The organism is Paenibacillus cookii, assembly GCF_018333375.1.
Lineage (GTDB): Bacteria > Bacillota > Bacilli > Paenibacillales > Paenibacillaceae > Paenibacillus_AQ > Paenibacillus_AQ cookii.
The window spans coordinates 115,343-173,013 of record NZ_BORW01000006.1; the positions used below are offsets into that span (position 1 = coordinate 115,343).

The 57,671-nt window shown below is 54.1% G+C and carries 56 protein-coding genes (2 of these 56 running past the window's edge); 51 read left to right on the forward strand and 5 right to left on the reverse strand.

Annotated features, from left to right (window positions below; genetic code table 11):
• From KI367_RS08435 to KI367_RS08490, 11 genes are all read left to right on the forward strand, one after another.
• Positions 1-419: the final stretch of a M16 family metallopeptidase gene (locus tag KI367_RS08435; RefSeq protein ID WP_373316216.1), read on the forward strand. 811 nt of this gene lie to the left of the window's left edge; the window shows 419 of its 1,230 coding nt (coding positions 812-1,230); its start codon lies off the left edge, out of view; it ends in the stop codon at positions 417-419.
• Positions 388-840, forward strand: coding sequence for a dUTP diphosphatase (gene dut, locus KI367_RS08440; RefSeq protein ID WP_212948966.1), 453 nt, complete (start codon positions 388-390; stop codon positions 838-840). The genes KI367_RS08435 and dut overlap by 32 nt, the downstream gene beginning before the upstream one ends.
• A gap of 218 nt (positions 841-1,058) precedes the next feature.
• Positions 1,059-1,958 (forward strand): dipicolinate synthase subunit DpsA, encoded by a 900-nt coding sequence (dpsA, locus tag KI367_RS08445; protein WP_212948968.1) that lies wholly within the window; start codon positions 1,059-1,061, stop codon positions 1,956-1,958.
• Complete coding sequence (locus KI367_RS08450; protein WP_036706994.1) at positions 1,955-2,551, forward strand: dipicolinate synthase subunit B; 597 nt, start codon at positions 1,955-1,957, stop codon at positions 2,549-2,551. Before dpsA ends, KI367_RS08450 begins: the two co-directional genes overlap by 4 nt.
• A 440-nt stretch (positions 2,552-2,991) precedes the next feature.
• A complete protein-coding gene (gene dapG / locus KI367_RS08460; RefSeq protein ID WP_212948971.1) occupies positions 2,992-4,209 on the forward strand; it encodes an aspartate kinase in 1,218 nt (405 codons plus the stop codon).
• Positions 4,210-4,362: 153 nt separating this feature from the next.
• Positions 4,363-5,250: a 4-hydroxy-tetrahydrodipicolinate synthase gene (gene dapA / locus KI367_RS08465; RefSeq protein WP_212948973.1), complete on the forward strand. Its 888-nt coding sequence runs from the start codon at positions 4,363-4,365 to the stop codon at positions 5,248-5,250.
• Between the two features lie 236 nt (positions 5,251-5,486).
• Positions 5,487-7,166 (forward strand): ribonuclease J, encoded by a 1,680-nt coding sequence (locus KI367_RS08470; RefSeq protein ID WP_212948975.1) that lies wholly within the window; start codon positions 5,487-5,489, stop codon positions 7,164-7,166.
• 281 nt (positions 7,167-7,447) lie between these two features.
• Positions 7,448-7,876, forward strand: a complete 429-nt coding sequence (locus tag KI367_RS08475; protein WP_036707002.1) for a CBS domain-containing protein — start codon at positions 7,448-7,450, stop codon at positions 7,874-7,876.
• Between the two features lie 171 nt (positions 7,877-8,047).
• On the forward strand, positions 8,048-8,803 hold the full coding sequence (locus tag KI367_RS08480) for a ClpP family protease (RefSeq protein ID WP_036707004.1): 756 nt from the start codon (positions 8,048-8,050) through the stop codon (positions 8,801-8,803).
• Positions 8,800-9,018, forward strand: a complete 219-nt coding sequence (locus KI367_RS08485; protein ID WP_036707005.1) for a YlzJ-like family protein — start codon at positions 8,800-8,802, stop codon at positions 9,016-9,018. Before KI367_RS08480 ends, KI367_RS08485 begins: the two co-directional genes overlap by 4 nt.
• 77 nt (positions 9,019-9,095) lie before the next feature.
• Positions 9,096-11,750 (forward strand): FtsK/SpoIIIE family DNA translocase, encoded by a 2,655-nt coding sequence (locus KI367_RS08490; RefSeq protein ID WP_246536767.1) that lies wholly within the window; start codon positions 9,096-9,098, stop codon positions 11,748-11,750.
• Between the two features lie 109 nt (positions 11,751-11,859).
• Here the strand turns inward: KI367_RS08490 and pgoN are convergent, their stop codons facing one another.
• Together pgoN and KI367_RS08500 are read right to left on the reverse strand one after the other, a co-directional pair.
• Positions 11,860-12,702 carry a glyoxal/methylglyoxal reductase gene (pgoN, locus tag KI367_RS08495; protein ID WP_212948977.1) on the reverse strand — a complete coding sequence of 281 codons (843 nt, stop codon included), beginning with the start codon at positions 12,700-12,702 and terminating at the stop codon, positions 11,860-11,862.
• Positions 12,665-13,930, reverse strand: a complete 1,266-nt coding sequence (locus KI367_RS08500) for an MFS transporter (protein WP_212948978.1) — start codon at positions 13,928-13,930, stop codon at positions 12,665-12,667. The genes pgoN and KI367_RS08500 overlap by 38 nt, the downstream gene beginning before the upstream one ends.
• Positions 13,931-14,063: 133 nt before the next feature.
• On the opposite strand from KI367_RS08500, the gene KI367_RS08505 reads away from it, so the two are divergent.
• The 27 genes from KI367_RS08505 (at position 14,064) to KI367_RS08635 (ending at position 39,469) form a co-directional block, all read left to right on the forward strand.
• Positions 14,064-14,438, forward strand: coding sequence for a winged helix-turn-helix transcriptional regulator (locus KI367_RS08505; protein ID WP_281422498.1), 375 nt, complete (start codon positions 14,064-14,066; stop codon positions 14,436-14,438).
• 219 nt (positions 14,439-14,657) lie between these two features.
• A complete protein-coding gene (gene sleB, locus KI367_RS08510; protein WP_036707012.1) occupies positions 14,658-15,473 on the forward strand; it encodes a spore cortex-lytic enzyme in 816 nt (271 codons plus the stop codon).
• A gap of 133 nt (positions 15,474-15,606) precedes the next feature.
• Complete coding sequence (gene yfmF / locus KI367_RS08515; RefSeq protein ID WP_212948980.1) at positions 15,607-16,887, forward strand: EF-P 5-aminopentanol modification-associated protein YfmF; 1,281 nt, start codon at positions 15,607-15,609, stop codon at positions 16,885-16,887.
• Between the two features lie 3 nt (positions 16,888-16,890).
• Positions 16,891-18,171, forward strand: a complete 1,281-nt coding sequence (yfmH, locus tag KI367_RS08520; RefSeq protein ID WP_036707018.1) for an EF-P 5-aminopentanol modification-associated protein YfmH — start codon at positions 16,891-16,893, stop codon at positions 18,169-18,171.
• Entirely contained in the window at positions 18,171-18,944 is a 774-nt protein-coding gene (gene ymfI / locus KI367_RS08525; protein WP_212948982.1) for an elongation factor P 5-aminopentanone reductase, read from the forward strand. Before yfmH ends, ymfI begins: the two co-directional genes overlap by 1 nt.
• 109 nt (positions 18,945-19,053) lie before the next feature.
• The gene (locus KI367_RS08530; protein WP_036707022.1) at positions 19,054-19,305 is read left to right on the forward strand and encodes a DUF3243 domain-containing protein; all 252 of its coding nucleotides are present in this window, start codon (positions 19,054-19,056) and stop codon (positions 19,303-19,305) included.
• Between the two features lie 234 nt (positions 19,306-19,539).
• Entirely contained in the window at positions 19,540-20,328 is a 789-nt protein-coding gene (locus KI367_RS08535; RefSeq protein WP_036707025.1) for a DUF3388 domain-containing protein, read from the forward strand.
• 23 nt (positions 20,329-20,351) lie between these two features.
• Positions 20,352-21,503, forward strand: coding sequence for a RodZ domain-containing protein (locus tag KI367_RS08540; protein WP_212948984.1), 1,152 nt, complete (start codon positions 20,352-20,354; stop codon positions 21,501-21,503).
• Between the two features lie 99 nt (positions 21,504-21,602).
• A complete protein-coding gene (locus KI367_RS08545; RefSeq protein WP_197069909.1) occupies positions 21,603-21,773 on the forward strand; it encodes a hypothetical protein in 171 nt (56 codons plus the stop codon).
• Positions 21,774-21,949: 176 nt separating this feature from the next.
• On the forward strand, positions 21,950-22,441 hold the full coding sequence (locus KI367_RS08550) for a YajQ family cyclic di-GMP-binding protein (RefSeq protein WP_036707032.1): 492 nt from the start codon (positions 21,950-21,952) through the stop codon (positions 22,439-22,441).
• Positions 22,442-22,635: 194 nt separating this feature from the next.
• On the forward strand, positions 22,636-23,223 hold the full coding sequence (pgsA, locus tag KI367_RS08555) for a CDP-diacylglycerol--glycerol-3-phosphate 3-phosphatidyltransferase (RefSeq protein WP_036707035.1): 588 nt from the start codon (positions 22,636-22,638) through the stop codon (positions 23,221-23,223).
• A 173-nt stretch (positions 23,224-23,396) separates the two neighbouring features.
• A complete protein-coding gene (locus KI367_RS08560; RefSeq protein WP_212948986.1) occupies positions 23,397-24,650 on the forward strand; it encodes a competence/damage-inducible protein A in 1,254 nt (417 codons plus the stop codon).
• A 240-nt stretch (positions 24,651-24,890) separates the two neighbouring features.
• Complete coding sequence (gene recA / locus KI367_RS08565; RefSeq protein ID WP_212948988.1) at positions 24,891-25,952, forward strand: recombinase RecA; 1,062 nt, start codon at positions 24,891-24,893, stop codon at positions 25,950-25,952.
• A gap of 147 nt (positions 25,953-26,099) precedes the next feature.
• Positions 26,100-26,795 (forward strand): regulatory protein RecX, encoded by a 696-nt coding sequence (locus KI367_RS08570; protein ID WP_052146804.1) that lies wholly within the window; start codon positions 26,100-26,102, stop codon positions 26,793-26,795.
• Between the two features lie 277 nt (positions 26,796-27,072).
• Positions 27,073-28,617 carry a ribonuclease Y gene (gene rny / locus KI367_RS08575; protein ID WP_036707039.1) on the forward strand — a complete coding sequence of 515 codons (1,545 nt, stop codon included), beginning with the start codon at positions 27,073-27,075 and terminating at the stop codon, positions 28,615-28,617.
• Positions 28,618-28,703: 86 nt separating this feature from the next.
• The gene (locus tag KI367_RS08580; protein WP_212949055.1) at positions 28,704-29,498 is read left to right on the forward strand and encodes a TIGR00282 family metallophosphoesterase; all 795 of its coding nucleotides are present in this window, start codon (positions 28,704-28,706) and stop codon (positions 29,496-29,498) included.
• 157 nt (positions 29,499-29,655) lie between these two features.
• On the forward strand, positions 29,656-29,916 hold the full coding sequence (locus tag KI367_RS08585) for a stage V sporulation protein S (protein WP_006286829.1): 261 nt from the start codon (positions 29,656-29,658) through the stop codon (positions 29,914-29,916).
• Between the two features lie 149 nt (positions 29,917-30,065).
• Complete coding sequence (locus KI367_RS08590; protein WP_212948990.1) at positions 30,066-31,088, forward strand: dipeptidase; 1,023 nt, start codon at positions 30,066-30,068, stop codon at positions 31,086-31,088.
• Between the two features lie 267 nt (positions 31,089-31,355).
• Positions 31,356-31,928 carry a phosphate propanoyltransferase gene (pduL, locus tag KI367_RS08595; protein WP_212948991.1) on the forward strand — a complete coding sequence of 191 codons (573 nt, stop codon included), beginning with the start codon at positions 31,356-31,358 and terminating at the stop codon, positions 31,926-31,928.
• A 246-nt stretch (positions 31,929-32,174) separates the two neighbouring features.
• Positions 32,175-33,737: a tRNA (N6-isopentenyl adenosine(37)-C2)-methylthiotransferase MiaB gene (gene miaB, locus KI367_RS08600; protein ID WP_212948993.1), complete on the forward strand. Its 1,563-nt coding sequence runs from the start codon at positions 32,175-32,177 to the stop codon at positions 33,735-33,737.
• A gap of 65 nt (positions 33,738-33,802) precedes the next feature.
• Positions 33,803-34,216, forward strand: a complete 414-nt coding sequence (locus KI367_RS08605; protein WP_052146784.1) for a YlbF/YmcA family competence regulator — start codon at positions 33,803-33,805, stop codon at positions 34,214-34,216.
• 123 nt (positions 34,217-34,339) lie between these two features.
• A complete protein-coding gene (locus KI367_RS08610) occupies positions 34,340-34,801 on the forward strand; it encodes a GNAT family N-acetyltransferase (RefSeq protein ID WP_212948995.1) in 462 nt (153 codons plus the stop codon).
• A 39-nt stretch (positions 34,802-34,840) separates the two neighbouring features.
• Positions 34,841-35,242, forward strand: coding sequence for a PaaI family thioesterase (locus tag KI367_RS08615; RefSeq protein WP_212948997.1), 402 nt, complete (start codon positions 34,841-34,843; stop codon positions 35,240-35,242).
• 104 nt (positions 35,243-35,346) lie between these two features.
• Positions 35,347-36,141, forward strand: coding sequence for an NUDIX hydrolase (locus KI367_RS08620; RefSeq protein WP_036707046.1), 795 nt, complete (start codon positions 35,347-35,349; stop codon positions 36,139-36,141).
• 142 nt (positions 36,142-36,283) lie between these two features.
• Entirely contained in the window at positions 36,284-37,729 is a 1,446-nt protein-coding gene (locus KI367_RS08625) for a nicotinate phosphoribosyltransferase (protein ID WP_036707051.1), read from the forward strand.
• 102 nt (positions 37,730-37,831) lie between these two features.
• Positions 37,832-38,824, forward strand: a complete 993-nt coding sequence (locus KI367_RS08630; protein WP_212948999.1) for an acrylyl-CoA reductase family protein — start codon at positions 37,832-37,834, stop codon at positions 38,822-38,824.
• A 135-nt stretch (positions 38,825-38,959) separates the two neighbouring features.
• The gene (locus tag KI367_RS08635) at positions 38,960-39,469 is read left to right on the forward strand and encodes a hypothetical protein (RefSeq protein WP_036707054.1); all 510 of its coding nucleotides are present in this window, start codon (positions 38,960-38,962) and stop codon (positions 39,467-39,469) included.
• Positions 39,470-39,509: 40 nt separating this feature from the next.
• On the opposite strand, the gene KI367_RS08640 is transcribed toward KI367_RS08635, so the two are convergent.
• Entirely contained in the window at positions 39,510-40,025 is a 516-nt protein-coding gene (locus tag KI367_RS08640; RefSeq protein WP_036707057.1) for a MogA/MoaB family molybdenum cofactor biosynthesis protein, read from the reverse strand.
• 179 nt (positions 40,026-40,204) lie between these two features.
• On the opposite strand from KI367_RS08640, the gene KI367_RS08645 reads away from it, so the two are divergent.
• The 11 genes from KI367_RS08645 (at position 40,205) to KI367_RS08695 (ending at position 54,122) form a co-directional block, all read left to right on the forward strand.
• Positions 40,205-41,227 carry a CobW family GTP-binding protein gene (locus KI367_RS08645; protein WP_212949001.1) on the forward strand — a complete coding sequence of 341 codons (1,023 nt, stop codon included), beginning with the start codon at positions 40,205-40,207 and terminating at the stop codon, positions 41,225-41,227.
• A 487-nt stretch (positions 41,228-41,714) separates the two neighbouring features.
• Entirely contained in the window at positions 41,715-43,415 is a 1,701-nt protein-coding gene (gene argS, locus KI367_RS08650; RefSeq protein WP_212949057.1) for an arginine--tRNA ligase, read from the forward strand.
• Between the two features lie 38 nt (positions 43,416-43,453).
• A complete protein-coding gene (locus tag KI367_RS08655; protein WP_212949003.1) occupies positions 43,454-44,368 on the forward strand; it encodes an ATP-binding cassette domain-containing protein in 915 nt (304 codons plus the stop codon).
• 16 nt (positions 44,369-44,384) lie between these two features.
• Positions 44,385-45,095 carry an ABC transporter permease gene (locus tag KI367_RS08660; RefSeq protein WP_036707060.1) on the forward strand — a complete coding sequence of 237 codons (711 nt, stop codon included), beginning with the start codon at positions 44,385-44,387 and terminating at the stop codon, positions 45,093-45,095.
• Positions 45,096-45,199: 104 nt separating this feature from the next.
• Positions 45,200-45,679: a hypothetical protein gene (locus KI367_RS08665; protein WP_036707063.1), complete on the forward strand. Its 480-nt coding sequence runs from the start codon at positions 45,200-45,202 to the stop codon at positions 45,677-45,679.
• 90 nt (positions 45,680-45,769) lie between these two features.
• A complete protein-coding gene (locus tag KI367_RS08670; RefSeq protein ID WP_212949004.1) occupies positions 45,770-46,711 on the forward strand; it encodes an S-layer homology domain-containing protein in 942 nt (313 codons plus the stop codon).
• Between the two features lie 279 nt (positions 46,712-46,990).
• Positions 46,991-47,854: an ABC transporter permease gene (locus tag KI367_RS08675; RefSeq protein WP_373316217.1), complete on the forward strand. Its 864-nt coding sequence runs from the start codon at positions 46,991-46,993 to the stop codon at positions 47,852-47,854.
• A gap of 48 nt (positions 47,855-47,902) precedes the next feature.
• On the forward strand, positions 47,903-48,799 hold the full coding sequence (locus KI367_RS08680) for a carbohydrate ABC transporter permease (RefSeq protein WP_212949008.1): 897 nt from the start codon (positions 47,903-47,905) through the stop codon (positions 48,797-48,799).
• An 83-nt stretch (positions 48,800-48,882) separates the two neighbouring features.
• Positions 48,883-50,562: an extracellular solute-binding protein gene (locus tag KI367_RS08685; protein WP_212949010.1), complete on the forward strand. Its 1,680-nt coding sequence runs from the start codon at positions 48,883-48,885 to the stop codon at positions 50,560-50,562.
• 155 nt (positions 50,563-50,717) lie between these two features.
• Positions 50,718-52,280: a response regulator transcription factor gene (locus KI367_RS08690; protein ID WP_212949011.1), complete on the forward strand. Its 1,563-nt coding sequence runs from the start codon at positions 50,718-50,720 to the stop codon at positions 52,278-52,280.
• Positions 52,281-52,283: 3 nt separating this feature from the next.
• The gene (locus KI367_RS08695) at positions 52,284-54,122 is read left to right on the forward strand and encodes a cache domain-containing sensor histidine kinase (RefSeq protein WP_212949013.1); all 1,839 of its coding nucleotides are present in this window, start codon (positions 52,284-52,286) and stop codon (positions 54,120-54,122) included.
• A gap of 163 nt (positions 54,123-54,285) precedes the next feature.
• On the opposite strand, the gene KI367_RS08700 is transcribed toward KI367_RS08695, so the two are convergent.
• Both KI367_RS08700 and KI367_RS08705 read right to left on the reverse strand, forming a co-directional pair.
• Positions 54,286-55,227: an aldo/keto reductase gene (locus KI367_RS08700; RefSeq protein ID WP_212949015.1), complete on the reverse strand. Its 942-nt coding sequence runs from the start codon at positions 55,225-55,227 to the stop codon at positions 54,286-54,288.
• Between the two features lie 120 nt (positions 55,228-55,347).
• Positions 55,348-56,337 carry a Gfo/Idh/MocA family protein gene (locus KI367_RS08705; protein WP_036707071.1) on the reverse strand — a complete coding sequence of 330 codons (990 nt, stop codon included), beginning with the start codon at positions 56,335-56,337 and terminating at the stop codon, positions 55,348-55,350.
• A gap of 181 nt (positions 56,338-56,518) precedes the next feature.
• Here KI367_RS08705 and KI367_RS08710 point away from each other — a divergent pair, with 181 nt between their 5' ends.
• The gene (locus KI367_RS08710) at positions 56,519-57,361 is read left to right on the forward strand and encodes a helix-turn-helix transcriptional regulator (protein ID WP_212949017.1); all 843 of its coding nucleotides are present in this window, start codon (positions 56,519-56,521) and stop codon (positions 57,359-57,361) included.
• A 115-nt stretch (positions 57,362-57,476) separates the two neighbouring features.
• Positions 57,477-57,671: the start of an NAD(P)-dependent oxidoreductase gene (locus KI367_RS08715; RefSeq protein ID WP_212949019.1), read on the forward strand. 450 nt of this gene lie beyond the right edge of the window; only the first 195 of its 645 coding nucleotides appear in the window; it begins with the start codon at positions 57,477-57,479; its stop codon lies beyond the right edge, outside the window.

Consider the following 57,671-nt stretch of genomic DNA (forward strand, 5'->3'; position numbering starts at 1 on the left):
CGTACCACAGCTCCAATGAGGACAGCGGCTTGTTTACGGTATATGCGGGCACCGCGCCGAAACAGACCAAGGACGTGCTTGATCTGACCAAAGAGGTGCTTGCGGACGTTGCGCAAAACGGCATTACGGAAGACGAGCTCCGGAAAGGCAAGGAACAGCTGAAGGGCAGCCTGATTTTGAGCCTGGAGGGAACGGGCAGCCGGATGAACCGTCTCGGCAAAAACGAATTGATGCTGGGCAAGCACTATTCCCTGGACGAAATGATTGATAAAATAGAGCATGTCGGCATGAAGGATATCGACGACGTGCTGGACAGAATGTTCGGCGTGCCTTTTGCGCTGGCCATGGTCGGAGCATCGGACAAAGCTATCGCCGGATTAAGAAGGGATGATTTGGTTGCATTACGTTCAAATTCATAAGCTTCCGGGACATGACGACGTGAAACTTCCGGAAAAAATGTCCTCGGGCGCTTCAGGTTACGACCTGCATGCCGCCGTCGAGGAACCTGTCGTGCTCCATCCGGGGGAGCGCAAGCTGATTCCGACAGGATTTGCCTTAGCGATGCCGGAAGGGCTGGAAGCCCAAATCCGTCCGCGCAGCGGACTCGCCTTGAAACACGGCATCACTTGCCTCAATACGCCGGGAACGATCGACGCGGATTACCGCGGGGAAGTGAAGGTGCTGCTCATTAACTTGGGACAGGAGCCTTTTGAAATCGCCCGGAACGAACGGATTGCCCAAATGGTATTCCAGGAGGTTCCGCCGATCCGTCTCGAACAAGTGGAACGTTTGTCCGAGACCGTTCGCGGTGCCGGAGGATTCGGCCACACGGGCAAATAACCAACCAAGATCCGCCGCATGTTCGCCGAAAGCGAAGTGACGGCGGATTTTTTTGCGTTCAATCCCGTTTTAGGGTCCCTCCGAAAACCGCTGACCAAAAGGCCAAAGCACTGCAACCGCCCCGGGTTTCGGGGTTATTTCCTCCGCGTTCTCACCGAATGATAGGCTTCGGCATAAGATGTTCCATAACAGTGTTTTTTGAAAGGAGTGACATCCTTATGCTGACAGGAGTCCAAATCGTATTCCTAGGCGGGGATGCGCGGCAGATCGAGGTGATCCGCAAATGTTCGGAGATGGATGCCACCGTCAGCGTCGTCGGTTTTGACAATCTGAAGGAAAAACTCCAGGGAGTGACCAGGGATCATCTGACGGCTGAGCTGCTCGCTGCTGCGGATGTGCTGGTCCTTCCTGTCGTGGGCTGTGATGACAACGGCATCATCCATACGCAGTTCTCGAACGAGTCGCTAAAGCTGCAGGATGAGCATATGGCCGCGCTCCGCAGAGGGTGCAAAGTATACACCGGCATGGCCAAACCTTATCTGCGAAGCTTGTGCGCTCATCACGAGATCAAGTTGATCGAGCTGCTGGACCGGGATGAGGTCGCGATCAGCAATTCCATTCCGACATCCGAAGGCGCTCTGGTGATGGCTATTCAGAATACGGATTTTACGATACATGGATCGAACTGCATGGTGCTTGGACTGGGCAGGACCGGGTTTACGATGGCGAAAAGCCTGCAGGGTCTGGGAGCGAAAGTGAAAGTGGGAGTCCGCAGCGAAAAGGACGTCGCCCGGGCGGAGGTGATGGGCTGGGAGCCTTTTCTGACAAGGGATTTGGCGGATCACGTGCGCAACATCGACTTGATTTTTAATACGATTCCGACTATGATAGTCACAGCACAAATCCTGTCTAGAATGCCCCAAAGCGCCGTCATTATTGACCTTGCTTCCGCTCCCGGAGGATGCGATTTCCGGTATGCGGAGAAGCGGGGGATCAAGGCGCTGCTTGCCCCCGGGCTCCCTGGAATCGTAGCTCCCAAAACGGCTGGTTCGATTATCGCGAACACGTTGGTACAGTTGATTTCGGATGAGTTCAAGACTCGGGGGGATGGACAATGAATTGGCAGGGTAAAACGGTAGGTTATGCAGTTACGGGATCACACTGCACGCTTGAGGAAATCATGCCGCAGGTGAAGCGGTTCGTGGAAGCCGGCGCGAACGTGGTGCCGATCGCGTCGGGTTCGGTGCAGGTAACGGATACACGTTTCGGAACGGCTCAAAATTGGCTTCAGCAATTAAAAGACATTACGGGCAATGACATCATTACTACGATTGTCGAAGCGGAGCCGCTGGGGCCGTCCAAATTGCTGGATGTGCTGGTCATCGCCCCTTGCACCGGAAACACGACGAGCAAGCTGGCAAACGCGATGACGGACAGTCCGGTGCTTATGGCCGCCAAGGCCCAGATGAGGAACCAGCGACCGCTTGTGCTCGCGATTTCGACCAATGACGGGCTTGGACTGAATGCGTCCAACATCGCCAAGCTTTTAATTACGAAAAACATCTATTTTGTTCCGTTTGGCCAGGATAATCCTTTTCAAAAGCCGAATTCGCTTGTGGCCCAGATGGATTTGATTCCCGAAGCCTGCTACGCAGCGCTGGAAGGAAAACAGCTTCAGCCCATGATCCTTCAACGGGTGTTCTCGGCCTAAACGGCCGAACATCCTGTATGGCTTCACCATTTTAATTCGAAGGCTGCCGCATGGCGATCCGGGCGCTGAATCAGCAAGGCGGATCCGTCCATGCAACGGCCGCTTGTGCCCGCATTCCTGTCGTTTGCGGTCACATAAAATCTGTAATTGTCGAACTTGAGAGAGACTATGAACTTGAAGACGCGTAATTTTGGAGGAAGCGCCGGGAATTTGGCACGCGCAGCCGCCCCGCTTCCTGCCCTTATCCGCCTGCGACCCATGCCGCAGGAAGCCGGACGTTTTTGCAGGGCGTTTGCGCCGTGATCTTGTCGCGGGCAACAAAACCTCCAATCGATGCAACGATAATTCCGTGAGGGTGCGGCTCTAAACCGTGCTGTCCGAAAGACGAGATTGCTGCAGCCAAACGTTCCGCGCGTTCTTAGTCGTATGGAGGAATGGAAATGAGTATTTTAGTACAAAAATTTGGCGGTACGTCGCTGTCGACGCCGCAGGCAAGAGAGCTTGTCATTGGCCACGTCAAACGCGAGCTGAATGCTGGATACCAGCTCGTTGTCGTTGTGTCCGCAATGGGACGCCGAGGTGAGCCTTACGCTACGGACACGCTCCTTGACTGGGTTGCCCAGAATGGCGATGCGCTGCCTGCGCGCGAAAGGGATTTACTGCTGTGCTGCGGTGAAATCATCTCCGCGGCTACGCTTTGCAGCCTGTTGGAGTCCGAAGGCATTCGCGCAACCGTGCTGACGGGGGCGCAGGCCGGATTCGTCACGGACGATCAATTCGGCAATGCCCGGATCAAGGACGTGCGTCCGGACCGGGTGATTTCCGAACTGGAGACGCATCAGGTGGTTATCGTGACCGGTTTTCAGGGACAGGCGGAGTCCGGCGACTTTACGACCCTGGGGAGAGGCGGAAGCGATACTTCGGCTACGGCTCTCGGCGCTGCGCTTCATGCGGAAATCGTTGACATCTATACGGACGTCAACGGCATTTTGACTGCGGACCCGAGAATCGTCGAAGACGCCAAACCGCTGCCCGTCGTAAGCTACGCTGAAATTTGCAACATGGCGCAGTACGGCGCCAAAGTGATTCACCCCCGGGCCGTTGAAATCGCCATGCAGGCCCATATCCCCGTTCGGGTGCGGTCTACGTTTTCCGAGGATGAAGGGACGCTGGTGACCCAGCCGGAGGGCTTCAAGGACGTTCAGCTGGGCTTTATGGACCGTTACGTGACCGGGATCGCCTATGTAAGCAACGTGACGCAAATTACGGTCGATTGCGAAGGCGGAGGCCATAATCTTCAGCTTCAGGTATTTAAAGCGATGGCGGAAAATTCCATCAGCGTGGACTTTATTAATGTTACCCCAACCGGGGCGGTCTATACGGTGTTTGACTTTGATTCGGATCGGGCGTTGACGGTTCTCCGCGAGCTTGGATTCGAGCCCAAGGCGTTGTCCGGCTGTGCCAAAGTTTCGGTCATCGGCGGGGGAATCAACGGGGTTCCGGGAATCATGGCCAAAATCGTCGAATCGTTAAGCGAACAGAACATTCAAATCCTGCAATCGGCCGATTCGAACACGACCATCTGGGTGCTCGTGAAAAAAGAAGACATGGTGCAGGCATTGCGTGCTCTTCATACCAAATTCGAACTTCATAGATAACTTTTACTTAAGAAGCGGCTTAGCGGTTAAGGGAGAAACGTTTTGATCAACGGATCTTCCATACCGCAGAGCCGCCTAGCCTGCATATTCATTGGAAATCTCATAAAAAACGGCTTGCAAGAGCGCGTTCCATCGTTTGAGGAGGTTATACAAGTGGATTTCGGAAGATTGATAACGGCCATGATCACGCCGTTTGACGAGCAGGGAAACATCAACTGGTCGGAAACGTCAAACATGATTGAATATTTGATCGAAGAGCAAAAATCGGATTCCCTCGTCATCTGCGGCACGACGGGCGAGTCCCCGACGTTAAGCGATGAAGAGAAGCTGGAGCTGTTTGCTTTCGCGGTGGAGCATGCCAAAGGGCGCTGCAAAATCATCGCCGGGACGGGCAGCAACAACACGGAGCATTCCGTCCAGCTGACCCGGAAGGCCGAAAAATTGGGCGTTGACGCGGCGCTGCTGGTCGTGCCTTATTACAACAAGCCGAACCAGGAAGGGTTGTACCGCCATTTCGAGGCCATCGCTCGCGGCACGAACCTGCCGGTCATTCTTTACAATGTGCCGGGACGAACCGTAACGAGCCTTTCGGTCGAGACGACCCTCCGCCTCGCCCGGATTCCTAACGTCGTCGGCACGAAAGAATGCGCCTCTCTTGAGCAGGTGACGCTCATCGCCTCGGCCGCCCCCGAACATTTCAAGGTTTATTCGGGCGACGATTCCGTGACGCTGCCGGCCATCGCGGTTGGCGCTTACGGGATTGTGAGCGTGGCCAGCCATTTGATCGGCGCGTCCATGAAGGACATGATTCAAGCGTATTTGAACGGAGAGGCAGCCGAAGCGGCGAAGCTGCATCAGAAGTTGTTCCCTGTTTTCAAGGGGCTTTTCGAATGCCCGCATCCCGTGCCGAATCCTTCTGCATTGAAATATGCCCTGAATCTGCTCGGCCGTCCCGTTGGCGGTGTACGTTTGCCGCTCGTCGACCCCAGCGAATCCGAAGCCGCGTTTCTCCGCGATCTTGTAGCTTCTTTGCAGGCTTGATTTTTATCGACGTCAACATTACGAAAAAAACGATGACAGCGCCCGTTCGGGCGCTGTTTTTTGTAGCAAATAGAGGCTTTATTTTTGGGGAACGTTAACACTTACGTGGAGGGTGACTTGTGTTTTGCGTTTTTTATCATGTATAATGAGGTCAAGTGACTGGGTGCGGTATATTTTTGAAATTAAAATACTATAAAATGGTACGACGTCCAACACCATAGGAGGTTTAGATTCATTTGTCTAAAAAAAATAATAACGATAAATTGACGATATTTGCATTGGGCGGCGTCGGTGAAATCGGGAAAAACATGTATGTCATTCAATACGCGAATGATATCGTTGTTGTTGATGCAGGCTTGAAATTTCCCGAAGAGGACATGCTTGGCATCGATATCGTCATCCCCGATATCAGCTACTTGACGGAAAACCGCGACAAAGTGAGAGGCATTTTGCTCACTCACGGACACGAGGATCACATCGGCGGTTTGCCTTACGTCCTCAAACATTTGAATGTTCCGGTATACGGAACGAAGCTGACGCTCGGACTCGTCGAGAACAAGCTGAAGGAAGCCAATCTGCTCGGCGAAACGAAACGGATTCTGATCCATGAGGATTCGGTGGTGCAGCTCGGCTCAACGCTGAAAGCGACGTTCTTCAGAACGAACCACAGCATTCCGGATTCCGTCGGCATTTGCATCGCGACGCCGGAGGGCAATGTCGTTCATACGGGCGACTTTAAATTCGACCATACGCCGGTAAACGGCCAGTATGCCAACCTGCAGCGGATGGCTGCCATTGGCGAAGAAGGCGTTCTCGCGCTGCTGTCCGACAGCACCAATGCCGAAAAACCGGGCTTTACGCCATCGGAGAAAAACGTCGGCCTCGTGCTGGAGGACATTTTCCGGAAAGCGTCCCAACGCGTCGTGATCGCCACGTTTGCATCCAACGTTCACCGGATCCAGCAGGTCGTCAACGCCGCGGAATCGACGGGCCGCAAAATTACGGTGATCGGACGAAGCATGGTCAACGTCGTGTCGATCGCCGCCGAGCTCGGCTATCTCCACATGCCGGACGGCATGCTGATCGAACCGGAAGAAGTGAACAAGATGGCCGCCGACCGCGTCGTCGTATTGTGCACGGGCAGCCAAGGCGAACCGATGTCGGCGCTGACCCGCATGGCCCGTTCTACCCATCGCAAGGTCGATATTTTGCCGGGTGATACCGTTATCATCGCTGCAACGCCGGTTCCCGGCAACGAGAAATACGTCGGCCGGACGATCGACGAACTCTTCCGTTTAGGCGCCGAGGTCATTTACAGCGGCTCGAACTCGGGCGTTCACGTTTCCGGACACGGCAGCCAGGAAGAACTGAAGCTGATGCTGAACCTGATGAAACCGAAATTTTTCCTTCCGATCCACGGGGAGTACAGAATGCAGCGCAAGCATGCGCTCCTGGCGGAATCGGTGGGAGTCGATCCCGACAACATCTTTATCACCGATATCGGTGAAGTGGTGGAAATTCAGAACGGCATGGCGCGCAAAGCCGGTAAAGTCACGGCCGGCAACGTGCTCATCGACGGACTGGGCGTCGGCGACGTAGGCAACATCGTCCTGCGGGACCGCAAGCTGCTTTCCCAGGACGGCATTCTGGTCGTTGTGGTTACGCTCAGCAAACAGGACGGCACGATCATGTCCGGACCGGACATTATTTCCAGAGGTTTCGTGTATGTACGTGAATCCGAAGGCTTGCTTGACGAAGCGAACCGGATCGTCTCGAGCACGCTGCAGAAGCTGATGAGCGAGAATGTGAACGAGTGGGCTTCCCTCAAAACGGGAGTCAAGGATGCGCTGGGACGGTTCCTGTACGAACAGACCCGCCGCAGACCTATGATCTTGCCGATCATTATGGAAGTGTAATGTTGCAAACATGAAGTGGCAAATGCTTGATATACCAGCACTATCTTTTACCGTGTTCGTCACTTGACCCCATATTGGCCACATTCACTCATCTGTTTTCCTCATATGCAGGCTAAGTTATGGACGAGGCTTCTCCTGCATGCCATAGGAAAAACACCGATAATCAAAGCGCAGTTTTCCGATCAACCGGAAGCTGCGCTTTTTTGCTTCGTCTTTTGAATAACCGGGATTCCACATGGGGAACAATACGGGGGAATTTCCCACGAGGAGGATCAATAACAATGACTTTAGTTCGCGAATGTATGACAACGAATGTTCAAACATGCGCTCCGCATGATACGGCAACTGCCGCCGCAAAAATGATGCGCGATATCAATTGCGGATCGCTTCCCGTATGCGAAGGCAAAAAAATCGTAGGCATGATCACCGACCGCGACATCGTGCTGAAATGCGTGGCCGCAGGCAAAGATCCGGACAGCGTACACTGCCACGAGTGCATGACGAAAGACGTCGTGACCTGTTCTCCCGATACCGACGCCCATGAATGCGCACGCATGATGGCCGATCATCAAATCCGCCGCATCCCGGTCGTCGAAAACGGGGAAATCGTCGGCATTTGCGCCATCGGCGATCTGGCTACCATCAACATTCATATCAATGAAGCGGGAGAAGCGCTCAGCGAAATTTCCGAACAGCAGCAGCTTCATTAAGGTTCCAGGGAGAAAGCACCCGTTCCGGCGGGTGCTTTTTTTGACGTTTGGCGGAACGGGAGCAGGGTGCCGTTTTATTTTTCAGGGGCAAAAAGGAATAATACCCGGGTTCGGCCCGCCATACTAAACAGAATGAACGCACCTTTGACGTGAAAGGATGGGGAATAAAACATGGCGAATGAAACAGGTCATTACCGTATGGAGGAACCGGCCGCGCCGGAGCAGCAGCCGGAAAACCCAACGAAAGCAGCAATTGAGGCCGTGCAGCAGCTTGGCCAGATGAATGTGCCTACCGCAAACGAATCCAACATATTTTGCTTGACCATCATCGGTCAGATCGAGGGACATATGGTTCTTCCGCCGCAAAATAAAACGACGAAATACGAGCATATCATCCCTACGCTCGTCGCGGCCGAGCAAAACAAAAACATCGACGGGCTCCTCATTATTTTGAATACGGTCGGCGGCGACGTCGAAGCCGGGCTGGCCATCGCCGAAATGATCGCCTCGCTGACCAAACCGACGGTGACGGTCGTGGTCGGCGGAGGACACAGCATCGGCGTTCCGATCGCCGTATCGTCCACGTATTCGATCATCGCCGAAAGCGCGACGATGACGATTCACCCGATCCGCTTGAACGGACTGGTCATCGGCGTCCCGCAAACGTTCGAATACATGGAAAAAATGCAGGAGCGCGTCGTTCGGTTCGTTACGTCCCATTCGCGGATCACGGAATCGCAATTCAAGGAGCTCATGTTCCGCACCGGCGAGCTGAACCGGGACGTCGGGACGCCGGTCGGCGGGATCGATGCGGTGAAATACGGTTTGATGGACGAGGTCGGCGGCATCGGGCAAGCGATCATGAAGCTGAACCAGTTGATCGACGAACGCAAGCGGGCCGGCGAAACGGAGGGGATCACGCAATGACGCTCCATACCGTCATGCCGCTGGAAGCCGTTTGGGAAAAGCAAGGGGAAGAAACGACGACGACGGAAGTGCGGTTTAAAGGGATTTTGATGGAAGTGAAGCCCCTGGATCATAACCAGGTGCAAATCGTCCGTTTGTTGGACGGGCCGCTGGATTCCTATTTGAATCCGTCATATTCCCCCGGACAGATTATCCGTTATGTCCCGGCAACATAAAGCGAAATTTGCGAAAAACAGAACATAGGTGCCCACCGGGATTATATGGTATAATGGGGTTCCGGGGGTGACATTTCTTGGCTAAACGGAGAAAAAAGAAGAAGGCCTTGCTGACCAATGTTCTGAAATACGAAATATACGGCATCATATTGATCACCCTATCCGTCATTGCCCTGTCCGGCGAAGCGGCGGTAGGGTGGTCTTTATCTAAAATGTTCGGCCTAGTGCTTGGACGGTTTTATTTTGTCATTCCTTTAATCGGCATTTATGTGGGGCTCAGCGTCATGATTCAGCGAAAATGGCCCAACCGGTGGAGCACCCGCAAAAGCGGGATCGTTTTGCTTGTGCTGGCGTTGACGCTCATGAGCAGCGTCGCCTCGCTCGAGAAGAAGCTGTCCCATGTTCCCGGCCTGAGCGCCGGACATATCATTGCCCAAATACATAATGATTTGGACGGCTCGCTGTTGTCGTCCGCAGGCTCCAAAGAACGTTCCATGCTGAACAAGGATATTAGCGGAGGGTACGCCGGTGCGCTCCAATACGCCGTTTTGTTTTGGCTGTTCGGCAATACGGGAACGAAGCTGATGCTCATCGTCATGTTCATTATCAGCTTCATGCTGATCACGAACCTGTCGTACGTCGACCTGATGCGGATCTTGCGCAAACGAATGGTTCAAGCGGGAAGCAACGTGCAAAAACGGATAGCGGCACAAAAACCGCAAGCCGTCGCGTCTTCCGCCAAACCGTCGCGAAAACGGGGGCATGCCCCGCTGCCGGATGAGGATGAGGAGGACGATCTCGACGATTTCGTCGAGCCGAAGCCGAAGAGGTCCGCGCCGGTGTTTTTCCAGCTTTTTGGCAACAAAATCGGCAAACCTGCTGCAGAGGGGGCGGCTCCGGAACCGGACGAGGATCTGGACGGAAGCGACATATTGGAGCCTGTAGACAGGCATTCCAGCCGCGCGGCAAAGCTGATTTACGATGATGTGCCGGAGTATGGCGGAATCGATGCGGAGCCCGAACCGTGGAATCGCGGAGAAGCGGAAACGTCATCGCCCATCATCCGCGACTTCTTCGAGCAGGTGAAATCCGAAGGGAGCTTGGAGGAAGAGGATTGGGAGGAACATGAACCCGTGCCGGACGGTGGCGTACAAGCCGTTTCGGATGAAAGCGGACATGAAGGCCTGCAGCCGATCCCATCTTCCCCTGAAACGGGCGGGGAAGCCGCAGAGGAACATGGCCAAGGGCCGGCCGGTGAAGAGGCGGCAGAACCGCTTGAGACGAAACCGCCCGCCCCGCCGCCGAAGCCGTACAAGCTTCCGCCGTTCCGTTTGTTGGCCAAACCGCATAACGGCGGCAAAGCCGGGGACCAGAACGACTATATGCAAACGGCCCGCAAGCTGGAGGCGACGCTCGAGAGCTTCGGCGTTCGGGCCAAGGTGCTTGAAGTCGTGCGCGGCCCGGCGGTGACGCGTTACGAGATCCAGCCGGATATCGGCGTCAAGGTCAGCCGGATCGTCAGCCTGACCGACGATATCGCGCTGGCGCTGGCGGCGAAGGACATTCGGATGGAAGCGCCGATTCCGGGCAAATCGGCCATCGGCATCGAGGTGCCGAATAACGAGGTGTCTCTGGTTACGATGCGGGAAGTCATGGAAACGCCGGTGTTCCAGGACGCCCAGTCCAAGCTGTCCATTGCGTTCGGCAGGGACATTTCCGGGCAGACGATCGTCGGCAATCTTGCGAAAATGCCCCATTTGCTGGTCGCGGGCGCGACCGGCTCGGGGAAATCGGTCTGCATCAACGGCATTATTACGAGCATTTTGTATAAAGCCAAACCGGATGAGGTCAAATTCCTGATGGTCGATCCGAAGATGGTTGAACTGAACGTGTACAACGGCATTCCGCATTTGATGGCTCCGGTGGTGACGGATCCGAAGCGGGCTTCGCTCGCCCTGAAAAAAATCGTCGTCGAAATGGAGAAACGGTACGAGCTGTTTTCCAAATCCGGCACCCGGAACATCGAAGGTTACAACAATCTGATGAAAGACAACTTGCCGGCCGTGCTTCCTTACATCGTGGTCATCGTGGACGAGCTCGCGGACCTTATGATGGTGGCGGCGCATGACGTCGAAGAAGCGATCACAAGGCTTGCGCAAATGGCGCGCGCCGCCGGCATCCACCTGATCATCGCCACCCAGCGGCCTTCGGTGGACGTCATCACGGGGGTCATCAAGGCCAACATTCCTTCGCGGATTGCCTTCGGCGTTTCTTCCCAGGTGGATTCGCGGACGATCCTCGACATGGCCGGGGCGGAAAAGCTGCTGGGCCGGGGCGATATGCTGTTCATGCCGATGGGGTCTTCGAAACCGATTCGCGTCCAAGGCGCTTTTATGACCGACCAGGAAGTGGAAACGATCGTCAATTACGTGCGCGAGCAGGGCGAAGCCCAATATGACGAATCGATCGTCCCCGAAGTGGATGAGTCGCAGCCCGAAGCGGACGAAGAGCTGGACGAGCTGTACGATCAGGCGGTGCAAATCGTGCTCGAGGCCAAGCAGGCTTCGGTATCGCTGCTGCAGCGCAGAATGAGGGTCGGGTATACGCGTGCGGCCCGCTTGATCGATTCCATGGAAGCCCGGGGCATTATCGGCCCTTATGAAGGAAGCAAACCACGCGAGGTCCTCGTGTCGCTGGAGCAGTATCAGCAGCAAAACCGGATCAGTTCATAAAGAGCCGGCGAGTCTTCCGTAAACAAAAAAACGTGCCGCTGCGGTTTCATACCGCGGCAGCACGTTTTTTCTTTTTTATACAGTACCCGATCCATCATCCCTTTTGGGCTTAAAAATCGAAGTTGTCCGGGTCCGGGCCGACCCGGCGGTTTTGGTTCAGGGCGTCGATTTTTTCCATATCCTCAGGCGAAAGCTCAAAGTCGAAAATCGAAGCATTTTCGATGATGCGATGTTCCTTGATCGATTTCGGAATCGTTACGACGCCTTTTTGCAGATCCCAGCGCAAAATCGTTTGAGCGACGGATTTGTTATGCTTCGCGGCAATCTCTTGAAGCACAGGCTGGTTTAACAGTTCGCCCTGCATGAGCGGCGACCAGGCTTCGAGCTGAATGCCCTGCTCTTTCGTAAAGGTCAACAGCTCGTTTTGGGCCAGGTAAGGATGGAATTCCACCTGGTCGACCATCGGCTTGATTTCTGCGGTGGACAGCAGATCCTGCAGATGGTGAACATGGAAGTTGCTGACGCCGATCGCCCGGACGCGCCCGTCCTTATACAGCTTTTCCAGGGCTCTCCACGTGTCTTTATACTTGCCTGCAACCGGCCAGTGAATAAGGTACAGGTCAAGCACGTCCAGACCGAGTTTGGATAAGCTTGCGTCAAAGGCAGCCAACGTTTCGTCGTAGCCTTGGTCCTGATTCCATACCTTGGAGGTTACGAACAGTTCTTCCCTGGCGATCCCGTTTTCCGCCAACGCTTCGCGGATGGCTTGGCCGACGCCGCTTTCGTTCCCGTAAATGGCCGCCGTGTCGATGCTGCGGTATCCGTGTTTGATGGCGGCTTTTACCGCCGCGATCAGATCCGCGCCTTCCTCCACTTTAAATACGCCGAGGCCAAGCCAAGGCATGTCTACTCCGTTAGCAAGCTTTGTCGTGCTTTGCAGATGCAATGTCATGATGTGATCCTCCTCGAATTGATCTTTCATTATTGTGCGTTAAAACGCTTGTTTCTTTTCTTTGCAAAATATAACTCCATCCGGTAAGAATAACGGCGGCCGCAACCATCACGGCACCGACCCAGCCCGTATGGACAAGGCCGAGCGAATCCGTTACCCGTCCGCCCAAATAAGCGCCAAGCGCGATTCCGGCGTTAAACGCGGCGATATTGATCGCCGAGGCGACGTCCACCGCTTTCGGCACATACCGTTCGGCAAGCGTCAGCACATACGACTGCAAGCCGGGTACGTTCATGAATGCAAGCAGGCCCATCAGGAAGACGGTGATCAACGCCGCGATTTTGAACGGCGCCGTAAAGGTAAGCAGCAGCAGAACCGCAGCCTGCAGAATAAACATGACAAGCAGCGCCGACAACGGATTGCGGTTGGCCGCTTTCCCGCCGACCATGTTGCCGATGGCGATGGCGATGCCGTACACCAGCAGAATGAGCGCCGTCGTGGATTCCGCGAACCCTGTTATTTGGTGAAGCAGTGGGGATAAATAAGTGAAGACCGCAAAAGTCCCCCCGTATCCCAGGGCCGTAATCAGAAAAGCCAGCAGCAATCTTCCGTTGGCAAACAGTTTGAGCTGCTCGCGGACCGGCGTCTTGACGCCCTTCCGAAGATGCGAAGGGACCAGCACGAGGTTAGCGAGCAACGCGACCAAGCCGACCGCGGCGATGGAGATGAACGCGGCCCGCCATCCCAGCTGCTGGCCGAGAAACGTCCCGAGCGGCACGCCGGTGACGGTGGCGATGGTCAAGCCGGAAAAAAGAATGGCAATCGCGCTGGCGCGGCGATTTTCCGGAACGATGTCGGCGGCGATCGTCGTGCCGATGGACATGAACACGCCATGGGCCAGCGCGGAGATGATCCGCCCCGCCAGCAGCATGACGATTCCGTTTGCCAATGCGGCCATGCTGTTGCCCGCGATAAACACGAGCATGATACCGATCAAAAGCTTTTTGCGCGACATCTTTATGGTCATCGAAGTCAGCACCGGCGCGCCGAAGGTGACTCCGAGGGCATACAACGTTACGGTCAAACCGGTCAGCGTAAGCGAAATATGGAGATCCTCCGCAATCAAGGGCAGCAGGCCTACGCTGATGAATTCAGTCGTTCCGATGGCAAATGCGCTGATGGCTAAAGCCAGAAGCGCAAATATGCTTTTTTTGTTTTCTTGTGGCATTCTTTTCACTCCTGTTCTAGTCATCCCGGCCGGTATATGCTATTATGAATCGGCAGTGATCATTTGAACAGTACGTACTTCAAAGTGCTATAGGTACTAAAAAGTTCCCATGATGAAACGGAGGGAGGACCTTATGAAAAAATACAACATTTCCGTGGAAGCAACGCTCGAAGTCATCGGGGGGAAATGGAAATGCGTCATTTTATGCCATTTGACCCACGGCAAGAAGCGTACGAGCGATCTGCGCAGGCTCATGCCGGGCATCACCCAAAAAATGTTGACCCAACAGCTCCGGGAACTGGAGGAGGACGGGATCGTGAACCGCATCGTATATAATCAGGTCCCGCCAAAAGTCGAATACGAGCTCACCGAATACGGCTGGAGCTTGAAAAACATATTGGATTCCCTATGCTCTTGGGGGGAACAGCATATTATTCGCGAATACGGCGACAAATTTCTGGTTCTTGAGGATAACGTTTTGAACAGACCCGGGGAACCCGTCACGTAACCAAAAAAGCAAACGCGAATGGCCTTAAGAAAAACCGATTGGCGGCCGCAGTACATTCCAATGTATTGCCGGCCGCCTTTTTGCGTTGGAACGGCTTGAACGTAAATGCCCTGACGGTTTACATCCTTTCTTTTGCAATGTGCATAGTTCATGGTGGCTCTTGTCATAATAACCGTAGCCATCCTAGTCAAACTCACAAGAGAAAGGTAGAGCTGCGAAATGAAAAAAAAGAAATTGTGGATCATGTCAGGACTTCTGGTCCTTTTGTCAGCGGCGGTTATTGCCGGGGCGCAGCCTCTGATGGGGGACCGGGCCGCATCCGATAAAACGAAACCCGTTCCCGAAGAGGCGGTACCTACGTTCGGAACGACGGTGCTGAAATACGGATCCTCCGGCCAGGATATTTACGAGCTGCAGGGACGCTTGAAATTTCTCGGTTTCTATAACGGCAAAATCGACGGCCAGTTCGGCTGGGCGACGTTAAAATCCGTCAAATGGTTCCAATCCGAATTCGGCATGGAGGTCGACGGCACGGTCGGCGCCAAAACGAAGCTGAAGCTGTACAATGCGACGAAAGATTGGAGACCGTCCGAAACGGCTGCCGGTAAAAGCGAAGCGCCCGCAAACGACACCGGCGGCAACAAATCCGAACCTCTCGCTTCCGCCAACACGATGGGATTGTCCGAAAACGACCTGAAGATCATGGCCAACGCGGTGTACGGCGAATCCCGGGGCGAACCTTTCGAAGGGCAAGTGGCGGTCGCGGCGGTCATTTTGAACCGCGTGAAGTCCCCGAGCTTCCCGAATACCGTGCACGGCGTCATCTTCCAGCCCGGCGCGTTTACGGCGGTAGCCGACGGACAAATTTGGCTCACGCCGAACGAAGTGGCGCGCAAAGCTGTCCAGCAGGCCTTGAACGGATGGGATCCGACGGGAGGATGCCTGTATTATTTCAACCCGAAAACAGCGACCTCGAAGTGGATCTGGTCCCGTCCGCAGGTTAAAACCATCGGACAACATATCTTCTGCATGTAGGCCGTTTTGCCGCCCAGAAAACAGCAACCGGAGGGTTTGTCTTCGGTTGCTTCTTCACTTTGGGATGGTATAGAATGGAACATATTCATATTTGTATCGACAGACAAATTCATGGCTAAAGGAGTTTTGGACCTTGAATAAAACAGCATTCCAACATGGAAACGCAGGCAGAATGCGGATTCACGTTTTGCCGTCGAAACGCTTTAAAACGTTCGCCATCTCGCTTTACGCGGGCATCCCGCTCGCGGAGGAGACGGTAACGGGAACGGCCTTGACTCCGTTCGTGCTGAGACGGGGAACCGCTTCCTACCCGGAAACGCGGCAAATCCGCGAACAGCTGGAGCAAATGTACGGTGCCGGTTTCGGTTTTGACGTATATAAAAGAGGAAATTATCAGATCGTCCAGTTCCGCATGGACACGATCAACGATTCGTTCGTGAAAAGCCAGGAAAGCCTGCTGGAATCCTCCTTCGCTTTTCTGGGGGAAGTGGTGACGCGCCCCGTGCTGGAAGAAGGGCGTTTCCGCGGCAGCTACGTGCAGGCCGAAAAAGAAAACGTGCGCAAAAAGATGGAAGCGATCGTCAACGACAAAATCCGGTACGCGTCGGAACGCTGCATCGAAGAAATGTGCCGGAACGAGCCTTACCGTCTCCATCCGCTCGGACAACGCAAGGATTTGGAAGGCATTACGCCGCAAAGCCTTTACGATGCGTACCGCCAATGGCTGGATCACGCCAGCTTGGATCTGTACGTCGTGGGAGACACGTCGCTTGAAGAAGTCGAAAAGCTGATCGGCAAACACTTCGATTTGAGCGCTGCCGCCGAGGCGTCCTATAAACAGGAGAAGTCGGTCCGCAAAGCCGACGAAGTCCGCACGGTCGTCGAAAAAATGGAAGTCAGCCAAGGCAAACTGAACATGGGGCTCCGCACGTCCGTTACATACGCCGACGACCAATACGCCGCCGCGCTGATGTACAACGGGATTTTGGGCGGGTATCCGCACTCCAAGCTGTTTATGAACGTCCGGGAAAAAGCGAGCCTGGCGTATTATGCGTCCTCCCGTTACGACGGGCACAAAGGCATCGGAACCATCCAGTCCGGCATCGAGATTCAAAATTACGAAAAGGCGCTGGAGATCATTAAAATGCAGCTGGAAGATATGCGCGCAGGCAAAATCACCGAATTGGAAATGTCCCAAACCAAAGCGATGATCCGCAACCTTCTGCTGGAGATCGACGATTCCGCCTTCGAGATGATCGCCTACGATTTCAACCGCCAATTTTCCGGCAAGGACCGGTCGCGCGCCGAGCTGCTGCAGCAGGTGGAAGCGATCCGGATCGAAGACGTGAAGGCGGCCGCGGAAACCTTTGAGCTGGATACGATCTATTTCCTGAAGGGCCAGAAGGAGGAATAAACGGTGGAAAAACTTCAGTTCGACAACTTGCAGGAGACGCTGTACAAGGAAGTGATGGACAACGGGCTTCACGTGTACGTGCTGCCCAAACCCGGATTCCAAAAAACATACGCCACGTTTGCGACCAAATACGGCTCGGTCGACAACCATTTCCGCGTGGAAGGACAGGAAGAGGTTTCCGTGCCCGACGGCATCGCCCACTTCCTGGAGCATAAAATGTTCGAGGAGCCGGAGGGGGACATTTTTGCCACCTTCGCTTCCAACGGGGCATCCGCCAACGCGTTCACCAGCTTTGACCAGACGGTATATCTTTTTTCCGCCACCGAAAACGTCAAGGCGAATCTCGAGACGCTGATCAATTTCGTGCAGCATCCTTATTTTACGGACCAAAACGTGGAGAAGGAAAAGGGCATCATCGGCCAAGAAATCAACATGTACCTCGATAACGCGGACTGGCGCGTCTATTTCGGCCTGATCGAAGCGATGTATCAGATCCATCCGGTCCATATCGACATCGCCGGCACGGTGGAATCGATCAGCACCATTACGAAAGAAACGCTTTATACGTGCTACAATGCTTTTTACCATCCGAGCAACATGCTGCTGTTCGTCGTGGGCGGCGTCAATCCGGAGGAAGTGTTCGAGCTTGTTCGGGCCAATCAGGCGGCTAAGGATTACAAACCGCAGGGCAAAATCGAGCGCATTTTCGAGCCGGAAAACGTGGAGGTCGCGGAAAAACGCCGCGTCGCCAAACTGGCGGTATCCATGCCGAAATGCCTGTTCGGCTTCAAGGAAAAGACGGTCGGTTTTACCGGCAGCGAGCTGCTCCGCCGCGATTTGACGACAAAGCTGATGCTCGATTTGCTGTTCGGCACAAGCACGGAGCTTTATCAAAAGCTGTATGACGAGGAGCTCATTTCGGACAGCTTTTCGCATGAGTACAACAGCTCGCCTCAGTACGCGTTTTCCGCGGTCGGCGGTGACACGCCGGATCCGGACAAATTGCTGGCGAGAGTCCGCGAGGAAGTGGACAACGTGCTGAAAAACGGGTTTAAGGAATCGGATTTCGAACGGGCGCGGAAAAAGAAAATCGGCGGATATCTCCGCATGCTCAATTCGCCGGAAAACATCGCCCATGAATTTACCCGCTACCAGTTCCGCGGCAGCGATTTTTTCTCCGTCGTGCAAGTGTATGAGTCCATTACGCTGCAGGAAGTCAACGACCGCCTGAAGGAACACGTGGATTGGAATCAGATGGCGGTATCGATCGTGGTGAATCCTTAATGGAAAGTCGGGGAGAGGAGAGCTTGGCCAAAGCGCTCGGCGACACGACGGTGCTGGTCACGGGCGCAAGCCGAGGGATCGGAGCGGCCATCGCCGAACGGTTTGCGCAGGTGGGGATGAACGTCGTCATCCATTACGGCGCTTCGCATGAAGCGGCCAATGACGTTGCCCGCCGCTGCATGCAGCACGGCGCCAAAGTATTGACGGTTTCGGCGGACTTGAGGGACAAAGGCCAGATCTCGCGCATGAAGGATAAGCTGGAAAGCCACGGGCTGATGCCCGACATTTTGATCAACAACGCCGGCATTTCGCATTACGGCATGCTTGCGGACGTGACGGAGGAGCAGTGGGACGAAGTCATGGCCGTCAATTTGAAAGGATTGTTTTTGTGCACGCAGGCGTTTATGCCGCATATGGTTTCGCAGCGTTACGGGCGGATCATCAACATGTCTTCGGTATGGGGCATTTCCGGGGCCTCCTGCGAAGTGCTGTATTCCACGACCAAAGGAGGCATCAACGCGTTTACCAAGGCATTGGCCAAAGAGCTTGCGCCTTCGGGAGTGACCGTCAACGCCGTCGCGCCCGGCGCGGTGAACACGGAGATGCTGGGGCATTTGGACCCGGAAGAGAAGCGAATGCTCGAGGAGGAAATTCCGGCAGGACGACTGGCCACCCCGGATGAAATTTCGTCCCTTGTCTATTTCCTGGCGCTGCCGGAATCCGGTTATATCAACGGCCAAGTGATCAGTCCCAACGGGGGCTGGATTACCTGAAGCTGTTAACGGCCAATGGCGTCTTCCCTGCATAGGCAATGGTTCTTGAGGTTATATTACAACTGTTGATTTTAAATCTCATGCGCCATAGCTAAGGGAGGACTTATCAATGACCGTAATCAAAAATTTCGATACCTGGAAAAAGTTTCTGGGCGAACGCGTCATCCAAGCCGAAAAGATGGGAATGAGCGAAGAAACGATCGCCAACCTTGCGTATGAAATCGGTGATTTTCTGGATGCGAAAGTCGATCCCCAAAACTCTTCGAACCGCGCTCTTAAAGAGTTATGGGAAGTCGGCAACAAAGAGGAACGGCGCACGATTGCGCGCTTGATGATCAAACTGGCGAAGAAAAACGTCTGATCGGTTTGAAGGGTGCTTTGACGCAAACCATCGCTCATCTGAATCCTTGCCATCGAGAAGCCCCCGTAAGGGGGCTTTTTCTCTAATGGTTACAGTATTGAACTTGTTTTTCACAAGCATTTTATATATCATTAACGTGACCCGACATTACGGCATTGAAGCAGCATGATCGGAAGCGGCCGAGGCTTGAGTTGAATTTGTCGAAATGTGCGGGAAAAGCTCAGATGGGGTGTCATGGTGGAAGCGAATCAAACGAAACAACCGAAACAGTGGTACATGGAATACCGCATACATAAAAACCGTCCGGGCCTGCTCGGGGATATCGCGTCCCTGCTGGGCATGCTGGAGGTAAACATATTGACGATCAACGGCGTGGAGGGGAAAACCCGGGGCATGCTGCTTGAAACCGATGACGAAGAAAAGATCCGCCTCATGGGGGCGATGCTGAAAAAAGTGGACAACATTACGGTTTGCGCGCTGCGCGAGCCCAAATTGGTCGACATTCTCGCCGTCCGGCACGGACGGTACATCGACCGGGATTCCGATGACCGCAAAACGTTTCGGTTTACCCGGGACGAACTCGGATTACTCGTCGATTTTTTGGGTGAATTATTTAAAAGGAGCGGCAATCAGGTCATCGGCCTGCGGGGCATGCCGCGCGTCGGCAAAACCGAGTCGATCATCGCGGGCAGCGTATGCGCGATGAAGCGGTGGACGTTCGTATCGTCGACGCTGCTCCGGCAGACGGTCCGAAGCCAGCTTTCCGAAGACGAGATGAATCCGGCCAACGTGTTTATCATCGACGGCATCGTCAGCACGATCCGTTCGAACGAACGCCATTATAATCTGCTGCAAAACATTATGCGGATGCCAAGCACGAAAGTGATCGAGCATCCGGATGTTTTTGTGCAGGAGTCCGAATATACGTACGACGATTTCGACATTATCGTTGAATTGCGCAACAATCCGAACGAGGAAATCATATACGATACATTTACCAGTTCTTATAATGACGACATATAATTTTTGGATGAGGAGGTGATGGCATGTCCGAACTTGGACAGCAATTGAGAGAAGCCAGACTGCAAAAGGGAATGAGTCTGGACGACGTGCAGGAAATGACGAAAATTAGAAAAAGATATTTGGAGGCCATCGAAGCAGGGGATTATAAGGTGTTGCCCGGGAGCTTTTACGTGAGGGCCTTCATTAAAACATACGCGGAAACGGTCGGCTTGGATCCGGATCTGCTGCTGGAGGGACATAAGCAGGAGGCGCCGGCCGAACCCGAACCGGTCATGGAGCCGGTGATCCAGAAACGGAGCAGTACCCGTTCTTCGGAGCGCAACGTCAAATGGCTTTCCACGACGCTGATGTGGATTTTTCCGATTTTGATCATCGTCGTGATCTATTGGTACGCCAGCAGCGCAACCCAACCGAAGTCCAACGGCGTCGATCCGGCCAAGGTGACCCAAAACCAGCAGGATCCTTCGAAAAACGAGGCCGCCAATACGACCACGACGCCGCCGGCCGGTCAGGACAAAGCGGGTGAAAACAAAGATAACACCCCGCAAGGCCAAAACGAAACCGGCGGAGGAACGGCCGGAGGCAATCAGCAGACGACGCCGCCGGACAACGGGACGGGAACGACGACCGATAACGGCAATACGTCGACCGATAACGGCGGCAATACGTCGACCGATAACGGCAATGCCACGACGGACAACGGCGGCACGACGACCGACAACGGTACGGTTACCCCTCCGGGAAATCAGGCCGTCACGGTTGAAAAGGATCGGAAGAGAGGCAAGGACACCATCTTTAAAGTGGCCGCTCCTGCCGGAGCTCCGGTGACGGTCGAAATCAAAGCGTCGGGCGAAAGCTGGGTGGAGGTATACAGAGGCCAAAACATCCATGGGGAGAAGCTTTCTTTCGGCAAAACGAAAAGCGGCGAATCCATGTCGTTCACGCTTGATTCCGCAGGCCTGTACATCAAATCCGGCTATTCGCCGGCAACGACGATCACGGTGGGCGGCCAGACGGTCACCGACGGAAAATCGGTATCCCGCATACTGCTGAATCTCGTGGATTCCGGCACCGTGAATACGACGGGAGACCAGTCTTCCGGCAGCAATACCGGCAACGACAGCGGCAATGCGGCGGACGGCGGCGATTCGAATTCCGCGTCCGGCAACGATTGATCCAAGCCGCTTTTCAAAACGAATAAGCCCGTATCCTCGCGGAGACAATAGAACTATTGGCATAAAGTTCATATCTCCCATGAAAGAGGTGCAGGAACGATGGCAATCAGCTGGATCGTAACCGGTATTGGCGTTATTGTCAGCCTCCTCGGGTACTATTTGACTCCCAACGCTTGGGGGTACGGCATATTGGGTTTTGGACTGGCATGGGTCGTGCTGGGGATTCTCAACATGTTCAGACAACCGGTCCCTGACCGCGACAAGGCATAGCCGCAGGAGACATTTCTTTCGGGCGCATCCCGGAAGGAATGTCTTTTTGGCGTTTGACGGCGGGATGTTGGCGGGGTGTTATCCGCCGTCCGGCAAAGATTCGCATAAATACATTAGACTTGTCCGCAACATTTTCATATAATATGACATGAAGTTTTAAGAAAGGACGTGTAGCAATGGCTTCCGAAAATTCATTCGATATCGTTTCCAAGTTCGATCTGCAGGAAATGAACAATGCCATCAACCAGGCGGAAAGAGAAATCGAAACCCGCTTTGACTTTAAAGGCAGCAAAAGCAGCCTGAAGCTGGAAAAGGACGCGCTCGTCATCGTTTCGGACGATGAATACAAGCTCAAGTCGGTCATTGACATTTTGCAGTCGAAAATGATCAAACGGGGCCTATCCCTGAAAAACGTGGATTACGGCAAAATCGAACCGGCTTCGATGGGAACGGTCCGCCAGCGCATCGGCTTGAAACAGGGAATCGACCAGGAGAACGCCAAAAAAATCAACGTGCTCATCCGCGATTCCAAGCTGAAGGTCAAAAGCCAAATCCAAGGCGACCAAATCCGCGTGACGGGGAAAAGCAAGGACGATCTGCAGGCTGTCATGCAGCTTTTGCGCAAGGCGGACCTTCCGCTTGATTTGCAGTTCACGAACTTCAAATAACTTCCCAGGCAGGCACGCGCCGGGGATTGGTTCCCCCGAAAGGCGCTCCCCTCGGGCTTTTGACAGGGAATAAAACGTTATATTATACTTGGGGAGAAGTGCATGTGGATGTTTTTACATAGCTGTTTCCGGTACCTTGGTGCCGATCATTTGAATTCATTCATCAAGTTTGCTTGATCCGGGGAGGGTGCACATTGAATTTGCCCAACCGTATTACCATTGCAAGAATTTGTTTGATTCCGATCATGATGGTGTTTCTTTTGGTGGATTTCAGCTTCTATCCTAAACCATTGGTTTGGAATTCTTACGAGCTGCCCTTGAATCAGCTTGTCGCTGCATTCATTTTCGTTTTGGCGGCCAGCACGGACGGTATAGACGGTTATTTGGCGCGGAAGAACAACATGGTTACGAATCTGGGTAAGCTGCTTGACCCTTTGGCGGATAAGCTCCTTGTGGCGGCGGTGCTGATCTCCCTCGTCGAGATGGGGAAATGCGATTCGTGGATTGCGGTCGTCATCATCAGCCGCGAGTTCGCGGTGACCGGGCTGCGCCAGATCGCGCTTTTGGACGGATCGGTCGTAGCCGCGAGCAAATGGGGAAAAGCGAAGACGGTTGTTCAAATCGTTGCCATTATCCTGATGCTCATCAACAACTTCCCATTTGAACTGATCGGCATTCCGCTGGACACGATCGCCACTTGGGCGGCTGCGTTGATCACGATTTATTCGGGTATCGATTATTTCGTCAAAAACAAACATCTGCTTCGGCTATCCAATGCGTAAACGGCAATAGGTTCAATCCTATTGCTTTTTCTTTCATCAGACGGAAAGAACTTCCGCTGTTTCTGGTTGCCCGGAGGAGGATATATCTTTTTTATACGGCACATTCGCCGTATCGTGCCAAATTTTTTAAGCGGGGCGTCTTGGATGCGCCGATTTCTAGGAGGAGTGACAGCATGAAAGCGGAAATTATCGCGGTAGGAACTGAACTGCTGCTGGGGCAAATCTTGAACACGAACGCGCAGTACTTATCCCGGGAGCTTGCGGCCATGGGGATCGACGTTTATTTCCAAACGGTCGTCGGCGACAACATGGGGCGTCTGCAGCATGCCATCGAGCTGGCTTCGGAGCGGGCGGACATTCTGCTTCTGACCGGCGGAATCGGACCAACCCAGGATGACCTGACTAAAGATGCCCTTGCAGCCGTGCTGGGGCGCGAATTGCATATCGATGCTGCGGCGATGGAGCAGGTGGAGGAATTTTTCGTCAGCCGCGGCCGGGACATGACGGAAAACAACCGCCGCCAGGCGCTCGTCATCGAAGGGTGCACGCCGCTTCCGAACGAAACCGGTTTGGCGGTCGGAGTGGCCATCGCCCAGGACGGCAAATTTTACATCGTTCTCCCGGGTCCGCCAAAAGAAATGAAGCCGATGTTCGACCGGCAGGCGAAACCATGGCTGCAGCAGCATGCCTTGACGGATGAAATGCCGATTTATTCCAGGATGCTGAAGTTTGCCGGCATCGGCGAATCGCTGCTGGAGGATAAGCTGCTTGATCTGATCCAGGCCCAGAGCGATCCGACCATCGCCCCTTACGCCAAGGAAGGCGAGGTTTCGGTGCGGCTATCCACGAAGGCCGCAAGCGAGGCCGAGGCGGAGAAAAAGCTGGAGGCGATGGAAGCCAAAATTCAGGAGCGCCTTCCGGGGCATATATACGCAAACACGGACATGCCGATCGAACAAAAGATCGTGGAGATCATGTCGGAGCGCGGGTTGACGCTCAGCGCGGCCGAAAGCTGCACGGGCGGGTTGCTGATGGAGAGCATCACGGCGATCCCGGGCAGCTCGGCGATGTTTCTCGGCGGATTCGTATGTTATTCCAACGAGATGAAAGAGAAGCTTCTACGTGTGCCGCGTTCGCTGCTCGAAGGGGAGCAGGCTCCGGGGGCGGTCAGCCGCGAAGTGGCGGAAGCCCTTGCCGACCAGGTTCGGACGATCACGGGCAGCGATTTCGGGCTGTCGGTCACGGGGGTTGCCGGACCGGGCGATTCCGAAGGCAAACCTGCCGGCCTGGTGTACGTCGGCCTTGCGGAGCGTGGAAAAGATACCGAGGTGTTTGAACTGCGGCTGGGCGGCAACAGGGAGAGCGTCCGGGTCCGTTCGGTCAAGACGCTGCTTTACCGGCTCTGGCTGAGATTAATTTCCAAGTGAGGCCTTCCCCTTCGAAGGGCAGTTGTGCTTCGGCGTTCAAAAGAGGTATAATACGAGCATACGGAAGAACCGTGCAAATAAGGATTTGCTGCGGTTCTTTTCTTTTCCGGGCCGCGGCTTCCAGCCGGAAGGAGAAATGGGCCGAAAACAAAAAAAACGAATGTATGTTCGAAAAAATGCTTGGCAAACGTTCCAAAACAAGGTATGATATCAATATAAACGGTGAAGGATGTGAGTTTATTGTCAGATCGTCGTGCTGCGCTTGAAATCGCGCTTCGTCAGATAGAGAAACAATTCGGTAAAGGGTCCATTATGAAATTGGGCGAATCGACCCACATGCAGGTGGAAGTCGTTCCCAGCGGTTCCCTGGCTTTGGATATAGCATTAGGTATCGGCGGACTTCCAAGAGGCCGCGTCATTGAAGTATACGGTCCGGAATCTTCCGGTAAAACGACGGTGGCTTTGCATGCCATCGCCGAAGTTCAAAAGGCTGGCGGACAAGCCGCGTTTATCGATGCGGAACATGCTTTGGATCCGCTTTACGCCAGCAAGCTGGGCGTAAATATTGACGAGCTTTTGTTATCCCAACCGGATACGGGCGAGCAAGCGCTGGAAATCGCCGAAGCGCTCGTCCGCAGCGGAGCGGTAGACATTATCGTCGTAGACTCGGTTGCGGCGCTTGTTCCTAAGGCCGAGATCGAAGGCGAGATGGGCGATTCCCACGTCGGCCTGCAGGCCCGCCTGATGTCGCAGGCGTTGCGCAAGCTGTCCGGCGCGATCGCCAAATCGAAGACGATTGCCATCTTTATTAACCAGCTGCGCGAGAAAGTCGGCGTCATGTTCGGTAACCCCGAAACGACTCCAGGCGGACGAGCCCTCAAGTTCTACTCTTCGGTGCGCCTCGACGTTCGCCGCGTAGAAAGCATCAAGATGGGCAATGACGTGGTCGGGAACCGTACCCGGATCAAGGTGGTCAAGAACAAGGTGGCGCCTCCGTTCAAACAGGCGGAGATCGACATCATGTACGGTGAAGGCATTTCCAAGGAAGGAAGCATCATCGATATCGGCACGGAATTGGATATCGTCAACAAGAGCGGTGCATGGTATTCCTTCGAAGGGGAGCGCCTGGGCCAAGGCCGCGAAAACGCGAAGCAGTTTTTGAAAGAAAATACGCAAATTTGCGATACCATCGAGCAGAAGATTCGGGAAGCAAGCAATCTGACGACGGTGGTGCCTTCTCCATCAGCGAGCGAGCTGGAAGCAGAGCAGCTGGAAGAGCAGGAATTGTTAGAGCTTGAATAAATAAAGTTTGACTTCAATCCAAGGCGCCCTGGCGATTCGTCCAGAGCGCCTTTTCTTGATTGCGAAACAGGGCAGGAGGAAGCGGACGTGCAGGAAGACATACGAAACCGGCAAGATCGGTCGTACCGGCAGGAGCAGCAGCAGGATATGGCGGATATCAGCCTTTTTCCGGACGGCGTGGATTTGGTCATCACCGCGGTGGAGCGGCATCCCAAGCAAAGGGGACAATACCAAGTCTCATTCGGCGAATACATGCTGCTCATCCATGAAGACACGATGATCAAATACCGGATGCTGAAGGGCAGCATCTTTACGAAGCAGGAGCTTGAAGAGATCGTGCTGGCGAACGAAAAGCAGCGGGCGTACGTCCAGGCGCTAAAATACTTGGAACGGAAGCAGCGGACGAAAAAGGAATTGGCGGAGCGGTTGCGGCAGAAGGATTTCGGGCAAGCTGTTACGGAGCAAGCCCTCGACAGGCTGGAGCGGGAAGGCCTGATTAATGACGAGCTGTACGCCAAGCAGTGGGCCGAGCAGCGCATTTCAAGCCAGAAGAAGGGAAGGGCCTGGGTGAAGCAGGAGCTTCGCCAGAAGGGCGTCGACAGCCTTCTGATCAGCGAAGCGTTGGCCGAGGTCAGCGAAGAGCAGGAGTTCGAAAGCTGCCTGGCCGTCGGGAGGAAAAAATGGAGGCAGACCCGCGGCGAATGCATGGACAAGAAGCGAAAAACAGGCGCTTTTTTAATGCGCAGGGGATTCTCGGGGGAACTCGTTCGCAAGGTGATCAATGAATTGGTCCGCGAAGACGGGGAAGCCGACGAGAACGAAGAGCCTTTTGCGTTCGATTAAGGCAAATGTTAACATATTATGAAAGCCTCTCTCTTGACAATATCTTTTCACAAATACTAAAATGAATATGAATCTTGTATAGAAAAGAACCCTTTTTCCTTCCAAAAAAGGCTCGTTTCTGTCAGATTCAGCAACGCTAATTCATATGGATAATGCCCGTTTTTGCGGGAGATTAGAATCGTTGATTTGCGATTAGTGTAATGATGAAACATGTTGAATGGACAACTGAAGAAAATCCCAAGGAATACCTTGGAGGAACCAACGAGGAGGTGAAATTATGCCTTATCTATGGCTTTGGATCATTCTCGTTGTTGCCGGATTGTTCTTGGGGTTCGTGATTGGATATTTTATTCGCAAATCTCTTGCAGAAGCTAAAATTTCAAGTGCTGAGCATGCTGCGATGCAAATCATCGAAAATGCGAAGAAAGAAGCTGAAGCACTGAAAAAAGAAACGGTACTGGAGGCGAAGGACGAAGTCCACAAAATCCGTACCGAAGCTGAAAAAGACACTCGTGAGCGTCGAAATGAAATTCAACGGCAAGAAAGACGATTGTTGCAGAAAGAAGAGTCGCTGGATAAAAAGATTGAATCGCTGGAACGCAAAGAAGAACAAGTGGCTAACAAAGAGAAGCGCATCGAAGAAACTCAGCAGCAGATTGATTTGATTTATAAAACTCAGGTCGCTGAGTTGGAGCGGATCTCCAATCTTACGATGGAAGATGCCAGAAGCATTATTTTGAACAACGTGGAACAGGAAGTAAGGCATGAAACCGCACAAATGATCAAGGAGATCGAGCAGCAGGCCAAGGAGGAAGCGGACAAGAAGGCGCGCGAAATCGTGACTCTTGCCATCCAACGCTGCGCTGCCGACCATGTCGCGGAAACAACGGTATCTGTCGTGACATTGCCTAACGAGGAAATGAAAGGCCGGATTATCGGTCGGGAAGGCCGGAACATCCGGGCACTGGAAACCCTTACCGGTATTGATCTCATTATTGATGATACGCCTGAAGCCGTCATTCTTTCCGGATTCGATCCGATCCGCAGAGAAATTGCGCGCACTGCCTTGGAAAAACTCGTGTCGGATGGCCGAATTCATCCGGCCCGGATCGAAGAAATGGTGGAAAAATCACGCAAAGAGGTCGACGAACGGATTCGCGAATACGGCGAACAGGCGACCTTCGAGGTGGGAGTTCACGGACTGCATCCGGATTTGATCAAAATTTTGGGCCGTCTCAAATTCCGTACCAGCTACGGTCAAAACGTGCTGAAGCACTCCATGGAGGTTGCTTACCTCACGGGACTGATGGCCGGAGAGCTTGGGGAAGACATCGTGCTTGCCAAACGTGCCGGATTGTTGCATGACATCGGAAAAGCGCTGGATCATGAAGTGGAAGGATCGCACGTTGAAATCGGCGTGGAACTAGCGAAGAAATACAAAGAACATCCGGTGGTCATCAACAGTATCGCATCCCATCACGGGGACGTGGAGGCAACTTCCGTCATCGCGATGCTGGTCGGCGCGGCGGATGCACTTTCCGCGGCGAGACCGGGAGCGCGTCGTGAAACGCTTGAAACGTATATCAAACGTCTGGAGAAGCTGGAGGAAATTTCCGAATCCTTCGAGGGCGTCGAAAAATCGTTTGCGATTCAAGCCGGACGCGAGGTTCGCGTCATGGTGCAGCCTGAGAAAATCGATGATGCGGAAGCATTCCGCTTAGCACGGGATATCACGAAAACGATCGAAAATGAACTGGACTATCCGGGGCATATTAAAGTTACCGTTATTCGCGAGACCCGGGCGGTTGAATACGCAAAATAATGATGTATGGAAAAGTGGCCGCGTTAGAGGCCACTTTTCATCTTTTTAGGCCCGTTTGGAGGTCCGTACTTAAGGAGGGGAACGTTATTAACGTTTTATTTATAGGAGACATCGTCGGAAGCGTGGGCAGAAAGGCATTAAAGGATACGCTGCCTTCCCTGAAAGCGAAATATAACCCGCATGTCATTATCGCCAACGGCGAAAACGCCGCGTCAGGCCGAGGAATTACCCAGTCGATCGCCAAAGATTTTTTCGAGTGGGGCGTCCACGGCATCACGATGGGCAACCATACGTGGGACAACAAGGACATTTTCGATTTTATCGATGACGAACCGCGCATGATCCGTCCGGCGAATTTTCCGCCGGGAACGCCGGGACGCGGGGCTGCGGTCATTAAGGCGAACGGGAAGGAGCTTGCCATCGTCAACCTTCAGGGCCGGACGTTTTTGCCGGCGATCGACTGCCCGTTCCGCACAAGCGATGAAATCATCGATCAACTGCGCAAAAAACATAAATGCATCCTGGTTGATTTTCACGCCGAAGCGACGTCGGAGAAAATCGCGATGGGATGGCACCTGGACGGTCGCGCTTCGATTGTCGTCGGCACGCACACGCATGTGCAAAGCAATGACGATACGATTTTGCCCGGAGGCACCGCCTATTTGACCGACGCCGGCATGGTGGGCCCGAAAGACGGCATACTCGGCATGGAGCGGGAAGCCGTTTTGCGCAAATTCAAGACCCAGCTGCCGGTCCGCTTTGAGGTGGATAAAGGAAAATGGCAGTTCCACGGGCTGTTCGTGCAGCTTGACGAGTCCACGGGAAAAGCCAAAAAGATGGAAAAAATCCGGCTGCTCGAAGACGAATGGATCATGAGCTGAACCAAACCAGCCTCTAGGAAATGGGAAATGGGATGCTGAGACTATCGATGTGTTTTTGAAGGTGAAATTGACAAAAAGAAGGAATTATTTTACCGTTCACGAATAACATCTATTATGTGGAAGCTAACCATCAACATTCCCAGGGGAGGTTCTTACCATGGAAGTATTAAAAGTTTCAGCAAAGTCCAATCCAAATTCTGTTGCCGGTGCTCTAGCTGGCGTGCTTCGTGAACGTGGTGCTGCTGAACTGCAGGCAATCGGAGCGGGGGCGCTAAACCAAGCCATTAAAGCGGTTGCCATCGCCCGGGGATTTGTCGCGCCAAGCGGCGTTGATTTGATCTGCATTCCAGCTTTTACGGATATCGTGATCGACGGGGAAGACCGGACCGCGATAAAGCTCATCGTGGAACCGAGATGAATCCGGTCGCCGATACGTTGTTGAAACCTGTTTATTGATATAAGCTGAATGAAGCCGGGGATTTAGGGGCCGACGTCCGTGGCTGGCATTCAGTTTATATGGGATAGACAGGTTTTTTTGCATTTTGGAAAAAGATGACCTTGCGAGGCATGAGAAGGGAGTTAACAAACGTGAGTTTTCCGGTGATTGATTTTCATTGCGACGTACTGAGCAAAATGAGAGAGGACCACGGTTTGTCTTTTAAAGACGGGGCTCAGCTTGACGTAACGTATGACCGGATGCTGGAAGGGGAAGTCATGCTGCAATGTTTTGCCATGTATTTGCCCGAGAGCTGGGGAATTCCGCGTTATGAATTCATTTTGGATCAGATCGACGCGTTTAAAACGAGAGTCATGCGGACCGGGGAAGGCGTCCGGTGGTTAAAATGGAAGGAGGATGCGGAGGAGCTTGGCCAAACGATCGGAACGGCGGCTTCCGGTCGCTCCCGTCACCTTCCGTGGGGACTGTTGTCGGTGGAAGGCGCCGACGGCTTCGAAGGCAACCTATATTATGTCCGGATGTGTTATGAGCTTGGGGTCCGTTTTCTCGGCATCACCTGGAATTACGCCAATTGGGCGGCGGACGGCGTGCTTGAGCAAAGGAACGGCGGATTTACGGAAAAAGGCAAAAAGCTGATCGAATTGGCCAATGAAACGGGACTCCTCCTGGATGTCTCGCATTTGTCCGAAACCGGCTTCTGGGAGCTCGCGGAACGGACCGCACGTCCCTTTATCGCTTCCCATTCCAACGCTAAATCCGTCTGTGCGCATCCGCGGAATTTGAACGATGACCAGATTCGGGCGATCATCGCCATGAACGGCCGGATCGGTTTGACCTTTGTGCCGTGGTTCGTGCGCGATGGCGGCGAAGGAGCCGTCAAACCGGAGGAGCTGCTGCGCCATATCGAGCATATTTGCGCGCTTGGAGGGGATGACCACCTCATGCTCGGGTCCGATTTCGACGGGATCGACTCCTGGATCGAGGGGCTTGAACATCCCGGAAAATACCCTGCATTCGCGGAGCTGCTGTCCCGGCATTTTCCCGAAGCCTCGGTCTGGAAATGGTTTTCGGGGAATGCGCTGTCGTTTTTGACGAGCCATCTGCCGGAACGGGATAACGCCAATGCCGGATAACGGTTAACGTGTCCGCTTGCCAAATGCTGGAGCTGGGCGGGCGTCTGCATATCAGGATCCAACGTCCGTCCAGCTGCCCCAAGAAGCCGGCATCCTGCCAATTCGAAGGGCTGCGGGCCCCTTCATATTTTGACAATCTTGTAGCGAAACGCAAATAATCGGCGCAGAAGGTGCTTGCTTCACCGGCAGCGCCTTTTTATTTTTGGGTAAATGGAGGTATAATGGTTTGGCGTACAGATCATAGAGAAAAAATAAGGAGTGATCCACGTGAGTAAAACTGTACCTGTTGGCGTTTCCGCCAGACATATTCATTTGACCCAAGAGCACATCGAGGTGCTGTTCGGAGAAGGATATCAATTGACCGAGTTTAAACCTTTGTCCCAGCCGGGCCAATTTGCGGCCAATGAAACGGTTGCCGTGATGGGGCCGAAAGGCGGGTTCGAGAAAGTGAGAATTTTGGGCCCTGCCCGCAAAGACAGCCAGCTCGAAATTTCCCGGACCGATTCTTTCGCGATCGGCGTCAAAGCGCCTGTGCGCGAATCGGGCAACATCGAAGGAACGCCGGGCATCAAAGTGAAAGGCCCTAAAGGCGAAATCGAACTGGAGCGGGGCGTGATCGTTGCAGCCCGCCACATTCACTTTCATACATCCGATGCGGAAAAATGGGGAATCGCCGACAAACAAATGCTGAAGGTTCGCGTCGGCGGCGAACGCGGTCTCGTATTCGAGAACGTCATTGCCCGCGTGTCCGATTCCTTTGCGCTGGACATGCATATCGATACCGATGAAGGAAACGCGGCCGGCGTCAAAACCGGGGATACCGCTGAAATCATTGACTAATTGCCAGCTTTACATGCATAGGGTTGATAAAACGGGAGAGCCATCTCCCGTTTTTTTATTCGCGAAGCCGTACCGCCCGTCTTACCTACATACACCTTGGTTTTCGGCACCCGCCAGCTCGTAAAAGCGACGATTTTCTGGTTGGAGGAAAGTGGCTAACGATGGATGTTCATGCTATAATTTATTGGAATGCCTTTTTAGGCTTGAAGGTTTGTCCCCAAGGGAATTGAAGGAGTGATCGAAAGCATGGCCAAGGAAACGAAGGATTACTCCAAATATTTTGATTTTTCCGACGCCAAGGTTCTGTCAGAGGATGAACACGGCAAAACCATTCGCATCAAAGGTCGGGAAATTCATATTATTTCGGAGCCTAACCATAGACAAAGCAAGAAGCGCCGCCGGGAGGAAGTCCAGGTTCTGTATGAAACGGCCGTGCCCGAGGAGCTTCGCGGGATCGGAAACGGAAAGCATTACATCGTGTATACGTACGGCTGCCAGATGAACGAGCATGATTCGGAAACGATCAAAGGCATGCTGGAGGAAATGGGATACACGCCGACGGAAGACCGCAAGGAAGCCGACATCATTTTGCTCAACACCTGCGCGATCCGCGAAAATGCGGAGGACAAGGTGTTCGGCGAGCTCGGCCATTTGAAACATCTGAAAAAAGAAAAACCCGGTCTGCTGCTCGGCGTCTGCGGCTGCATGTCCCAAGAGGAAAACGTCGTCAACCGCATCATGCAAAAACACGGGTTCGTCGATATCATCTTCGGAACGCATAACTTGCACAGACTGCCTCATTTGGTGAAAGAAGCGTTATTCAGCAAGGAGATGGTCGTCGAGGTCTGGTCCAAAGAAGGCGACATCATCGAAAACCTGCCGAAAAAACGGGAAGGACTGCGCGCATGGGTCAACATCATGTACGGATGCGATAAGTTCTGCACGTACTGCATCGTGCCGATGACCCGCGGCAAGGAACGCAGCCGCCGTCCGGAGGACGTCATCGCCGAAGTGCGCGATTTGGCCCGCCAAGGCTTTAAGGAAATTACGCTGCTCGGGCAGAACGTAAACGCTTATGGCAAGGATTTCACCGATATCAGCTACAGCTTCGCCGACCTGATGGACGATATCCGCAAAATCGATATTCCGCGCATCCGGTTTACGACGTCCCATCCGCGGGATTTTGACGACCATTTGGTCGAAGTTCTCGGCAAAGGCGGCAATCTGGTGGAGCATATCCATCTGCCGGTGCAGTCGGGAAGCAACGAAATCCTGAAAATCATGGGCCGGAAATACACCCGGGAAATCTATCTGGAGCTGGTTCGGAAAATCAAGGAAGCCGTTCCGGGCGTCGTCCTGACGACGGATATCATCGTCGGGTTCCCGGGCGAAACCGAAGAGCAGTTCGAAGAGACGTTGTCACTTGTCAATGAGGTCGGATTTGATTCCGCGTACACGTTCATTTATTCGCCGCGCGAGGGCACGCCGGCCGCCGTCATGGAGGACAACGTCCCGATGGAGGTTAAAAGCGAACGCCTGCAGCGGCTGAACCGCGCCATCGAAGTGCACAGCCGCAAGAGCCACGAAAACCTGCGCGGACAGATCGTCGAAGTTCTGGTCGAAGGCGAAAGCAAAAACAACGCCTCCGTATTGGCCGGACGGACCCGCACCAACAAGCTGGTTCATTTTGAAGGCGGCAAGGAGCTCATCGGCAGCTTCGTCAACGTCAAAATAACCGATGCGATGACCTGGTACATCAAAGGCGAAATCGTGACAGAAACAAACGTAGCTCCTGCACTCACTCATTAAGAGTCAATTTAACGGAATAGGGGTAATGTAAGGTGACAGAAAAGGGTCGTATCAATAGTTTGGGCATGATGTCATACGATACCAGGGATTTGATCATCCGCGACGATATTATGGCAAAAGCCAAAGAACTCGCGGAACTGATCTCTGGCAGCGAAGAAGTCAAACAGTACCAGAAGGCTGAAGAAAAAATCCGCAATCATGAGCATGTGCAAAAGCTGATCGCAACGCTCAAAAAGCGGCAAAAGGAACTTGTGGCGTTCGAATCGTTCCAAAATCCGCAAATGGTTGCGAAAATCGAAAAGGAAATGGAAGAACTGCAGGACGAGATCGACAGCATCCCGCTCGTCGTCGAATTCCAGCAAAGCCAAAGCGACATCAACTACCTGCTGCAGCTGGTCATGTCGGTCATCCGGGATACCGTTTCGGAGAAAATCAACGTGGAAGCGGGATCGGACGAACCTCCTGCAAGCTGCGGGTAAGATGGATAAGAAAGGCGGCGGATCATGCATCCGCGCCTTTTTTTAGGATATAGGCTTCAAAATCGGATTTAATCAAGGCTTTTTAAGCCTTAGTGATCTTTTATGCATGGGAGGTGGCGGCAGGTGAATATCAGACCGGCGCGGCCGGGGGAGAAGCTTCCGGCATCTTTGTTGCTGCTTGCCGATCCGGACTGGTCCCAGGTGGAGAAATATGTGGATAAATCCAGCTGGACGGTGGCCGAGGAGAATGGAAACTTGATCGGCGTATGCGGCTTGATGCCTTTGGATCAGGCTTCCGCGGAAATCATGAACTTGGCGGTCGACCCGGATTGGCAGGGGAGAGGGCTTGGCAAACGGCTGATCGCCAGCGCCTTGGAGCAGGCTCAAGGCCAAGGTTATCAAAAGGTGATCGTACGGACCGGGAACTCCAGCTTAAATCAGCTGGGATTGTATCAAAAATGCGGATTCCGGATGGTTCGGATAGAGCGGGACTATTTTGTGAACAACTATCCTGAGCCAATATTTGAAAACGGCATTCCGTGCCGGGATCAAATCGTTCTGGAGCTTATGCTCCGCATGGAATAAAAATGGACATCTTTTCAAGACAGCATGGGGGGAATACAGATGAACGCATTGGAGGAAATGATCGCCAGAGGCGAAAACACGTTTTGGGCTTATCTGGGCTGCGAGTTCGTATCGGCCGACGAGGAGAAGGTCGTGATCGCTTTGGACGCCAAGGAACACCATACCAATTCGATGGGCATCATCCATGGAGGCGTGCTGACGTCCCTGATGGACCAGGCGATGGGAATGGCGGCAACGGCTGCGGCGGAGCAGGACAGCTGCGTCACGACAAACATCAACGTGCATTTTATGTCAGCCATGACGACGGGAAAACTTATCGTAACGGCAAAGGTCATTCATCGCGCGGGCAGATCCATGACGACCGAAGCGCGCATCCATAACGGCGAAGGGACGCTGGGCTGTCTCGCAACGGCAACCTTTCGAATCGTGAACCGCAAGTAGGTTATCGGGCACGTAAACCCATCCATTTAACAAAAAGGGACTTGACATTTGTTATCAGTAAATCATAATGAAAGTATCAAAAAGATACTCTATGTGGTGATGATATGAACGAACATCGGAAAGAACAGGACACTTCACCTGAAGCACGGGCTTATTCCGCCAAAAAATACCGGACGCCAGACGGCGTGCCGGCGGATATCGTCATGTTCACCCTGACCAAAAGGGAACGGAAAACGGTGACCAAAACGCTGCCGATCCGCGAACTGAAGGTGATGCTGGTCAGGCGCAAATCGTGGCCGTGCGCGGGCATGTGGGCTTTGCCGGGAGGATTTTGCCGGGAAAGCGAATCGATCTATGATGCGGCCAAGCGGGAATTGAAGGAAGAAACCGGGGTAGACGGAGGGCATTTGGAATACCTCGGGGTATACAGCACGCCGGGAAGGGATCCGCGGGGCTGGATTATCAGCCATGCTTTTTTTGCTTTGGTGGAAGAATGGATGCTTGAAAGCAGGCAGGCCGCCGATGACGCGGGCGAAGTGGGGCTGTTTGGCATTGAAGAGGCGCTCAGCGACTTGGAGCTGGCATTCGACCATCGGGACATTATCCGGGACGCTTACATGCGTATTCAAAAGCAAATGCTGCATTCGACGATCGCCCGCCAGTTCCTGCCCGAGCAGTTTACGCTCAGCGAGCTTTACCAGGTCATCCAGACCGTCGTGCCCGAATTCAGCGAGCCGAATTTTATCCGCAAAATCACCTCTACCCGCAGCAGGCAAGGGATTTTGGAGGAAGTCCGGGACGAAAACGGCAAGCCGCTCAGTTCGAACCAATATTCGCAGCGTCCGGCACAGCTGTACCGGTTTACCGACTACGTGCCGCTGTTGTCCATCTACACGTGAGCTGCAGGAAAAGGCAAGCAGACCTCACGCCAACGGCGCTGCCCGCTGAGGGCTGCCCACGAAAATAGGGGATACAAGAAAGAATCGAAGGCTTGAAGAGTCATGGACCCTGCAGGGCTGGAATACAAAGGAGGAAGCCTGCATGCAAACAGCAGGTCTGGCATTACATACAGACAAGTACCAAATCAATATGATGTATGCGCATTGGGTGAACCGGTCGCATCAGCAAAAGGCGGTTTTCGAAGCGTATTTCCGCAAACTTCCGTTCGGCAACGGGTATGCCGTCTTCGCCGGTCTGGAGAGGATCGTTCATTACATCGCAAACTTGCGTTTTTCGGACGAAGACCTTAAATATTTGTCGGAGCAGGAAGAAAACTACGACACCGCGTTTTTGGAGGAGCTGAAGCAGTTCCGGTTCTGCGGGAATATCTATTCCATGAAGGAAGGGGCGCTGGTGTTCCCGAACGAGCCGCTTATCCGGGTGGAAGGAACCATCATGGAAACCCAACTGGTGGAAACGGCGCTGCTCAACTTCATGAACTTCCAGACGCTGATCGCCACGAAAGCGTCGCGCGTGAAGCAGGTCGCGGGGGACGACATATTGCTCGAGTTCGGAACGCGGCGCGCGCAGGAAGCCGATGCAGCCGTCTGGGGCGCTCGTGCCGCATACATTGCGGGTTTCCACGCCACCTCCAACATGCTTGCAGGGCAAAAATTCGGCATCCCGACGAAAGGAACGCATGCCCATTCGTGGGTCCAAAGCTTTTCCTCCGAGCAGGAGGCCTTTGACACGTACGCGAAGGTGATGCCGGACGAAGTGACGCTGCTCGTGGACACGTTCGACACGTTAAAAAGCGGCGTGCCGCATGCGATCGAGACGGCCAAAAAGCTTGAAGCCGCCGGCAAAAAAATGTCCGCGATCCGCCTCGACAGCGGGGACCTGGCCTATTTGTCGATCCAAGCCCGCAAAATGCTGGACGACGCCGGATTATCCTATATTAAAATCGTCGCTTCGAACGATCTGGACGAAAACACGATTTTGAACCTGAAGGCGCAGGGAGCTCGCATCGACACGTGGGGCGTCGGCACCCAGCTCATTACCGCCGCGGATCAGCCTGCGCTCGGGGGCGTATACAAGCTCGTGGAGCGCGAAGTGAACGGAGAAATGGTCCCGACGATCAAAATCTCGGGCAACCCGGAAAAGGTGTCCACGCCGGGCAAAAAGGACGTCTACCGCATCGTGGACCGGGTCACCGGCAAAGCGACGGCGGACTACATCGTGTTCCCGGACGAAGAAAAGCCGCGCGACAGGCTGAAGCTGTTTAATCCGCAGCACCCGTATTTGCAAAAATACGTCAAAAATTACGAGGCCGTCCCGATGCTGCACCAAATTTTCGAAAACGGCAAGCTGGTGTACGAGCTCCCTTCCCTGGAGGAGATCCGCAGCTACCACCGCGCGCAAATGGAACTGTTTTGGCCGGAATATTTGCGCAAGCTGAATCCGGAAATTTACCGCGTCAATTTGAGCGAAAAAGTCTGGGACCTGAAGCAGAAGCTGATGGCCGAATTCATGCAAACGGAAGAATAAACGGAATATTCGGATCACCGAGATTCGGCAAAGGAACGGGATCGCTCCTTGCCGAATCTTTTTTACAAACGGACAAACGATTTCTGAAGGAGGGAAAGACGAATGGAAACGTTTAAAGCCTATGTCATCCGGCGCAGCGGCGAAAGTCTGGCCGGACAAATCGAAGAAATGAGCCTCGGCGGTCTTCCGGAAGGCGATGTGCTTGTGAAAGTGCATTATTCGGGAGTGAACTTCAAGGATGGACTCGCCAGCGTGCCTGAAGGGAAAGTCGTCAAGGAGTACCCGATCATTCCGGGGATCGACCTGGCCGGCGAGGTTGTCAGCTCAAGCCACCCGGATTTTCGCGAAGGAGATCCGGTTTTGTGCACCGGTTACGGTCTTGGAACAGCGCATCACGGCGGTTTCAGCGAATATGCCCGCATCCCGGCGGATTGGCTGCTTCCCCTGCCGGCGGGCTTAAGCTTGCGCGAGGCCATGGGAATCGGAACGGCCGGATTCACGGCGGCCCTGTCGGTCGATCGCCTCATGCATTGCGGCGTCACTCCGGAAGCAGGGACGGTGCTTGTGACGGGGGCAACCGGAGGCGTCGGCAGCTTTGCGGTCGATATTTTGGCGCGGGCCGGTTTTGAAGTGACGGCCAGCACCGGCAAAACCAGCCAGGAAGAGTGGCTGAAACGCCTAGGCGCGGCCGATGTCATCGGCCGGGAGGACGTTGCCGGTTCGGGCGCCGGCCCGCTCGGCAAACAACGCTGGGCGGGAGCGGTGGATCCGGTAGGCGGGCCGGGACTGGAGGATATTTTAAAAAACATCCGTTACGGGGGAGCGGTCGCGCTTTCCGGATTAACGGGCGGGACGGCGTTCAACTCCACGGTGCATCCCTTTATTTTGCGCGGGGTCCAGCTGCTGGGCATCGATTCGGTGTTTTGCCCGAAAGATTGGAGAACGCGCGTTTGGAATAAGCTCGGTCAAGAGTGGAAGCCCGAAAGGGCGCTAAGCGCGGGAATTAAGGAAGCTTCGCTTGAAGATTTGCCCGAAGTATTGCAGTCCGTTTTGCAGGGAAAAGCGGTTGGAAGGACGGTCATCCGTTTGGCATAATGCCGATTCGCGAGTTACGCTTGTTAAGATTTCACAGCAGCCGATGCTGCATAAACCGTTTGAAATGATGGCATTCTAAGCCCATATTAGGCTGTCTTCCGCTTGAAGCGGTATCAGGGGAAGGGATGAATCAACATGAACAAACGGTTCGCATGGCTGCTCACTTGCGTGCTGCTGGCTGTTACGGTCGGCTGCGACAAGCATACCGTCATCAAAAAAGAAGTCAAACTGTATAATTTCGATTCCTATTCCGAAGGCAACATCCGGGCACAATCGCAGGGCAGCGGGCTGAACGGCCAGCTTCTGAATCAGCTGCAGCTTGCTTTCGGCGAGAAGAACATTCCATTGACCCATCACACGCATGCCGAGGACGGGCGCGGCAATATCAGCTACCAGTATTTTATCCGGGGAAATCCGCAGCAGTATGTCAAACTCCATGTGTTTACCAACGAAAAGGAGCGGATTGAGCGGATTCAAAATTGGTACGGCGACCAAAAACGGGTGGAAACCCCGACGTCCAGAACGCTGATTTACGGCCATAACAGGGTTGCTTTGATTTATACGTCTTCCGGAAAAAACAAGGGACAATACGAAACGCAGGTTCATGAAATATTCAATTCGCTGATCGACAGAATGGATTTTTAACCGTAAAACAAGCCGGGAACGCAACGTTCCCGGCTTGTTTTTAATTTTTTTTGTATATTTCACGCATGACATGCCGCAGCTCCGGCACGATGATCCGCTCCAAAGCGAGTTTGACGGCTCCCGTCGAACCCGGGATGGAAAACACGGCGGTGCCGCCGACCGTTCCGGCGATGGCGCGGCTTAAAATCGCGGCAGGTCCGATATCTTCCGTGAAACTGAGATACCTGAATATTTCGCCGAATCCCGGCAGCTGCTTGTCGAGCAGCGAGGCTACCGCCTCGTACGTCGTGTCGCGCGGGGAAATGCCCGTTCCTCCCGTGAATAGGACCGCTTCCACTTCCGGATTTCCCGCCGCTTCATGAATAAGCTCCCGAATGCCTTCATAATCGTCTTTGACGATTTCGTAGCGCACGACACGGTATCCCGCATCTTCCAAAAGGGACTTCATCAACTTTCCCCCAGCGTCCGTCTCCGGCGTGCGCGTATCGGATACGGTCACGACCATGCAGGAGACGGTGTCCGGCGCTTGACTGCGATGTTCGTCCACGGATCTCATCTTCCATTCTCCTCTCTCTTTTTTGGAATGTCTTTTTAGGATAGACCTTTCGGGACAAACTTGCAAATGAACGCGGACGGCAAAAGGTGCAAAACATTCGAAGCGGTTGCGGCCCGGCCCCGGGGTGTAGTACACTTTGCGTAAAACGCAAAATCCAATAACGCAAGGGGAAAACGAACATGCCAAATCAAGCAACGACACCCATTTACATATTGTCCGGCTTTTTGGGAAGCGGGAAAACGACGTTCCTTCAGCGCCTCGTCAACCACTGGCAGGAGCAGGGATTACGTCCGGCCGTGATCATGAACGAAATCGGGGACGTCAATCTGGACGGGCTGCTGGTGGAAGAGCGGGTTCCGATGACCGAGATGCTCAGCGGCTGCATTTGCTGCTCGATCCGCGGCGATTTGAGCGTGGAGATGGCCGGCCTGATCGAAAGGGAACATCCCGACGTGATCGTCGTCGAAGCGACGGGCATCGCGAACCCGATGGAGATTTTGGACGGAGTAACCGAAGCGGCGTTATACATGAAAATCGATTTGAAAGGGGTATTGACCGTCGTCGATTCGGCTCATTTGCTGGAGCTGTACCGCGAGCAAAAAGGGAAAACCTTCAGGCTAATGCAAGAGCAGATCCGCGCGGCCTCCTGCCTGATTTTGAATAAAACGGACCGCGTCACGGCAGGCGAGCGGGAAGAACTGGAGTCGGTCATTTCCCGTTGGAACGGGTATGCCCCCATCCTTCCGGCCGTCCGCTGCGAGGTGGACGTCGCCGAAGTCTTGGCCTCGCTTGGCGGCAAAACGGGTCTGCCTGAATCGGACAAACCCGATGGGGCAGCTTCGACCGGTCTTGAAGCGGAGGATGAGGAGCATCATTCCCATTCGGCAGCAGGGCATCATCATGCGCATCATGACCATGTGATGGTGTATACCCATTATTTGCGCGGGCCGGTGGACAGCGGGGAGTTCGAACGTTTTGTGGCAGGTATGCCGCGGGAGGTATACCGTGCCAAAGGCGTCTTGACGTTCAGCGATACGGCGAGCCGTTTCCTGTTTCAATACGCCTTCCGGGAGCCTGATTTTTTGCGGATCACGCCTCAGGGCGACGTGCCGGACGTGGTCGTTTTTATCGGCGAGCATTTCTCCAAAACGGCCATCGAAAACGGGATGCGGGCGCTGGAAGGCCAAGAGGGCCGGAGCTGAAGCGACATGGCGGGGGAACCCGGGCCGGGGACTCAAAAAAGAACTTGGGCTTGATTCCTCGTTTGGCGCTAGGTATAATAGTCTGAAATATTGAACGTCAGGGATCGGGAGAGTAACGAAGGTTTACGCATGGACAGCGAACCGGGATGGGTGGAAGCCGGAACATGCCCCTTCGTGAAGCGCACCCGTGAGACGGCGAATCCAAAACCTCGCTTCCGGAATCGGTGATCCTGATCGATAGGCATATAAAGTTCCGGGAGCCGCGCAAAGTGCTTGAATCGGCATCGAAGCCATTTGGCAGCGGACTTTGGGGCAAGTAGATTCGTCCGGGTAACTCCGTTAGAGGTTGCGAAGGGAAACGAAACCTTACGGCAGGGGCCGGAAGATTCGTTTACTTAGAGTGGTACCGCGGGATATTCAGCTCTCGTCTCTATTATGGAGACGGGAGCTTTTTATTTTGAGAAAAAGAAAGAAAGGTTGATCCATGATGATAACCCAATGGGCTGCAAACGCGCTGAAAAACCACGTGCCGCTGGAGGCGGACGATATATCGAAACGGCTTGAAACGCCGCCTTCCCCGGACATGGGGGATATCGCGTTCCCTTGCTTTACGCTCGCCAAGCAATTCAGAAAAGCGCCCCAGGAGATCGCCCAATCGATCGCCGGCGCCTGGGACCACGCGCATATAACGGCGTCTGCCGCCGGTCCTTACGTCAATTTGACGTTCGACCGGGGGTATTACGGAAGCTTGATGATGGAAGGACTGGAGCAGGAGAAAGTGCCGGAAACCGGAAAAGGCATCCGCGTCGTCATCGATATGTCTTCCCCCAACATCGCCAAACCGTTTGGCATCGGCCATCTCCGTTCCACGATGATCGGGGCGGCCTTATACCATATGCATAAGCTTGCGGGCTACGACGTCGTCAGCGTCAATCATCTGGGCGATTGGGGAACGCAGTTCGGCAAGCAGATCGCCGCGTATAAAAGATGGGGAGACGACGAACGGTTATCCGCAGACCCGATCGGCGAATCGCTGAACTTGTACGTTCGTTTCCATGAAGAAGCGGAGCATGACGAGACGTTGGAACCGGAAGCAAGGGAGTGGTTCCGCAAGCTGGAGGAGGGAGACGGCGAAGCCCGCTCGTTATGGGCCTATTTCGTGGACGTAAGCATGAAGGAATTCAGCAGAATGTACGATCGGCTGAACGTCCGTTTCGACTACACGCTGGGCGAAAGCTTTTACAACGATAAAATGCCTGCGGTGGTCGATTCCTTGAAGGAAAAAGGGCTGCTGGTCGAAAGCGACGGGGCGCTGGTCGTCCGGCTGGACGAGGAGGGCATGCCGCCATGCCTCATTTTGAAAAAGGACGGCACGACCATATACCCGACGAGGGATTTGGCCACCGCCATCTACCGGCATGACGAGATGAAAGCGGACCGGCTGCTGTACGTGGTCGGGAACGAACAGAGGCTGCATTTCCAGCAGGTCTTTGCGGTGCTGCGCCGCATGGGGATGGATTGGGCGGACAGCTGCACGCACGTGCCGTTTGGCCTCATGAAATTCGAAGGCAAAAAAATGTCCACGCGCCGCGGCAAAATCGTCAAGCTGGAAAACGTGCTGGATGAAGCCGTCGAACGGGCCTTAGCCATCATCAACGAAAAAAATCCGGAGCTGGAGTCCAAGCAGCAGGTTGCGGAGGCGGTCGGGATCGGCGCGGTCATTTTCGGCGACCTGAAAAACAACCGCCTGAACGAAGTGGATTTCTCGCTGGAAGACGCGCTGAATTTCGACGGGGAAACGGGGCCTTACGTGCAGTATACCTACGCTAGAACCCAGAGCGTGCTTGCGAAGGGGGCGGCTGCGTATGGCACGGCCGAGGACGCCATGGAAGAGACCGATCCCAACGCAGGGGCCCATCACCTCGGCGACGCCGGCTGGGAGCTGCTCAAGCTGCTGACCCGGTTTCCGGAAGCATTGGAGCGGGGCGTGCGCAACCAGGAGCCGTCGGTTCTCGCGCGTTATGCGCTGGATGTGGCGCAGTCCTTCAATCAATTTTATAATAAGGAAAGAATTGTCATCGAAGACGCCCAGGTTCGAAAGGCAAGATTGCGGCTGACGCGGCTGGCCGGCCGCACGATTGCGCGGACGATGGGGCTGTTGGGCATCCAGACGCCTGAACGGATGTAACCTCCGAATAAATGAACCGGAAGAAGGTGGCTTCGGCTGTGGCCGATAAAAGAGAAGCGGAAGGTCGGGACGACGGTTTGGTGATTCTTCGGGACACCGTCAAAACGTATAACGGACGCAACGTGCTGCACAATATATCGCTGAAAGTAAGGCAAGGGGAATGCATCGCGCTGATTGGCAAAAACGGATCCGGCAAAAGCACGCTGCTGCGGTTGCTGGCAGGACTTTCCCGTCCGGCGTCGGGGACGCGGACCGTGCCCGGGGGATCACTCCGCATCGGCTACGTGCCGGAGCGGTTTCCCCCGATTGTCTTTACGCCATGGGAATTCCTGTCGAGCACGGCTGCCGTCCGGGGATTGGATAAACACGCGGCGGAGGAAGAGTTGAACGTTTTGCTGCGGCAGCTGGATATGGAACATGCCATGCATGTCAAAATGAATCAATTCTCCAAAGGGATGCTGCAAAAAATCAATTTGATCCAGGCGATCGCGGGCAAACCGGATTTACTGCTGTTGGACGAGCCGCTGTCGGGATTGGACGTCAAGGCGCAGGAAAATCTGCTTCATGTGCTGCTCGCCCAAAAAAGGAGCGGAACCGCCATCGTCATGTCGGTTCATGAATCGAAGCTGATCGAACGGGCGGCGGATCGGGTGCTGCTCATTCAGGAAGGGAGGATCGTGAAGGAATCCCGGGAGGAACGCTGGCAGCCGGGAGCGGTTGCGGAGGTTTCCGCCCGCATTCCAGGCCCCGAGGCGCTTGCGGAAATTGCCGCCCATCCAGGCGTTGCCGACTGCACGCCAGATTCGGATGTTTACCTGCTTCAAGTAGAGGAAGGTTCGATTGACCAGGTTTTGCGCATCATACTGGATCGCGGCGGTTCGGTCCTGTCGGTCATTCCGGCCGAAGGGATCGATGCCCGCATGGGGGAGCGGCTGCAAGCCGCGGCACGCTGATGAGGGGGAGAAAAAGATGATCGCGTTATCCCGTTTTTTGCTGAGAAGCTACACGAGAAAACATGCTTATTTTGCGCCGCTGGCGGCAACCTTAATCGCCATGTTTTTGCTGTATACCTACAAACCTAATCCGGTCATGGACAGCTATGCCGTCACTTCCGTATTTCTGTTCGTCGGCTCGGCTTGGCTCGCTTTGACCTTCTTGAACCATGGAAGCCCGCAGCAGGAGCAGCTGCACATCACGCATATCGGCGGCATGAAAAGGTATCTGTTCAGCCAAATCATGGCTTTGCTTGTTCCGGTGGCGATGTGCACGGCGATTTTTATGCTGTATCCGATCGCGGCGCAAATGTTCGACAGGCCCGTGCGGATCGGAGAATTTTTGCTCGCGGTTGGCGGGCATCTGGTTATGGGGGGGCTTGGCGCTTCACTGGCGTTGTTTTTCCAGTCGGCTTGGATGCCAAACGGCTCCAGAGCCGTGGCATTGCTGCTTGCTCTGGTCATCGCGTCAATCGGGGCCAAATCGATCGCTGGTTTGCTGCCGGAGCAGCTTCGGTGGCTGCGCTGGATTTTTCCGCCCGTATCGCCGATCATGGACGTCCTTCTGAACGGCGGCGCGGAGCCGTCCCATAAAGTATGGCTGACATTGGGGTACGGCTTGGTTTATGCGCTCCTGCTGGGGCTGGTTTACATGCTCGTTTCGCTGCGGAGGGACGCCCGTACCTAAAACCTGCGGATCCGGCGGTTGATGAATGAAGGCATATCCTTTACCATGGAGGTATGACGAAACCATCAGGGCATGATACATGACAGGATAGGGAGGAGGGCATGATGAAGCAGACACGGCTATTGGACAGCGAGCATTCCAAGGAACTATTTGCTTATTTCGGATTGGCGGTCTATTATTCGCAGGCGCTCGAGCAGCAGCTGGTCAACCTGCTTATGCTGATGAAGGTCTCGCAAGGCAAGGTTCCGACGGAAGAGGATCTCGCCGATTTGTACCATCAGAAGCTGAGCAACTCGCTTGGCCAGCTCGTCAATGAAATCCAGCATCACTTCCCTTTCTCGCCGGATGAAACGACGCTGTTGAAAGAGGTATGGAAGCAGCGGAATTACATCGTCCACGACTATTTTAAGGAACGCATCCAGGAAACCTTCAGCCCGGGAGGGCGGTCGAAAATGATCCGCGAACTGACCGCTTTTAAAGCACAAGCCCAGGAACTCGAACGCAAACTTCAAAAATATACGAGCGAAATGTACGCCAAGCTGGGACTGGATCAGGAACCGGAAAAAGACGGAGCGAACGCTTGAGGTCATCCGGCTTGGCTGCGCTCGTTTTTTGCCAAATATATGAAACCTTTGCCGGATGCTTTCCGTCTGAGAGGGTGGAGGTGATCTTGAATGAACAAGTTTAAAAGAATAGCGGCGGCACTGATGGCCTTCTGCTGCCTTGCAGCCGCATCGTCCGCATACGCTTTTTCGGATATTAAGGACGCCGAACAGGAAAAGATCGCTGCGTCCCTGCAGTCGCAAGGCATCATCAGCGGCGTGTCCGCGGACCGGTTTGCGCCGGCCGAGCCGCTAACGGCGGCTCAAGGCATCCAACTCCTCGTCAAAGCGATGAAACTCCAGGGGAAGGTAGACGGCCCGCCCCCGCCCGCGAACGTTCCGGCCAAAGCCTGGTATGCCCAAGCGGCGCGCATTGCGGCGGACAACGGGATATCGGTCGGACAAATCCGCGACTGGAACATGAAGCTGACGAAAGAGCAGTTTGCAGGCATGCTTCATCAAGCGGTAAAGGCTACGGGAGAATATTCGACGATCGAGATGTACGTGTTTGTTAAGGACGACGGGGATATGTCTTCCGAATACAAAAGCGCTTTGCAGTTTTTGCTGCTCACCCGGATCGCCGAACTCGACGCCCAAGACCGATTCCATCCGAAGCAGCATATTACGCGCATGGAGGCCGCCGAAATGATATACAATGCGCTGAAATTCATCCAAAGCCATCAGAATCAGGACCCCGGAGCGTCCGAAGCCGACGTTTCGGTCCGCATCGAAAAAGTGAACGACAAGGTCAACAAAATCGTATTGTCCAAGGCGGACATGCCGAATCCGGGGTACGGGCTGGTCATCGACCGTATCGAGTTTCTTCCGGGGAAAAAGGCCGTGGCGTATTATCATTTGACGTATCCCGAACCTGGAAAAATGTATCCGCAGGTCATTTCGACCGCCACGGCGTCGTTTTATTTGGACAGCAGCCTTGAAATCAGCGTGAAAACAACGCCCGGGCATGACCAGGGATCGATTTCCGTTCCCGGCCCCGGCAAAACGATAAAATAAACGATCGGGACAGACCCTTCTCCGGGATCCGGGGAACGGGTCTTTTTTTTGTTTCGGCCGAAACTTCTTTTTCATCCTTTTTATGAAAAGGAGTCCTACAACCGTAAAATGTATAAGATTTCGTTGACGAGGCAAATAGATTCCCCCGCATGCAAACGATTACAATAACAGCGAGGGGGGAAACGTATGGCGCAGCTCGCAAGCGTAAACAAAGTGAAACACGTCAAGAAAAGGCGGGGAGTCGCTTACCGGTTGGCCAAGCAGTGGGATATCCAGCTGATGGTCGTGCCGGCGCTCGTATTGATTTTCATTTTTTCTTACATACCGATGTACGGGGTATTGATGGCATTTCAGGATTACAGCATTTTCGACGGCTTTTGGGCAAGCCCATGGGTAGGGTTCAAGCATTTTAACATGTTTTTTCACTCCCCCGAGTTTTGGCCGATCATCCGCAACACGATCATCATCAGCCTGCTGAAATTTTGCATCGGGTTTCCGGCGCCGATATTTCTGGCGCTTTTGCTGAACGAAGTCCGGCACATGGTCTTTAAACGGGTCGTGCAAACCGTCAGCTATCTGCCGCATTTTTTGTCCTGGGTCATCGTGGCCGGGTTCGCCATGTCGATCCTGTCGACGGATAACGGCAGCTTGAACATTTTGCTGCAAAAGCTGCATTTGATCAAGGAGCCCATCGGATTCCTCGGCAAAGCCGAATACTTCTGGAGCATCCTTGTCACGACCAACGTGTGGAAGGAAATCGGATTCGGATCCATCGTATATTTGGCGGCCATCGCGGGCATCAATCCGAGTTTGTACGAGGCGGCTGCCATGGACGGAGCGGGACGGATCAAGCAGCTGTTCATGATTACCCTCCCTTCGATCATGCCCGTCATTTCCATCTTCATGATTTTGGCGATCGGCAATCTGCTCAGCGCAGGTTTTGAAGACATCCTCCTGCTCGGATCGAATCCGGTGCTGCGGGACGTGGCCAACGTCATCGACACTTACGTCTACAGGGTGGGCATTACGAACCAACGCTTCTCCTACGCGACCGCGGTCGGCCTGTTCAAAGCCGTCATCAGCGTCGGCCTGCTGGCGTTCGCCAACAGCTTCGCGCGCCGATCCGGCAACAGCCTGTGGTAAGAGGCATCGCTTGAAAGACTTGGGAGAAGACAGGGAGGCTGCAATCGAATGTACAAAAAAAGCATCGGGGACAGGATCTTCAGCATTTTCGTCTACGGATTCCTCACGCTGCTTGGCTTCAGCACCTTTTATCCGTTCTGGAACGGGCTTGTGATTTCGCTGAACGACGGCATGGATACCGCCCTTGGCGGCGTGACGTTTTGGCCGCGCAAATGGTCCCTCGAAAATTATTACGTCGTGTTCCGGGATGACCGGATCTTGAACGCTTTTATGATCAGCGTGATGAGAACGGTGGTAGGCACCATCCTTTCCGTCCTGTGCACCGCGATATTCGCTTACGGCATGACCAAAAAGGAGCTGATCGGCCGCAAATTTTACATGCTGATGTGCATCGTCACGATGTATTTCGGCGGCGGGCTGATCCCGACGTTCCTCGTGGTCCGCGGCCTCGGCTTGATGGATTCCTTCTGGGTGTTCATCATCCCGAGCCTGATCAGCGTGTGGAACATGATCATTTTCCGCACCTTTTTCATGGGGCTACCGGACGGGCTGCAGGAATCGGCGAAAATCGACGGCTGCGGCAACTGGTCCACGTTCTTCCGCATCGTGCTGCCGCTTTCCGGTCCGGTCATCGCGACGCTGGGGCTTTTTACGGCGGTGGCGCATTGGAACGAGTGGTTCCTGCCGAGCATTTATATCACGAAAGAAAAGCTGCTGCCGATCCAGTCCATGCTGCAGCAGATTCTGAGCACCAACATCATGACCGAGCAGATGTCCAAACTGGATTCCGCGGCGCAAAGCCGCATGTCGGCCATGAAAAGCGTGACGACCAAATCGCTGTCGATGGCGACGATGATGGTGGCGACGCTGCCGATTATCGCGGTCTACCCGTTCGTCCAGAAGTATTTCGTCAAAGGCGTGCTGGTAGGATCGCTAAAAGAATAGGGTTCAGAGCTATGCGCTTTAACCATCAGGGTTTCAGCCTAAATCCTGACATAAATCGATCTTTGGAAAAGGGGTTATATCGTATGAAAAGCTTTAGAAGATCGCTGATCGTGACGCTTGTCTTTTTATGCACCGCGGCCACGGCCCTTGCGGGATGCGGCAGCGGCAACGGCGGCAAGGCGGCGGAAGGAACCGGCAACAGCAATACGAAAGCCGAAGAGAAAACGGACAACAAGGAAAGCGCGGGCACGGGCAAATTCGAGCTCGGCAGCGAACCTCTCGAATTCAGCTTCTACGGCCACTACGACTGGTACACGATGCCGTCATGGGGCGCGGACGAAGCCAGCAAATGGATTCAGGACAACAAAAAAGTAACGGTCACGGCCATCAACTCCGGCGGCAACGCGGCCCAGAAGCTGAACACGATGATCGCCTCCAAGGAGCTTCCGGACGTCATTTGGACGGACCGCGGCACCGACGTGGAACGTCTGCGGGCGGCAGGAATGCTCGTATCCTACGACGAATATCTCGACAAGTACCCGAACCTGAAAAAATGGGCCGGCGATTCCACGCTCAACATGCTTCGCTCGAGCGACGGCAAGCTGTACCAGTTCCCGAACTGGTATACTTCCCAGCCGGCAGGCAACGCGGGATATTTGATGAACAGCAAAATTTACAAAGACCTCGGTTCGCCAAAACTCGAAACGACCGACGACCTGTACAACTATTTGAAGGCGGTCAAAGCCAAGTATCCGAACGTCGTTCCGTTCGAGCCGGATCTCGCGAAAGACGGCCAGGGGCTGGACATTCTGTACAGCGCGTTCGCCGAAGACCATCCTCCGGTATTCCTGCGGGAAAGAGCCGTTCCAAACGGCGACAAGCTGACCTCCATCTTCCAGGATCCGACGTACCGCGAGTCGATGCAGTTCGCCTCGAAGCTGTTCCGCGAGAAGCTGATGGCCCAGGACGCGCTGACGCAAACGAAAGACCAGGTGCTCGAAAAAGCGTACACGGGGCGTTTTGCGATCGCCGCAGGCGCAAGCCCGACGGAATACGGCAGCAAAGGCGACGTGGAGCTGAAGAAAAAAGATCCGACCGCCGGATACGAGATGATTTGGCCGGTGCATAAGGAAGGGCTCGACAAAAACAAAATTTGGACGGGAAGTTATAACCAGCTCGGCTGGAACGTGGCTTTGATCACGAAATCCGCCAAAGATCCGGAAAAAATCTTCGCGTTCCTCGATTGGCTGACAGGCGAAGAAGGAAGCCGCGTCATCATGTGGGGACCGGAAGGCATCCTGTGGAAAGGAACCGATGAAGAAGGATATCCGATCTTTACCGACACGTACATCAACGACGTGGAAAGACGCAGCAAGATCATGGACGCTACCGTCAACCTGCAGTGGAACGGCAACACGGTGTATATCGACAAGTCCAAGATGAAGTTCGAAAAAACGCTGCCGCCTGAAAAGCAAAACTGGGAGAGCCGCTACCAGTCGTCCATCACGTGGAAAACGCAATATAACGCCACCGCATTCGTCAATTTGAACCCGATGCCGGACACGGAAGAAGGCATCATCCAACAAAGCGTGGACGAAATCTTCTCCGAATCGAGAGCGAAGGCGCTGTACGCCCAAAGCGACGAAGAGGTTTTGGCCATTTTGGACAAAGCCGAAAAAGATGCAATGGCCGTCGGTTACGACAAGCTGCTCGCGTTCAAAACGCAAAAATGGCAGGAGAACCTGAAAAAAATCGGCGGTTAACCGCAAAAAATGGTATAATTGTCATATATAACGATACTGAACTATCGATTAGCTATCGTGCGCGCTAGGCCGTCCCTCGGGGCGGCTCATGCGTTTATGCGGCGAATTCCATGTACAGCGTTCGGCTGTGAACTATTCGGTCAGGAGATGATTTCATGTATAAAGCTTTAATCGTCGATGATGAAATCCTCGATTTGGAAGGGATGAGGACCTTCATACCTTGGACTGAGCTTGGCCTGGAAGTCGTGGATGCCGTGCATAACGGCTTTGAAGCCTTGAGCGTCATGGAAAGTGAAAGCATCGATGTCCTTGTCACGGACGTACATATGCCGGGCATGTCGGGCCTGGACCTTGTCAGAAAAGCAAAAGAGTTATACGGCCGCATCAAAGTCATTTTTGTAAGCGGATACCAGGATTTTAACTACGTCAAGCAGGCGATTTCGCTCCATGCCTACAACTATGTCCTGAAACCGATGGACGACACGGAGTTGACCGAAGCCTTAAAAAAAATCGTGCTGGAGCTTGACGCGGAAAGACAGCGGGAAAAAACGGAGCAGGCTTACCGGCAAACCGCCAAAAACGAATACCTCCTGCAGCTTCTCGAGGGGAACTTCACGGAAGAGGCGGAAACGATCCTGCTTGAGCATTACGGCCTCAAACACGCAAGCTGGCCCGCCCGGGCCGCCGCGCTTGAAATCGACGATCTGGGCTGGAAGCTGGAGGCGCTGCCGGAGCATGTGAAGCAGGAATGGTTCAACCGATTTTACGAATCGGCGCTGCCGATTTTTGAAGCCGCAGGCATCCGCCATATCGGGCGTACCTCCAAGCAGCGGATTTTTCTGCTGGCCGAATGCGGGGCACAAGAACCGGATCTGGAGCAGGTCATTCGGCAGCTTCATGCGCTGCAACCTTATTCCGTGACCATCGGATTAGGGAACCGGGCGGATGGCCTTCCGGGGCTTAGGGCTTCTTACGGAGAGGCGCTCACCGCGCTGGATTACAAGCTGATCGTCGGCAAAGGAAAAGTGATTCCGCATGAAAAACTGGAAGCCGAAAGGGGCGGGGAGATCCAGGCGGCGGACCTGCCGCTCGAACCGCTTTTAAACGCCGTGCTGCATTACGACCTGGTGAAGATCAGCGATGAAGTGGACGGTTTGTTTGCGGCGGCGGCCGGAATGCGCTCCAAAGTCCAAATCCAGTATTTCGTGATGAACATTTGGCTGAGACTGGAAAGCCAGCTCAAATCGCTCAGCGACAACATGTTTCAGACCCTTCAGCACGACGGGCTGCCCAGTCCCGATATGATGCTGAAATACGAAACGCTTCACGATATCCGATCCTGGTTAAGGTACCGGCTGTTCAGCGCCGCCGAAATCATCCAGAACAAAAGGCAGAAAAAAAGCGCCAAGCTGGTCGAAGAGATGATCCGTTACGTCCGGGAACAGCTGCATGATAACGTCACGCTCAAAGAAGTGGCCGACTATCTGTCCTTTTCGCCGAATTATCTGGGTTCGCTGTTCAAGGAGGTTACGGGGACGAATTTCAGCGAATACGTGATTATGATGCGCATGGAGAAGGCGGGAGAGCTGCTCAAGGATCCCCGGATTAAAATTTATGAGGTCGCCGACAAGGTCGGGTACCGGTATATGCCGTATTTCAGCCGCCAGTTTAAAGAAGTGTTCGGCATGACGCCGGGCGAATTCAGGAGAAAGATGTAACGTATGAAAAACCAAAACCGGTTGGATTCCAAGCAACGCATGTTCATGCCCTTCGGCATGAAGCTGTTTTTCTCTTATATGATTCTGATCATCGTCCCCATCTTTATTTTCGGGTATATTGCCAATACCATCCTGGTCGACCTTTACGGCAAACAGATGAACACCAACTTAACCGGCACGATGGCGCAGATCCGCGACAACATCAATTACAAGCTGGAGGACACCCAGCGGTTGTCCGATACGCTGTATTTCGACGAAAGCTTGCCGCTGGAGATTATGAGCTACGAGGAAGGGTGGGTCAGCTACCAAACGACGACCAAACTGCTGATTCCGAAATTCCGCCAGACCGTGGATTCGACCAACCGCAAAATATGGATGAGCATTTATTTGAAAAACGAGACGCTGCCGGAAATCTACAACAACGACCTGTCCGCCGCCGATCCGCTCGCCAAAGGGAAACATTGGGATTTGTTTCATCTGCGCCGGATCATGGACAAACCCTGGTATGCGGAGTTTCCGAAGGAGGATTACGGCAAAACGGTCGTATGGCAGCAAGTCGAAGACGACGGCAGGTTCGGCCGGATCAGCCTGCTGCGGCGGCTCGTGGATACGCGCAACCCGCTGGATCTGGAGACGATCGGTTTCATGCGGATCAGCGTGTACCTTTCGGAAATTTTCCAGAGCGTGGACATCAACAAATTCGGGAGCGGCAGCATGCTGCTTATTCTCGACGAAAACAACCGCATCATTTACGGTTCGGGCGAAAACGTCCCCGACATGCATTCCGATTACGAGTTGATGGACGTATCCAGGTTTACGGTGCTCAGCGAAAGCCTGCCCAAGCTGAACTGGAAAATGACGGCGCTAGTCCCCGACACGATTATTCAGCAGGAGACCCGGAAAATCAATTTGCTCACGATCGTCATCTGTTTGGCAAGTTTCGTCGTGGTGCTCCTTTTCGCTCTGGGCGTCTCCCGCTTTTTTTCCAAACGGGTGTCCAAAGTCGTGTCCATTTTAAACCTGTTTCAGCAGGGGGATTTTCATAAGCGCTTTCATTATAAAGGCAACGACGAATTTACGATGATCGCCGCCTCGCTGAACAGGCTGGGAGAGCAGACGGAACGGCTGATTCAGGAGGTCTACCTGACCAACCTGAAAAAAAAGCAGGCGGAGCTTGAGACGCTGCAGGCTCAAATCAATCCGCATTTTTTGTACAATACGCTTTCTTCGATCAGCCGGCTGGCCAAATTCGGACAGGTGGACAAGCAGCATCAGATGGTGATGAACTTGGCGAAATTCTACAGGCTATCGTTAAACGACGGGCAGACGATCATCGCCATTCATAAGGAGCTGGAGCAGACGCAGGCGTATTTGGACATCCAACAGGTAAAATACGGGGAACGCATGGAAGTGGAGTTTGACATCGAGCCTAGAATCGTCAATTATATGACGGTCAAGCTGATCCTGCAGCCGTTTTTGGAAAACGCGCTGCAGCACGCCTGGCGCGGAGACCACATTTATATCCGCGTGAGCGGCCGGATGGAGGAAGAGACGGATTCGATTGTATTCGAAATCATGGATGACGGCAGCGGCATGCCCAGGGAGATGCTGAAGCAGGTCGTCTCCGCGATGAACGCACCCGGTGCGCAGGGAAGCCACGGAAGGGGAAGAGGATACGGAATCCGCAACGTAAACGAACGGATCAAGCTGTATTTCGGCAAAGATTACGGCGTACAGCTGTACAGCACCCCGGGCATCGGCACGACCGTCCATATTCGCATTCCGCTGGAGCGCACGGCCTACCAGGGGAAGGAAACGCTGGATTCGAAATGGACGGGATAAAGGAAGCCCCCGCGTTAGCCGAAAAATTTCGGCAGGCGGGGGCTTTTTGGCATGGCGCAAGGCCAGGTTAACCCGGGCGGCGTGAAAGCGGGATCGCGGCCACCGCGGCCGCTTGATCACGAACGACCCAGCGTGCTTGCTGCCAAGCTTCCGGAATGCGGGATTATCCCCTATCGTCCGAAGAAAGATCCAGCCAGGCGAGCTCCTCGCGCGTCAGCTTGATGCGGGAACCTTCGTCGCAGGAACGCAGCTCTTCTTCGGATTGGGCGCCGATCAGCGCGCAGGTCGGGAAAGGCTGGTTCAGCACGTACGCAAGCGCGATCTGGATCGGAGTGGCGTTTTTCTCCGCGGCAAGCCGTTTGGCGCGCTCCAGCCGCTCCCAGTTGGCATCGCTGTAAAAGACCCGGACCAGGTCGGCGTTATCGCGGTTTTCGGGCGTGAACCTTCCCGTAAAGAAACCTCTGGCCTGGGAAGACCAGGAGAACAAAGGAAACTGCTCCGCTTCATGCCATTGGCAGGTTTCTTCGTCTGCCGATACGCAGCCGGGCCAAAACGGTTCGTTCGCTTTCGCGAGGCTCAGGTTCGGGCTGCTGAAGGAGAAGCCGGTCAACCCCTTTTCCGCCGCATAAGCGTTGGCGTCGCGGATCCGCTCCCATGTCCAGTTGGACACGCCGATGGCACGTACGGTCCCGTTTTTGACGTATTCGTTCAAGATTTCGATGACTTCGCCCGCAGGCACGTTCGGATCGTCCCGGTGCAGGGCATACATGTCGATATAGTCGGTTTGCAGGCGCGACAAGCTGGCGGTGAGGTCATGTTTGATCGCCTCCCGGCTGACGCGGGGTCCGTGCTGGTCGTGATGCGCGCCTTTCGTCAAAATGACCCACTCGTCCCGGTTGTTTCTTTCCTTCAAATACCGCCCGATCACTTCTTCGCTTTGTCCCCCGCAATAAATATGCGCCGAATCGACGGAATTGCCTCCGGCGGCGAAGAAGGCGTCCATGTTGGCCGCCGCCTTTTCGTAATTTTCGTGATAAAAGTAGTCCGAACCTTTCATCAGCCGCGAAACTTTTTTATCCAAGCCTTGCACCGAAATGTATTCCATGGCAAGTGACCTCCCTGAAGGATTGTATGATGATTTCACCCTTATATCCCTAGACGGAAATATCCAAGACAACGAATTCTCGCCGCAGCAGTTGATCTACCTCATAAACGTGGCCGGCAATCACAGTTCGACCCGGACATGCTCCCTTGCCGACCGCAGGCAGGCATCGATAACCCGCATATTCCGGATGGCATCTTCCGGCTCGAAGCGGAGGGGGCGCCGGTGAATGATGGCAGTCGCCAAGTGGTCGGCCTGGAGCGCATAGGCGTTCACCTTCGGCACTTCGATTTCCTTGCGCTCCCCGAGCGCCGTCAAGAAAAAGTTGTCGCTTCCGACGAAAGCGGAAGGGAGCTCGATGATGCCTTCGGTTCCCAAAATCTCGAGCGGATTCCGGAAAGCCGCCCACATGCCGCAATCAAACGTCAGGGCTACCGATCCTTCGAACTCCAGAAGCCCCGAAGCCATCATGTCGACGTCATCATGCTCCGCGGAGAAAAAGGCGTTTACCGTTGCCGCGACCGGTTCTTTGCCGAGGAGCATCCGGGCCGCATGGATCGGATAGCAGCCGACGTCGTAAATCGACCCGCCGCCCCATTCCTTTTTGTAACGGACGTTGCCCTTGTCGCCCGCGTTATTGAACGTAAACGCGCCGCGGATTCCGCGGATGTCGCCGATCGCCCCGGAAGAGATCAAATCCCGGATCATATCGTAGCGGGGATGGTAACGGTACATAAACGCTTCCGACAAGTATACGCCGGCGGCTGCCGCCGCTTCCGCCATTTCCACGGCTTCGGCTTCGGTCAGGGCCAGCGGTTTTTCGCATAAAATGTGTTTGCCGGCCTCAGCCGCGCGGATCGTCCATTCTTTGTGAAGATGGTTCGGCAGCGGTATGTAAACGACATCGATGGAAGGGTCTTCGAGCAGCTCCTCATAACTGCCGTAGGCCACCGGGATGTTCAGTTGTTCCGCCGTTTGTTTGGCTTTATCGAGATCGCGGCTTGCGATGGCATGCACCTCGTTCAGTTCGGACTCTTGCACGCCCGGTATGACGGAACGTTTGGCAATGCCGGCACAGCCGAGAATCCCCCATTTTAATGTTTTCGGACTCATCGGGATCATCAACTCCTTTATGTTCGGAAAGCCCTGCAAACGACGATGAAAACGGTTTACATGATTTGCGTTTGAAGGCTTTATAATATGATATTGCCATTATAAAATAGCGAATTTAAAATTAATATAATACGATTTTGCAATAGATTATAAATATATTGTCATTTATGGAGATGAGGCCGTGCAAAGGCAAATTCACCTGCTGACGCTGCCCGACATGCCGTTTTTTTGCTTTCCGGAATCGGTGGGCCATTACCGGCAAGAACCGGAACACAGCGTTTTTCGGGAGGCGGGGGTGTTAAACAATTTTAATATCCATTACGTCGCCGCAGGCAAAGGGTACGTTGAGATCGACGGGGAGACCCACGAGCTGGGGCCGGGGGAGGCCGTGCTCTATTTCCCGATGCAGCGCCAGCGGTATTACAGCAGCAAGGAGGAGCCGTGGGACGTGCGCTGGATCCATTTTTACGGGACGGGACTCCAGGAATATTTGATCGGCAGAGGTTTTCATGAGAGTCCGTTGTGGACCGTCCGCAACCGGCAAGCGTTCGAACAGGCCCACGAGGCGCTGCTTCATGAAGCCGAAACCTACCGGATGCTGCATTCTTCCCATCTATCCACGCTGACGTATGCGCTGCTGACCGAATTTATCGCGCATGCGGCCGCATTAACCCGGGGCAATTCGAAAACGTCGGGCAACCGGATCCTGGAATTGCTGCCCGTCATGCAGCAGGAGGCCGCGCAGCCGTTTATCCTGGAGGAATGGGCGGGGAGGCTTGGCGTCAGCAGCTATTATTTCTGCAAGCTGTTCCGCAGCGTCACGGAAATGACTCCGATGGAATTCGTGACGAGATGCCGGCTGCAGATGGCCAAACAGTGGCTGCTGGAGAGGAAGGAGACGACGATCGGGCAAATTGCCAAAGATGCCGGGTATCCAAGCGTCAGTTACTTCAACAAACGGTTTATGGAGCATGAGGGCATGACCCCGACGGCGTATCGGCGGTTGTACGGGGTGTTGTCATGAAGCGGGGCAAGCGAACCATCAATTCATGGATTATGACCGGCCGTCGTTCGTCAAGAAGACCGATAGCTCGTTTGCCATGGCTGGGAATCATGATAAGAGAATATGGAGGGAAACCATGATGAAAGCGATCGTCTTTGGCGCAACAGGCGGTACGGGATTGCAAGTCGTCAAGCAGCTGCTGGATCTGGACTATCAAGTGACGGCGGTTGTGCGGGAGCCTTCCCGGTTTACGGAGAACGGCAAAAAGCTGCATATCGTTCAAGGAGATGTTTTGAATCCGTCGTCTTTGCTGAAACCGATGGAAGGAGCG

What these genes read in the sequence shown, in the direction of transcription:
- dut (WP_212948966.1), top strand. Translation starts at nt 388, where the DNA reads ATGATTTGGTTGCATTACGTTCAAATTCATAAGCTTCCGGGACATGAC.
- dpsA (WP_212948968.1), top strand. Translation starts at nt 1,059, where the DNA reads ATGCTGACAGGAGTCCAAATCGTATTCCTAGGCGGGGATGCGCGGCAG.
- KI367_RS08450 (WP_036706994.1), top strand. Translation starts at nt 1,955, where the DNA reads ATGAATTGGCAGGGTAAAACGGTAGGTTATGCAGTTACGGGATCACAC.
- dapG (WP_212948971.1), top strand. Translation starts at nt 2,992, where the DNA reads ATGAGTATTTTAGTACAAAAATTTGGCGGTACGTCGCTGTCGACGCCG.
- KI367_RS08475 (WP_036707002.1), top strand. Translation starts at nt 7,448, where the DNA reads ATGACTTTAGTTCGCGAATGTATGACAACGAATGTTCAAACATGCGCT.
- KI367_RS08480 (WP_036707004.1), top strand. Translation starts at nt 8,048, where the DNA reads ATGGCGAATGAAACAGGTCATTACCGTATGGAGGAACCGGCCGCGCCG.
- KI367_RS08485 (WP_036707005.1), top strand. Translation starts at nt 8,800, where the DNA reads ATGACGCTCCATACCGTCATGCCGCTGGAAGCCGTTTGGGAAAAGCAA.
- pgoN (WP_212948977.1), bottom strand. Translation starts at nt 12,702, where the DNA reads ATGACATTGCATCTGCAAAGCACGACAAAGCTTGCTAACGGAGTAGAC.
- KI367_RS08500 (WP_212948978.1), bottom strand. Translation starts at nt 13,930, where the DNA reads ATGCCACAAGAAAACAAAAAAAGCATATTTGCGCTTCTGGCTTTAGCC.
- KI367_RS08505 (WP_281422498.1), top strand. Translation starts at nt 14,064, where the DNA reads ATGAAAAAATACAACATTTCCGTGGAAGCAACGCTCGAAGTCATCGGG.
- sleB (WP_036707012.1), top strand. Translation starts at nt 14,658, where the DNA reads ATGAAAAAAAAGAAATTGTGGATCATGTCAGGACTTCTGGTCCTTTTG.
- ymfI (WP_212948982.1), top strand. Translation starts at nt 18,171, where the DNA reads ATGGAAAGTCGGGGAGAGGAGAGCTTGGCCAAAGCGCTCGGCGACACG.
- KI367_RS08530 (WP_036707022.1), top strand. Translation starts at nt 19,054, where the DNA reads ATGACCGTAATCAAAAATTTCGATACCTGGAAAAAGTTTCTGGGCGAA.
- KI367_RS08535 (WP_036707025.1), top strand. Translation starts at nt 19,540, where the DNA reads ATGGTGGAAGCGAATCAAACGAAACAACCGAAACAGTGGTACATGGAA.
- KI367_RS08540 (WP_212948984.1), top strand. Translation starts at nt 20,352, where the DNA reads ATGTCCGAACTTGGACAGCAATTGAGAGAAGCCAGACTGCAAAAGGGA.
- KI367_RS08545 (WP_197069909.1), top strand. Translation starts at nt 21,603, where the DNA reads ATGGCAATCAGCTGGATCGTAACCGGTATTGGCGTTATTGTCAGCCTC.
- KI367_RS08550 (WP_036707032.1), top strand. Translation starts at nt 21,950, where the DNA reads ATGGCTTCCGAAAATTCATTCGATATCGTTTCCAAGTTCGATCTGCAG.
- KI367_RS08560 (WP_212948986.1), top strand. Translation starts at nt 23,397, where the DNA reads ATGAAAGCGGAAATTATCGCGGTAGGAACTGAACTGCTGCTGGGGCAA.
- KI367_RS08570 (WP_052146804.1), top strand. Translation starts at nt 26,100, where the DNA reads ATGGCGGATATCAGCCTTTTTCCGGACGGCGTGGATTTGGTCATCACC.
- rny (WP_036707039.1), top strand. Translation starts at nt 27,073, where the DNA reads ATGCCTTATCTATGGCTTTGGATCATTCTCGTTGTTGCCGGATTGTTC.
- KI367_RS08585 (WP_006286829.1), top strand. Translation starts at nt 29,656, where the DNA reads ATGGAAGTATTAAAAGTTTCAGCAAAGTCCAATCCAAATTCTGTTGCC.
- KI367_RS08590 (WP_212948990.1), top strand. Translation starts at nt 30,066, where the DNA reads ATGAGAAGGGAGTTAACAAACGTGAGTTTTCCGGTGATTGATTTTCAT.
- miaB (WP_212948993.1), top strand. Translation starts at nt 32,175, where the DNA reads ATGGCCAAGGAAACGAAGGATTACTCCAAATATTTTGATTTTTCCGAC.
- KI367_RS08605 (WP_052146784.1), top strand. Translation starts at nt 33,803, where the DNA reads ATGATGTCATACGATACCAGGGATTTGATCATCCGCGACGATATTATG.
- KI367_RS08615 (WP_212948997.1), top strand. Translation starts at nt 34,841, where the DNA reads ATGAACGCATTGGAGGAAATGATCGCCAGAGGCGAAAACACGTTTTGG.
- KI367_RS08620 (WP_036707046.1), top strand. Translation starts at nt 35,347, where the DNA reads ATGAACGAACATCGGAAAGAACAGGACACTTCACCTGAAGCACGGGCT.
- KI367_RS08625 (WP_036707051.1), top strand. Translation starts at nt 36,284, where the DNA reads ATGCAAACAGCAGGTCTGGCATTACATACAGACAAGTACCAAATCAAT.
- KI367_RS08630 (WP_212948999.1), top strand. Translation starts at nt 37,832, where the DNA reads ATGGAAACGTTTAAAGCCTATGTCATCCGGCGCAGCGGCGAAAGTCTG.
- KI367_RS08635 (WP_036707054.1), top strand. Translation starts at nt 38,960, where the DNA reads ATGAACAAACGGTTCGCATGGCTGCTCACTTGCGTGCTGCTGGCTGTT.
- KI367_RS08640 (WP_036707057.1), bottom strand. Translation starts at nt 40,025, where the DNA reads ATGAGATCCGTGGACGAACATCGCAGTCAAGCGCCGGACACCGTCTCC.
- KI367_RS08645 (WP_212949001.1), top strand. Translation starts at nt 40,205, where the DNA reads ATGCCAAATCAAGCAACGACACCCATTTACATATTGTCCGGCTTTTTG.
- argS (WP_212949057.1), top strand. Translation starts at nt 41,715, where the DNA reads ATGATAACCCAATGGGCTGCAAACGCGCTGAAAAACCACGTGCCGCTG.
- KI367_RS08660 (WP_036707060.1), top strand. Translation starts at nt 44,385, where the DNA reads ATGATCGCGTTATCCCGTTTTTTGCTGAGAAGCTACACGAGAAAACAT.
- KI367_RS08665 (WP_036707063.1), top strand. Translation starts at nt 45,200, where the DNA reads ATGAAGCAGACACGGCTATTGGACAGCGAGCATTCCAAGGAACTATTT.
- KI367_RS08670 (WP_212949004.1), top strand. Translation starts at nt 45,770, where the DNA reads ATGAACAAGTTTAAAAGAATAGCGGCGGCACTGATGGCCTTCTGCTGC.
- KI367_RS08675 (WP_373316217.1), top strand. Translation starts at nt 46,991, where the DNA reads ATGGTCGTGCCGGCGCTCGTATTGATTTTCATTTTTTCTTACATACCG.
- KI367_RS08680 (WP_212949008.1), top strand. Translation starts at nt 47,903, where the DNA reads ATGTACAAAAAAAGCATCGGGGACAGGATCTTCAGCATTTTCGTCTAC.
- KI367_RS08685 (WP_212949010.1), top strand. Translation starts at nt 48,883, where the DNA reads ATGAAAAGCTTTAGAAGATCGCTGATCGTGACGCTTGTCTTTTTATGC.
- KI367_RS08690 (WP_212949011.1), top strand. Translation starts at nt 50,718, where the DNA reads ATGTATAAAGCTTTAATCGTCGATGATGAAATCCTCGATTTGGAAGGG.
- KI367_RS08695 (WP_212949013.1), top strand. Translation starts at nt 52,284, where the DNA reads ATGAAAAACCAAAACCGGTTGGATTCCAAGCAACGCATGTTCATGCCC.
- KI367_RS08700 (WP_212949015.1), bottom strand. Translation starts at nt 55,227, where the DNA reads ATGGAATACATTTCGGTGCAAGGCTTGGATAAAAAAGTTTCGCGGCTG.
- KI367_RS08705 (WP_036707071.1), bottom strand. Translation starts at nt 56,337, where the DNA reads ATGAGTCCGAAAACATTAAAATGGGGGATTCTCGGCTGTGCCGGCATT.